The 46,527-nt window shown below is 65.4% G+C and carries 43 protein-coding genes, 1 pseudogene and 1 riboswitch; of the genes and pseudogenes, 22 read left to right on the plus strand and 22 right to left on the minus strand.

Annotation, left to right across the window (positions count from 1 at the left end; translation table 11 throughout):
• The first annotated feature begins 483 nt into the window (after nucleotides 1-483).
• From ACUVYZ_RS16120 to ACUVYZ_RS16130, 3 genes are read left to right on the plus strand one after another with little or no spacing between them, the layout of a single operon-like run.
• On the plus strand, nucleotides 484-1,857 hold the full coding sequence (locus ACUVYZ_RS16120; protein WP_439935505.1) for a selenium-binding protein SBP56-related protein: 1,374 nt from the start codon (nucleotides 484-486) through the stop codon (nucleotides 1,855-1,857).
• The gene (locus ACUVYZ_RS16125) at nucleotides 1,857-2,591 is read left to right on the plus strand and encodes an SCO family protein (RefSeq protein ID WP_439935504.1); all 735 of its coding nucleotides are present in this window, start codon (nucleotides 1,857-1,859) and stop codon (nucleotides 2,589-2,591) included. Before ACUVYZ_RS16120 ends, ACUVYZ_RS16125 begins: the two co-directional genes overlap by 1 nt.
• A complete protein-coding gene (locus tag ACUVYZ_RS16130) occupies nucleotides 2,588-3,727 on the plus strand; it encodes a cytochrome-c peroxidase (protein ID WP_439935503.1) in 1,140 nt (379 codons plus the stop codon). The genes ACUVYZ_RS16125 and ACUVYZ_RS16130 overlap by 4 nt, the downstream gene beginning before the upstream one ends.
• Nucleotides 3,728-4,160: 433 nt before the next feature.
• Here the strand turns inward: ACUVYZ_RS16130 and ubiD are convergent, their stop codons facing one another.
• Together ubiD and ACUVYZ_RS16140 are read right to left on the minus strand one after the other, a co-directional pair.
• On the minus strand, nucleotides 4,161-5,627 hold the full coding sequence (ubiD, locus tag ACUVYZ_RS16135; RefSeq protein ID WP_439935502.1) for a 4-hydroxy-3-polyprenylbenzoate decarboxylase: 1,467 nt from the start codon (nucleotides 5,625-5,627) through the stop codon (nucleotides 4,161-4,163).
• 56 nt (nucleotides 5,628-5,683) lie between these two features.
• Complete coding sequence (locus tag ACUVYZ_RS16140) at nucleotides 5,684-6,064, minus strand: hypothetical protein (RefSeq protein ID WP_439935501.1); 381 nt, start codon at nucleotides 6,062-6,064, stop codon at nucleotides 5,684-5,686.
• Between ACUVYZ_RS16140 and ACUVYZ_RS16145 the strand changes: the two genes are divergently transcribed.
• On the plus strand, nucleotides 6,063-7,163 hold the full coding sequence (locus ACUVYZ_RS16145) for a PEP-CTERM sorting domain-containing protein (protein WP_439935500.1): 1,101 nt from the start codon (nucleotides 6,063-6,065) through the stop codon (nucleotides 7,161-7,163). The two genes, ACUVYZ_RS16140 and ACUVYZ_RS16145, sit on opposite strands and share 2 nt — an antisense overlap.
• Nucleotides 7,164-7,276: 113 nt before the next feature.
• The gene (locus ACUVYZ_RS16150; protein WP_439935499.1) at nucleotides 7,277-8,617 is read left to right on the plus strand and encodes a tetratricopeptide repeat protein; all 1,341 of its coding nucleotides are present in this window, start codon (nucleotides 7,277-7,279) and stop codon (nucleotides 8,615-8,617) included.
• 624 nt (nucleotides 8,618-9,241) lie between these two features.
• On the opposite strand, the gene ubiA is transcribed toward ACUVYZ_RS16150, so the two are convergent.
• The 11 genes from ubiA to ACUVYZ_RS16205 all read right to left on the minus strand — a co-directional run bounded on the left by ubiA (nucleotide 9,242) and on the right by ACUVYZ_RS16205 (nucleotide 19,546).
• Complete coding sequence (ubiA, locus tag ACUVYZ_RS16155) at nucleotides 9,242-10,099, minus strand: 4-hydroxybenzoate octaprenyltransferase (protein ID WP_439935498.1); 858 nt, start codon at nucleotides 10,097-10,099, stop codon at nucleotides 9,242-9,244.
• The gene (locus ACUVYZ_RS16160) at nucleotides 10,096-10,641 is read right to left on the minus strand and encodes a chorismate--pyruvate lyase family protein (RefSeq protein ID WP_439935497.1); all 546 of its coding nucleotides are present in this window, start codon (nucleotides 10,639-10,641) and stop codon (nucleotides 10,096-10,098) included. Before ACUVYZ_RS16160 ends, ubiA begins: the two co-directional genes overlap by 4 nt.
• A 667-nt stretch (nucleotides 10,642-11,308) precedes the next feature.
• A complete protein-coding gene (xerC, locus tag ACUVYZ_RS16165; protein ID WP_439935496.1) occupies nucleotides 11,309-12,214 on the minus strand; it encodes a tyrosine recombinase XerC in 906 nt (301 codons plus the stop codon).
• Nucleotides 12,215-12,236: 22 nt separating this feature from the next.
• The gene (locus tag ACUVYZ_RS16170; RefSeq protein ID WP_439935495.1) at nucleotides 12,237-12,893 is read right to left on the minus strand and encodes a DUF484 family protein; all 657 of its coding nucleotides are present in this window, start codon (nucleotides 12,891-12,893) and stop codon (nucleotides 12,237-12,239) included.
• Nucleotides 12,894-12,927: 34 nt separating this feature from the next.
• Nucleotides 12,928-13,761 (minus strand): diaminopimelate epimerase, encoded by an 834-nt coding sequence (gene dapF, locus ACUVYZ_RS16175; RefSeq protein ID WP_439935494.1) that lies wholly within the window; start codon nucleotides 13,759-13,761, stop codon nucleotides 12,928-12,930.
• A gap of 5 nt (nucleotides 13,762-13,766) precedes the next feature.
• Entirely contained in the window at nucleotides 13,767-14,429 is a 663-nt protein-coding gene (locus tag ACUVYZ_RS16180) for a class I SAM-dependent methyltransferase (RefSeq protein ID WP_439935493.1), read from the minus strand.
• Between the two features lie 158 nt (nucleotides 14,430-14,587).
• Nucleotides 14,588-15,457: a lysophospholipid acyltransferase family protein gene (locus tag ACUVYZ_RS16185; protein WP_439935492.1), complete on the minus strand. Its 870-nt coding sequence runs from the start codon at nucleotides 15,455-15,457 to the stop codon at nucleotides 14,588-14,590.
• Between the two features lie 81 nt (nucleotides 15,458-15,538).
• Nucleotides 15,539-16,321, minus strand: a complete 783-nt coding sequence (lpxA, locus tag ACUVYZ_RS16190; protein WP_439935491.1) for an acyl-ACP--UDP-N-acetylglucosamine O-acyltransferase — start codon at nucleotides 16,319-16,321, stop codon at nucleotides 15,539-15,541.
• 248 nt (nucleotides 16,322-16,569) lie between these two features.
• Nucleotides 16,570-17,667, minus strand: coding sequence for a DegT/DnrJ/EryC1/StrS family aminotransferase (locus ACUVYZ_RS16195; protein ID WP_439935490.1), 1,098 nt, complete (start codon nucleotides 17,665-17,667; stop codon nucleotides 16,570-16,572).
• A gap of 3 nt (nucleotides 17,668-17,670) precedes the next feature.
• A complete protein-coding gene (locus ACUVYZ_RS16200; protein ID WP_439935489.1) occupies nucleotides 17,671-18,666 on the minus strand; it encodes a Gfo/Idh/MocA family oxidoreductase in 996 nt (331 codons plus the stop codon).
• Nucleotides 18,659-19,546, minus strand: coding sequence for a lysophospholipid acyltransferase family protein (locus tag ACUVYZ_RS16205; protein ID WP_439935488.1), 888 nt, complete (start codon nucleotides 19,544-19,546; stop codon nucleotides 18,659-18,661). The genes ACUVYZ_RS16200 and ACUVYZ_RS16205 overlap by 8 nt, the downstream gene beginning before the upstream one ends.
• Nucleotides 19,547-19,631: 85 nt before the next feature.
• Here ACUVYZ_RS16205 and metK point away from each other — a divergent pair, with 85 nt between their 5' ends.
• From metK to ACUVYZ_RS16285, 16 genes are all read left to right on the plus strand, one after another.
• Nucleotides 19,632-20,813 carry a methionine adenosyltransferase gene (metK, locus tag ACUVYZ_RS16210; RefSeq protein WP_439935487.1) on the plus strand — a complete coding sequence of 394 codons (1,182 nt, stop codon included), beginning with the start codon at nucleotides 19,632-19,634 and terminating at the stop codon, nucleotides 20,811-20,813.
• Between the two features lie 39 nt (nucleotides 20,814-20,852).
• A riboswitch (S-adenosyl-L-homocysteine riboswitch) is annotated at nucleotides 20,853-20,973 on the plus strand.
• A gap of 42 nt (nucleotides 20,974-21,015) precedes the next feature.
• Entirely contained in the window at nucleotides 21,016-22,431 is a 1,416-nt protein-coding gene (gene ahcY / locus ACUVYZ_RS16215) for an adenosylhomocysteinase (RefSeq protein ID WP_439935486.1), read from the plus strand.
• Nucleotides 22,432-22,433: 2 nt separating this feature from the next.
• Nucleotides 22,434-23,405 (plus strand): hypothetical protein, encoded by a 972-nt coding sequence (locus ACUVYZ_RS16220; RefSeq protein WP_439935485.1) that lies wholly within the window; start codon nucleotides 22,434-22,436, stop codon nucleotides 23,403-23,405.
• Between the two features lie 649 nt (nucleotides 23,406-24,054).
• Complete coding sequence (gene soxC, locus ACUVYZ_RS16225) at nucleotides 24,055-25,386, plus strand: sulfite dehydrogenase (protein ID WP_439935484.1); 1,332 nt, start codon at nucleotides 24,055-24,057, stop codon at nucleotides 25,384-25,386.
• Nucleotides 25,373-25,981 (plus strand): c-type cytochrome, encoded by a 609-nt coding sequence (locus tag ACUVYZ_RS16230; protein ID WP_439935483.1) that lies wholly within the window; start codon nucleotides 25,373-25,375, stop codon nucleotides 25,979-25,981. The genes soxC and ACUVYZ_RS16230 overlap by 14 nt, the downstream gene beginning before the upstream one ends.
• A 21-nt stretch (nucleotides 25,982-26,002) precedes the next feature.
• On the plus strand, nucleotides 26,003-26,401 hold the full coding sequence (locus ACUVYZ_RS16235) for a 4a-hydroxytetrahydrobiopterin dehydratase (RefSeq protein WP_439935482.1): 399 nt from the start codon (nucleotides 26,003-26,005) through the stop codon (nucleotides 26,399-26,401).
• 287 nt (nucleotides 26,402-26,688) lie between these two features.
• Nucleotides 26,689-27,840 (plus strand): MFS transporter, encoded by a 1,152-nt coding sequence (locus ACUVYZ_RS16240; protein WP_439935507.1) that lies wholly within the window; start codon nucleotides 26,689-26,691, stop codon nucleotides 27,838-27,840.
• Nucleotides 27,841-27,910: 70 nt separating this feature from the next.
• Complete coding sequence (locus ACUVYZ_RS16245; protein ID WP_439935481.1) at nucleotides 27,911-28,945, plus strand: sensor histidine kinase; 1,035 nt, start codon at nucleotides 27,911-27,913, stop codon at nucleotides 28,943-28,945.
• A complete protein-coding gene (locus tag ACUVYZ_RS16250) occupies nucleotides 28,942-30,378 on the plus strand; it encodes a sigma-54-dependent transcriptional regulator (protein ID WP_439935480.1) in 1,437 nt (478 codons plus the stop codon). Before ACUVYZ_RS16245 ends, ACUVYZ_RS16250 begins: the two co-directional genes overlap by 4 nt.
• Before the next feature lie 186 nt (nucleotides 30,379-30,564).
• Entirely contained in the window at nucleotides 30,565-31,446 is an 882-nt protein-coding gene (gene panB, locus ACUVYZ_RS16255; RefSeq protein ID WP_439935479.1) for a 3-methyl-2-oxobutanoate hydroxymethyltransferase, read from the plus strand.
• The gene (locus ACUVYZ_RS16260) at nucleotides 31,431-31,907 is read left to right on the plus strand and encodes a Crp/Fnr family transcriptional regulator (protein WP_439935478.1); all 477 of its coding nucleotides are present in this window, start codon (nucleotides 31,431-31,433) and stop codon (nucleotides 31,905-31,907) included. Before panB ends, ACUVYZ_RS16260 begins: the two co-directional genes overlap by 16 nt.
• A gap of 378 nt (nucleotides 31,908-32,285) precedes the next feature.
• Entirely contained in the window at nucleotides 32,286-33,041 is a 756-nt protein-coding gene (locus ACUVYZ_RS16265; protein ID WP_439935477.1) for an adenylyl-sulfate reductase, read from the plus strand.
• A gap of 4 nt (nucleotides 33,042-33,045) precedes the next feature.
• A complete protein-coding gene (aprB, locus tag ACUVYZ_RS16270; protein WP_439935476.1) occupies nucleotides 33,046-33,495 on the plus strand; it encodes an adenylyl-sulfate reductase subunit beta in 450 nt (149 codons plus the stop codon).
• A 4-nt stretch (nucleotides 33,496-33,499) separates the two neighbouring features.
• Nucleotides 33,500-35,341 (plus strand): adenylyl-sulfate reductase subunit alpha, encoded by a 1,842-nt coding sequence (gene aprA / locus ACUVYZ_RS16275; RefSeq protein ID WP_439935475.1) that lies wholly within the window; start codon nucleotides 33,500-33,502, stop codon nucleotides 35,339-35,341.
• On the plus strand, nucleotides 35,338-36,093 hold the full coding sequence (locus tag ACUVYZ_RS16280) for a sulfite exporter TauE/SafE family protein (protein WP_439935474.1): 756 nt from the start codon (nucleotides 35,338-35,340) through the stop codon (nucleotides 36,091-36,093). The genes aprA and ACUVYZ_RS16280 overlap by 4 nt, the downstream gene beginning before the upstream one ends.
• A 99-nt stretch (nucleotides 36,094-36,192) precedes the next feature.
• Nucleotides 36,193-37,296: an aminomethyltransferase family protein gene (locus ACUVYZ_RS16285; protein ID WP_439935473.1), complete on the plus strand. Its 1,104-nt coding sequence runs from the start codon at nucleotides 36,193-36,195 to the stop codon at nucleotides 37,294-37,296.
• A gap of 137 nt (nucleotides 37,297-37,433) precedes the next feature.
• Here the strand turns inward: ACUVYZ_RS16285 and ACUVYZ_RS16290 are convergent, their stop codons facing one another.
• The 8 genes and pseudogenes from ACUVYZ_RS16290 to ACUVYZ_RS16325 all read right to left on the minus strand — a co-directional run bounded on the left by ACUVYZ_RS16290 (nucleotide 37,434) and on the right by ACUVYZ_RS16325 (nucleotide 45,186).
• A complete protein-coding gene (locus ACUVYZ_RS16290; protein WP_439935472.1) occupies nucleotides 37,434-39,020 on the minus strand; it encodes a methylenetetrahydrofolate reductase C-terminal domain-containing protein in 1,587 nt (528 codons plus the stop codon).
• On the minus strand, nucleotides 39,013-39,825 hold the full coding sequence (locus tag ACUVYZ_RS16295; RefSeq protein WP_439935471.1) for an ABC transporter ATP-binding protein: 813 nt from the start codon (nucleotides 39,823-39,825) through the stop codon (nucleotides 39,013-39,015). The genes ACUVYZ_RS16290 and ACUVYZ_RS16295 overlap by 8 nt, the downstream gene beginning before the upstream one ends.
• Nucleotides 39,826-39,885: 60 nt before the next feature.
• A complete protein-coding gene (locus ACUVYZ_RS16300; protein ID WP_439935506.1) occupies nucleotides 39,886-40,710 on the minus strand; it encodes an ABC transporter ATP-binding protein in 825 nt (274 codons plus the stop codon).
• Between the two features lie 84 nt (nucleotides 40,711-40,794).
• Nucleotides 40,795-41,154: pseudogene (locus tag ACUVYZ_RS16305) on the minus strand (cyclic nucleotide-binding domain-containing protein); the annotation flags it as partial.
• A 61-nt stretch (nucleotides 41,155-41,215) separates the two neighbouring features.
• Complete coding sequence (locus ACUVYZ_RS16310) at nucleotides 41,216-42,019, minus strand: ABC transporter permease (protein WP_439935470.1); 804 nt, start codon at nucleotides 42,017-42,019, stop codon at nucleotides 41,216-41,218.
• Nucleotides 42,016-42,954 (minus strand): ABC transporter permease, encoded by a 939-nt coding sequence (locus ACUVYZ_RS16315; protein ID WP_439935469.1) that lies wholly within the window; start codon nucleotides 42,952-42,954, stop codon nucleotides 42,016-42,018. Before ACUVYZ_RS16315 ends, ACUVYZ_RS16310 begins: the two co-directional genes overlap by 4 nt.
• 100 nt (nucleotides 42,955-43,054) lie before the next feature.
• Nucleotides 43,055-44,242: an ABC transporter substrate-binding protein gene (locus ACUVYZ_RS16320; protein ID WP_439935468.1), complete on the minus strand. Its 1,188-nt coding sequence runs from the start codon at nucleotides 44,240-44,242 to the stop codon at nucleotides 43,055-43,057.
• Between the two features lie 53 nt (nucleotides 44,243-44,295).
• Nucleotides 44,296-45,186, minus strand: a complete 891-nt coding sequence (locus ACUVYZ_RS16325; protein ID WP_439935467.1) for a 3-methyl-2-oxobutanoate hydroxymethyltransferase — start codon at nucleotides 45,184-45,186, stop codon at nucleotides 44,296-44,298.
• A gap of 175 nt (nucleotides 45,187-45,361) precedes the next feature.
• Here ACUVYZ_RS16325 and ACUVYZ_RS16330 point away from each other — a divergent pair, with 175 nt between their 5' ends.
• A complete protein-coding gene (locus ACUVYZ_RS16330; RefSeq protein ID WP_439935466.1) occupies nucleotides 45,362-46,060 on the plus strand; it encodes a Crp/Fnr family transcriptional regulator in 699 nt (232 codons plus the stop codon).
• A 294-nt stretch (nucleotides 46,061-46,354) separates the two neighbouring features.
• Here the strand turns inward: ACUVYZ_RS16330 and ACUVYZ_RS16335 are convergent.
• The coding region (locus ACUVYZ_RS16335; RefSeq protein WP_446033020.1) for a formate--tetrahydrofolate ligase at nucleotides 46,355-46,527 on the minus strand (173 nt) is incomplete at its 5' end.

Raw genomic sequence — 46,527 nt, forward strand, 5'->3', positions numbered from 1 at the left:
ATCGCCCAGCTGATCGAGCTTGCCGAAGCGATCTTCGAGATCAAAGAAACCGGATTGGAGCATCGTCGTTTCTCGCGTTTTGTTGTTGGGGCGTTAGAATGAGTGAATTATTAGAGGTTCCCTTAAGTTTGCGCTCCGATAGAGCCGAAACAGATTCATTGGAGGATTGCAGGAAGGATGGCCAGCGGGACCCGGGCAAGCGGCGGGATCGGGCGCAGCAGCCCCAACAACGCCGAAGTAAAGTCGTGAAACTTCCTAATCAGGGGGATGAGGGAAATTCCGTGGCGTGTAAGTAGACTTCCGCATTGCTGGGCGTGATCCTTTTTCTTATGGTTGCGGCAAAAAGGGGGGCGCCCGAAGGGGACGACCGGTCGCGTGCAAGCCCGCCTCTCCGGTATGCTTGCTTATCGATTGATTTTCGTATCTGCTTACAATCGAACACTTGAGCTAAGCTCACCGACACGAAGGAGGATTGTTATGCCCATGAAGTCAACGTGGTGCGTCGGTTGGAAGCCGAAATCGTTGATCCTCGCCTCGGCTCTCGCCCTTGTGCTGGCGGGACTTTTGCCTGCCGCTCCCGTCTCCGCCGATGAGACCAGTTGCTCTCCCTTCACGCCGTTGATCAAAGGGCAGGAGGAGTTCGTCTACGTCTGGACCCTCGGCGTCGAGGGGGTGGGCGACGGCTCCGACAAGCTGGTGACGGTGGACGTGAACCCCAAGTCCAAGAAGTTCGGCAAAGTGATCCATACGGTCTCCGTGGGCAGCCGCGGCGAGGCACACCACATGGGACTTTCCGACGATCGCCGCTACCTGTGGGCGGGGCAGCTCGACTCGAGCAAGATCTACGTGTTCGACATCGCCACCGACCCGGCCCAGCCTAAGCTGGTGAGAACGATCACCGATATAGCGGATAAGACCGGCTACGTGGGTCCCCACACCTTCTACGCCATCCCCGGGCGCATGCTGATCCAGGCCCTGTCCAACAACAAGGACCATGGCGGGATCACCGGCATCGCCGTGTACAACAACCAGGGCGAGTTCGTGGCCAAGTACGACATGCCCCTGGGCGAGATCGGCGGGGTCAAGGGCGACGGCTACGGCTATGACATCGGCATCAATCCCCAGAAGAACACGATGCTCACCACCTCCTTCACCGGGTGGAACAACTACATGATGGACCTGGGCAAGCTGATCCAGGACCAGGAGGCGATGAAGCGCTTCGGCAATACCTCGGTGATCTGGGACTTCAAGGCGATGAAGCCCGTGAAGATCTTCAATACGCCGGGGGCACCGCTGGAAGTGCGCTGGTCCTGGAAGCCCGGCGACAACTGGGCGGTGACCACTGCGGCGCTCACCTCGGCCATGTGGGTCTTCAAGCAGGATGCCAAGGGTGAGTGGCAGGCCCATAAAGTGGCGGACATCGGCGATCCGACGAAGGTGCCCTTGCCGGTAGATATCAGCCTGAGGAGCGACGCCAAGGGCTTGTGGGTCAACACCTTCATGGATGGGACGGCGCGCTATTTCGACATGTCGAATCCCCTGCAACCAAAGCAGGTGTACGCGAAAAAGATTGGATCTCAGGTCAACATGGTGTCCCAGAGCTACGACGGCAAGCGGCTTTATTTCACCAGCTCGCTCCTCGCCAACTGGGACAAGAAGGGGCCCGAGGACGAGCAGTTCCTCAAGATGTACCACTGGGACGGCAAGGAGCTCAAACTCGCCTTCCATATCGACTTCTACAAGGAAAAGCTCGGGCGTGCCCATCACATGAAGTTCCAGGTGCGGGACCTGAAGAAGCTCAAGCCCCTGGAGGCGGCGCTGCCCCCCGACCACGCCAAGCTCGCGGTGAAGGAGTGATGGCTACCCGGCTCATCGCCAACAATAACCTCCCTCAGAGCCTTCGCCTCCTGCTTGCAGGAGGCGTTTTTTTCCTACTGGGCCTCCCGCTCGCCCAGGCTCACGGGGAGAAGGACGGGGCGCCGGCGGCGGCCCCCGTCATGGACTTCGTGCCCCCTGCGCCGGGGACTTACGTCCTCCATCCCATCATGCGCGCCGCCGACGGCGTGGTATTGGACTCGACGGGCCAGCAGCGCCGGCTTTCGGAATTCACCGGCGGCAAGGTGACCCTCCTCACCTTCATGTACACGTCTTGCGCCGATCCTGGCGGCTGCCCTTACGCCCTCTACGTGTTCCACCAGGTGAAGCGGTCGGTGGAGGAGGACCCCCGCCTGTACGGCCGGGTGGGGCTGGTGACCTTAAGCTTCGATCCTCTGCGGGACACGCCCGAGGTCCTGGCGGGACAACAGGCGCTCCAGGCCGGGCGCCCAGGCGCGGTGGCCTGGCACTTCCTCACCACGGCCTCCCTCAAGGAGCTGCTGCCCATCCTGGACGGCTACGGCCAGGACGTGGCCATCGAGCTCGATGAAAAGACTGGCAAGCCCACGGGTTTCTACAACCATGTGCTCAAAGTCTTTCTCATCGATAAAGCCCGTGAGGTGCGGGAGATCTACACGACCGCCTACCTGCTGCCCGCGGTGGTGGTGAACGACATCAAGACCCTCCTCATGGAGGAGGGCCACGCGCTGCGATGAAGGCGGCGGCCGCCCTGCTCGCCTGCGCCGTCTCCCTTTCGGCTTGCCAGGGAGGGCATGACGGCCGAACGAGCCCGGCGGATTCCTTCCGCCCGGCGCCGCCCCTGGGGCTGCCCGAGGTGCCGGTGCCGCCCGACAATTCCTTAACCCCGGCGAAAATCGAGCTGGGGCGTAAGCTCTTCCTGGACCGGCGGCTCTCTCACAATGGCACCCTCTCTTGTGCCATGTGCCACGTGCCGGAGCAGGGGTTTACCTCCAACGAGCTGGCGACCCCCATCGGCCTGGAAGGGCGCAGCCTGCGGCGCAACGCCCCCACCCTGTACAACGTGGCCTATGCGGCGAGCCTGTTCCACGACGGCCGGGAGACGAGCCTGGAAAACCAGGCATGGGGGCCGCTCCTCGCCCGCAGCGAGATGGGCAATCCTTCCGTCGGCTACGTGATCGAGAAAATCAAGGCCCTGCCCGACTACGACGGGCTATTTGAGCAGGCCTTCGGGCGCGGACCCGACATGCTGACCGTCGGCCAGGCGCTCGCCGCCTACCAGCGCACCCTTCTTTCCGCCAACTCCCCCTTCGACCGTTGGTACTACGGCGGAGAGAAAAACGCGCTGACGCCGGAAGAGCAGCGGGGTTTCGAGATTTTCCGCGGCAAAGGAGGCTGCGCCGCCTGCCACGCCTTCGGCGAAAAGCATGCCCTCTTCACCGATAACGGCTTCCATAACACCGGCATCGGCTGGGCCCGCAGCATGGGTGTGAAGGGAAAACATTCCGTGCAGCTTGCCCCGGGGCTCACAGTGGAAGTGGAAGAGAAGATGCTCCAGGACTTCGAGCCGCCGCTGCCCGACACGGGTCGGTTCGAGGTCACCTTCGATCCTCGAGACCGCTGGGCCTACCGTACCCCCACCCTGCGCAACGTCGCCCTCACCGCGCCCTACATGCACGACGGGTCGCTGGCCACGCTGGAGGAAGTGGTGGAGTTCTATGATCAGGGTGGAATCGACCATCCCCTGAAGGACCCCCTGCTCAGGCCCCTCGGCCTAACGGCCGAAGAGCAGCAGGCCCTGGTGGCTTTCCTCAAGACCCTCACCGGGGACAACGCGGACCGGCTCGCCCGGGACGCCCGGGCGGCGCCTTAGTCTCCAGTCCATCGTTCGTCCGCATTCACTGCCGATGCTTGCCCCCTTGCTCCGAGGAAGCAAGGGGGTGGATGGGCTGCAGCGCATAGGCTGGCAGAGACGTAGCAGCAACCCATCCCCACCCCAACCCGTCCACGGCCCGGCAGGCAGGCCGGGCCGGCTCCGCGGGCGCAGAGCAGTGCTCTGCGAAACCCCCGCTCCGCCCCCTTGAAGGGGAGGGAGCCCATCCCCACCCTAACCCGTCCACGGCCCAGCATGCTCGGCCGTGCCGGACAGCAGGTAGCGATCAAAGTCAGGAAAGCGGCGTAGGGCTTGATCGACCGGCAGCGCGCAAGCTGCGCTTCAGCGCACCCGATCCGCGCCAAAAATCTTGTTTCGGCTGTCCGGTGCGTTTCGCCTTCGGCTCAACGCACCCTACGAGACGGAAAGCCCCTCACCCCAGGCCCAGGGAATCCCACAGGGCGTCCACCCGCTTCTTCACTCCCGGGTCCATGACGATGGGTCTGCCCCAGGTGCGGGTGGTTTCTCCGGGCCACTTGTTCGTCGCGTCGATCCCCATCTTGCCGCCCAGGCCCGACACGGGGCTGGCGAAGTCCAGGTAGTCGATGGGGGTGTTCTCCACGATGACCGTGTCGCGGGCCGGATCGACCCGGGTGGTGAGGGCCCAGATCACCTCCTTCCAGTTGCGCACGTCCACGTCGTCGTCGGTCACCACGATGAACTTGGTGTACATGAACTGGCGCAGGAAGCTCCAGACGCCGAACATGATTCGTTTGGCGTGGCCCGGGTACTGCTTCTTCATCGACACCACCGCCAGGCGATAGGAGCAGCCCTCGGGCGGGAGATAGAAGTCCACGATCTCGGGAAACTGGCGCGTGAGGATGGGCACGAACACCTCGTTCAACGCCACCCCCAGGATCGCGGGCTCGTCCGGCGGCTTGCCCGTATAGGTGGAGTGGTAGATCGGATCGCGGCGCATCGTGATGCGCTCGATGGTGAACACGGGAAATCGCTCCTGCTCGTTGTAGTAGCCCGTGTGGTCGCCGAAGGGTCCCTCCAGGGCCGTTTCTCCCGGATGGATCGCCCCTTCCAGCACGATCTCGGCGGAGGCGGGCACCGAGAGATCGCTGTCGATACATTTGATAATCTCCGTGCGGCTGCCCCGCAGCAAGCCGGCAAACTGGTACTCGGACAGGGTGTCCGGCACCGGGGTCACCGCCCCCAGGATCGTGGCGGGGTCGGCCCCCAGGGCCACCGCCACGGGAAACGGCTTTCCCGGGTGGGCCTCGCCGTGGTCGCGAAAGTCCAGCGCCCCGCCCCGGTGGGCGAGCCAGCGCATGATCACCCGGTTAGGGCCGATCACCTGCTGGCGGTAAATGCCTAAATTCTGGCGCTTCTTGTAAGGCCCCCTGGTCACCGTGAGCCCCCAGGTGATGAGGGGGCCGGCGTCCCCCGGCCAGCAGGTCTGAACCGGCAACCGGGAAAGGTCCACGTCGGCGCCCTCCCACACTATCTCCTGGCAGGGGGCCGAAGACACCTCTTTGGGTGCCATCGACAGCACCTGCTTCAGAAGCGGCAGCTTGTCCAGGGCGTCCCGGAAGCCCTGGGGCGGCTCCGGCTCCTTCAAGTAGGCGAGGAGCTTTCCCACCTCCCGCAAGGCCTCCACCGATTCCTGCCCCATCCCCAGGGCGACCCGCCGCGGGGTGCCGAAGAGGTTCCCGAGCACCGGGATCGCGTGCCCCTTGGGCTTCTCGAACAGAAGGGCCGGCCCCCCCGCCTTCAGCACCCGGTCGCAGATCTCAGTGATCTCGAACCGCGGATCCACCTCCACGGCGACGCGCTTGAGCTCGCCTAAGGCTTCGAGACGGGAGAGAAAGTCGCGCAGGTCGCGGTATTTCATGGGAAAGAGGGAGTCGGGCTCGACCCATTATAGGGGAATGGCCGTTTCGTCCACCTTCAAAAGCCGAGTGTTAAGCGGATCGACATTGGAGGTCTTTCATCGGCCCGGCGGCCTCCAGGGAGGGCGGCAAGGATGGCGAAGCCCTCGGCGCCCGCCGCCGGGAAAAAATGGAAAAAGATCAAAGAATACAGTGGCGTATGACATGAAAATGGAAAACGCGAGGGCGCCTTGGAGAGGGGGCAATGCCTTGGGGCAACACCCTTTGCTGGCCTTTCCGCCCGACTGTCGGCGCTTTTATCAAACTGGCTCTGTGGTCCCTGAGGGCTTTTGGATATCCGGCTGATTTCAAGGGGAAAGGTGACGATGGCACCGCCTTTGCTTTGGACGATTTTGGACAATTTCAACAATGTCAGACTCTGCGAAAGGGGGTCCGCCATGAGAACAAAGCTACGCAAGACCGTGCTGACGCTGGCATTCGTGGCAGGGGGGTTGGGGCTGGCGGGCACCGCGCAGGCGGGTGCCTTCATTACCAATGGGACCATTACGTTAGGGGTAAACGACGAAGGGCACCTCAACGTCTTCCCAACGGATGCGGGGGTGGTCGGTACCTATCCGGGCGTGTCCTTGAGCGGGACCACGCCGGTGGGCCTCCGGTATAACCCCACGGGGGCGGAATCCACCGCCCCGGGCTGCGTCTGCGAAGGATGGGGGGCGGGGATCGTGAGCCTCGGCGTGAGCGGCTACGCCAACCGGGCGGTCGATGGGATCGTGAATCTCTCCCTGGTGAGCTTCTCCGCCACCGCCAGTACCGCGACCTCGGTGGTTGACATCCTGGGGGCCTCCGGCGCACCCGTTCTGCGGGTCACCCACTTTTATCACCCCAGCCCGTCCGTCAATCTTTATCAGGTTGATGTCACCATCCAGAACCTGAGCGGCATGGACCTGGCGGCGGGAGACCTGGTGTACCGCCGGGTGATGGACTGGGACGTGGAGCCGACGGCGTTCAGCGAGTTCGTGACCATCCAGGGCGTGCCGGCCCTGTTAGGAGTCGCCAACGGCAACAACGTGCGCCGCACAGGGAACAACGGCTTCGACACCGCTAACCCCCTGACGACCTTTGGTGCCACAATCTTCGGTGGCGCCTGCACGGCGGCGGAGTTACTCAACAGTAATTTCACCGACTGCGGTCCAGCCGATCACGGCGCCGTGTTCGACTTCGAGTTCGAGGCCCTAGCGAACGGGGCGTCGCGCTCCTTCGTCACCTACTACGGTGCGGCGGGCACCGAAGCGGATGCCGATGCGGCGCGAGCCCTCGTGGGCGCGGGGCTCTACTCCTACGGGCAGTGCGATTCCAGCTCCGACTCCTCGTGCAGCCATATCACCGGCGCGCCGAACACCTTCATCTTCGCCTTCGGCGCGACGGGGGGCGTGCTGGAACCCCCGCCGCCCACCGGCGTCCCCGAGCCAGGGTCCCTCGCCCTGGTGGGGTTGGGGCTCATGGGGCTGGCGGCCCTTCGCTCCCGCAAGCGGCGCTGAACCGACCCACGCTCGACATCCACCCCTTTCCGGCCCGGCTGGAAAGGGGTTTTTGTTTTTTCCGGGCCCGGGGCGATAATCGCTCACGCAGCATGATCGATGGAAGCCCGTCCATGGAGGTGATGCCGGTGCCTACTCGCCTTGCAAGCCGCTTTTGCCTGACCGTTCTCGCCCTGCTGGCGCTGGCGGCGCCCGGCGCCGCGCCCGCCGTGCCTTTCGAGCTGCTGGTGCCTCGCACCTCGCCCCCGGGAGCCCCCAAGACCGAGGGCGCGCCCGGCCAGGCCAAGCTCCAGGCCGGCTACGAGGCGCTCAACGGGAAAGACCTGACCACGGCGTCGAAAGCCTTTACGGAAGCCCACAAGCTCGACCCGAAAGCGCCCGAGCCCCTGCTGGGGCTGGCGGAAGTCGCCCGCCTGAAGAAGGATCTGAAGGGCGTCGAAAACTGGCTGCGCCAGGCCCTGGCCGCCGCCCCGGAGGATGCGGCGGTGCAGCGGGCGTGGGGGCGCTATGAGTTCGTCATGGGACGCTATCCCGCCGCCGAGGCCGCGTTCCAGAAGGCGATCCGCCTCGATCCCCGGTCGGCCGGGGCTTACCTGGACCTGGGCGACTTGTACATGACGGCGCTCGACAAGCCCAAGGAGGCTGCCGAGGCCTACGGAGAGGCGGTGCGGCTCGATCCCCGCCACGGGGGCGCCCGCCACGGGCTCGGCATGGCGCTCGCCGCCCAGCGAAGATTCGACGAGGCGGAGGCCGCGTTCCGCAGGGCCGCGGAGCTTTCCCCGGGAAATCCCCTGCCGCTCCAGGCCCTGGGCCGGCTCCACCTCTCCCGCGGGAAGATGGACCCGGCCCTGGCGGCCTACAATGAACTGCTGCAAGCGAATCCGGATTTCGTGCCAGCGCTCCTGGACCGGGGCGACCTCTATTGGGCGAAGGGCGAGAAAGACAAGGCCATCGCCGACTACCAGCGGGCCGTGCAGGCGGCGCCGAAAAACGCCGACGCCCAGTTCAAGCTGGGAACCGCTTACCACGGGAGCGGCCAGAAGGCGGAGGCCGAGAGGGCCTACCGGGCGACCTTGGAGGCGAACCCCCGCCACGCGCCGGCCTACAACAATCTGGCGTGGCTGCTGGCCCAAAGCGGGCAGCGCCTGGACGAGGCGCTGCGGCTCGCCAAAAAAGCGGTGGCGCTGGCGCCCGACATGGGCACCTTCCACGACACGCTGGGAACGATCCACCTCATGCGCCGAGAGCTGGACCCGGCCATCGCCGCATTCCGGAAAGCGGCCGCCACGCAGCCGCCCCAGGCCGAGTTCTACTACCGCCTGGGGGTCGCCTATAGTCGCAAGGGCAATCGCCAGGAAGCGATCGCGGCGCTCAAGAAAGCCCTGGAGATCCAGAAAGACTTCACCTACGCCGCCGATGCCCGCAAAGAGTTGGAGAAGCTGGGCGGCGGTTGAGAAGCGGAAGGCCTGGATCGCGCGGCGCTGCTGGGTGCAGCCCGCCCGCGCCGCGCACCTCGCGCCAGCACGGTAGGGTGCGCCTCGGCGCACCGCTTGGTAGGTCCCCTCTCATGGCGGTGCGTTTCGGCTGCGCTCAACGCACCCTACGCCCTCGCCGTAGGGTGCGCTTTAGCGCACCACTCCGGAGGTTCTTCCCCGCTGGGCGGTGCGTTTCGCTCTCACCCAACGCACCCTACGGATGGGGGTTGTCGGGGGCGCTTCGACGCCTAAACCCGTAGGGTGCGCCTTGGCGCACCGCTTCGGCGCTTCGAGACCTGTACCGGTGCGTTTCGGCTGCGCTCAACGCACCCTACGGGATTTCACGGTATCGAATTTCGCTCGATCTCCGCTCGCAGCGATTCCTTGTCCGTTTGAGTAGCGAGGGGCCCGAGCCGTACCTTTTCGGCCAAAGCCTCAGCCAGCGCTTCCGCTTTTGGTCCACGCCCCAGACACGCCGGCGGCCTTGAGCCGCTCCACGAAGTTCAGCGTGTCGAAAGGCGTAGTCGTCAAGCCACCTCCTGCCATCGGTTCGGCTTCTAGGCACGATCTTCGTACGGGCGAATTTCCAATACGCTGGGGCGCTCACAGCGTGCTCGCCACGATCCCGGCGAAGATCGCAGCGCCCACCCAGTTGTTGTGGAGGAACGCCTGGAAGCAGCGCTGCCGGTCCCGGTCCCGGATCAGGACGTACTGGTAGGCGGCGAGCCCCGCCGCTGCCGCGAGCCCCAGGTAGTACGCAAACCCGAGCTTGAGGGCGATACCCACGCCGGCGAGGATCGCGAGAAACGCCCCGTGGGCCGCCATCACCCCCGCCACGTCGTGGCGCCCCAGGGTGATGGCGGAGGTCTTGATGCCCAGCTTGAGATCGTCGGGGCGGTCCACCATGGCGTACTCGGTGTCGTAGGCGATGGACCAGAAGACGTTCCCGACGAGCAGCGCCCAGGCGACCGGGGGCACGCTTTCCGTGTGGGCCGCGTAGGCCATGGGGATGCCGAAGCCGAAGGCGACGCCGAGATACGCCTGGGGGAACGGGAAGAAGCGCTTGGTGAAGGGATAGGTGACCGCCAGGAGCGCCGCCGGCACGGCGAGGAGCACCGTGAGGCGGTTCAACTGGAGCACCAGCAGGAAGGCGCCCAGGGCCAGGACCGCCGCCACGGCGAGGGCCTCCCCCGGCGCGACGCGCCCGGTGGCCAGGGGCCGGTGGCGCGTGCGCTCCACATGGGGATCGATGTCCCGGTCGGCGAAATCGTTGATGGCGCACCCCGCGGAGCGCATGAGTACCGCGCCGGCGACGAAGATGGCCACCACGGTCCAGTCGGGGCGGCCGCCGCTGGAAAGCCACAGGGCCCAGAGGGTGGGCCACAGAAGCAGCAGGATACCGATGGGGCGGTCGAGCCGCACCAGCCGGGCGTAGGCGTCGAGGCGATCAGCGAGGATCACGGCCTGAGTTGGAGAACACCGGGAAGGAACACTTCGGTCACCAGGAGCGGGCGCTCCTCCAGGCGGAAGAGGGAGCGCCTCGCCCACAGCTCCGGCGGCCGCACGGCGAGGCGCGCCGCGGCGCGGCGAAACAGCCCGTCGCAGGGGCGCAGCCGGCTGAACTCCAGGGGTGTGCGGCGGACCCGGGGATCGGTGAACAAGGCCTCTCCCAAGGGCTGGTCGCCCAGGCGCGACAGCCAGCGCCACGGCCCGTTCAGATCCCGGCGCGCCGCCACCGAGTGGGCGAACACCACGGGGACCTCAGCGCAATATAGGAATACCTCCCGCACCAATGCCCGCTCCCGGGGCTTAAGGCGGAGTCGCTCCCGCTCGTCGGGCAAAGGCAGGGCGAATCCCTGGGCCAGGGGTTGCACCCTGAACGCCGCACAGGCGCGGCGCAGCCGGGCGGTGAGGGATCCCCGATCCAGGAGCCATCCCCGGTAGGCGCCCGGGCAGCCGCCGAGCCGGCCTCGCCAGACGATGAAACGGGAAGCGGCGCTCATTCATCTTCGCAAAAAAGGTGAAACGGAATTATGCCAAAGACGGCGCGGCGCGCTGAACGTTCAGCCACGGGTGAGCACGGATATCCACGAATGGGAAAACAACCTCACCCGCATCGCTAAAAATCCGCGCCCATGGGTGGTCCGCCGTAGGGTGTGTAGAGCGCAGCGAAACGCACCGAACGGCATTATACGGTGCGCCGCGGCGCGTCCTGCGCCGCACCCCATCCCCCTCCCGGCCTCCCCCTTGAAGGGGGAGGTGGACTCGGATGGCGGCCTCCCCCTTGAAGGGGGAGGATGACAGGGGCATGCCGGGCCGTGGACGGATTGGGGTGGGGATGGGCTCCCTCCCCTTCAAGGGGGCGGAGCGGGGGTTTCGCAGAGCACAGCTCTGCGCCCGCGGAGCCGGCCCGGCCTGCCTGCCGGGCCGTGGACGGGCTGGGGTGGGGATGGGCTCCCTCCCCTTCAAGGGGAGGGTTAGGGAGGGGATGGGTGCCCTCCCACGCGCCCGTGGGCAGCTTGAAAGGTAGCCCATGGATCTTGTTTGCATGGGTGTTAAGGCGAGGCATGGGAGGACAGGTTACAACCCCATGTGAATTTCAATAAATCTTTTGCTTTATTCGCGAACATCCGTGTCCATTCGTAGCCAAACTAGGTCGGTTCGATTTTCTCATTTCTTCTTCCGCGCCCGCGGATGCGCCGCGTCGTACACCTTGGCCAGATGCTGGAAGTCGAGGTGGGTATACACCTGGGTCGTGGAAATGCTCGCGTGGCCCAGCATTTCCTGCACCGCCCGCAGGTCGCCGCTCGACTGGAGCAGATGGGAGGCGAACGAGTGGCGCAACACGTGGGGATGAACGTTGGCCGCGATTTCCTGGCGCCTGGCCCAGCCCTTGAGCCTGGCCTGGATCGCCCGCGGGCTCAGGCGGGCGCCGGTGCGGGCGAGGAAGAGCGCCGCCTGCCGGGCTCCGGCGAAGCGGCCGCGCACTGCGAGCCACGCCTGCAGCGCCTCCAGGGCGCAGCGCCCCACCGGCACCACCCGGGTCTTCGCTCCCTTGCCGGTCACGCGGACCGTACCGTCGGCGAGATTCACGTCGTCCACGGTGAGGCCCGCCAGCTCCGCGAGCCGCAGCCCCGAGGAGTAGAACAGCTCGAACGCCGCTTTGTCCCGCAGGGCCAGGGGGTCCTGGGCCTGGAACGCCAGGAGCCTCGCCGCCTGGTCCGGGGAAAGCGCCTCGGGCAGCGTTCGCTTCACCCGGGGCGAGCGCACGCCCAGGCAGGGGTTGGCGCCGAAGCCGTGATCCCGGGCCAGGTAGTTGAAAAAGGTGCGCCACGCCGACAGGGCCCGGGCCAGGCTGCGGCCCGAAAGGCCCCGGGCATGGAGGGTGGCGACGAAGCGGCGGATGTGGTGGGCATCCAGCCCGGAGAGGGGCGTGGTTTTGGCCAGCTCGAGCAGCAGGTCCACGTCCCGCCCATAGCTCTTCACGGTATGGGGGCTCAAGCGCCGCTCCATAGCCAGGTGGGCCAGGAACCCCTGGCGCAGGGCCTCCGGGCCGGGTCGTGGGCGCTCGCTCACCACAATCCCTGGCCTGGATGCCTCAAGAGGAAGCGTTGAACCGGGCCACCGCGGCCCCCGCCAGCTCTCCCAACCGGGCCAGGTAGACCGTTCCCATTTCCGGGTAGAAGCGCCGTGCATCCTCGCTCGCCAGCACCAGGAGCCCCAGGGTGCGCCCGTAACGGATGGGCACCAGGGCAAAGGAGCGCAGTCGAGCCGCCGCTTCGCCGAACCAGGCGAGGGGCTCCGGCGGAAGATGGCCGCCGCAATGGCCTTGGGTCAACCCCTCGGCGAGAGCGTGCACGTCGGCGCTCACCGGGGCGAGCTCCGGCAGGTCCAGGGAATCCGCTTCCACACCCCAGACCCGCATCGCTACATGGGGCACGCCGAAATCCTCCCGCAGGTTGAAGGCGAGGACGTAGAGCGCCGAAGCCAGGTCCCGCGCCGCCATCAAGCCCAGGCTCAGGCGATGCATCTTCTCCCCGATGGCATCGTTTTCCTCACCGAAGCCGATCAGCTCCCGCAACTTTTCTTCCAGCAGCTTGTTCTTCTCCCGCAGGGCGAGCATCTGGCGTTCCGACAGGGGGATGGCGCGGCCGCCGTGGGGATGAGGCACGTAGATTTCCGCCATCTGCTCGGCATAGCGCTCGAAGAACTCCGGATGGTCCTGGAGATAGCGCGCCACGTCGTCGGGATTCATGGGCATCATGGATTTCGTTCTCCCCATTATCGATCTATTCGATCTCGATCACGCCTTCGAACACGGTCTGCGCCGGCCCGGTCATCCACACCGGCCGGCCCTCCCCTTCCCAGCGGACGGTGAGCCGTCCTCCCCGGGTGCTCACCTCGACCTCGGGATCGAGCCGCCCCCGCTGGATGCCGGCCACCACTGCCGCGCACGCCCCGGTGCCGCAGGCCAGGGTCTCCCCCGCCCCCCGCTCGTAGACCCGAAGGCGGATGTGCCGCCGGTCCAGCACCTGCATGTAGCCGGCGTTCACCCGCTCGGGAAAACGGGGATGGCACTCGATCAGCGGGCCTTCCCGCTCCACCGGCGCCGCGTCCACGTCCTCCACGATCTGCACCGCGTGGGGATTGCCCATGGAGAGGACGCTCACTTCCCGCACCGCGCCGTCCACTTCCAGGGAATAGGTGAGGGCGCGGCTCTCGGCCAGGAAGGGGACGTCCCGGGGCTCGAAGCGGGGGACGCCCATGTCCACCGTCACCTGGCCGTCGGCTTCCAGCCGGGGCACGATCACCCCCGAGCGGGTCTCCACCCGGATCTCCCGCTTGGCGGTCAGGCCCTTCTCGTGCACGAAGCGCACGAAGCAGCGGGCGCCGTTGCCGCACTGTTCCACTTCGCTTCCGTCGGCGTTGAAGATCCGGTAGCGGAAGTCCACGTCCGGCCGGGACGGCGGTTCCACCAGGAGGACCTGGTCGCAGCCCACGCCGTAGTGCCGGTCGGCCAGGCGCCGCAACTGATCCCGGGTGAGAACGATGGATTGGCGCATTCCGTCCAGCACGACGAAGTCGTTGCCCAACCCCTGCATTTTGGTGAAGGGAAGCCGCATGAGCCTCAGCCGGGCGCAGCGCCCCAGGCGAGGAGGTGGCGGTCGCTCACCACTTCCACGCGAAAGCCACCGAGCCCCGCCCCGGTAAGCTGCTTCTCCACTTCTTCCGGGCGATAGGCGGCCCGCAGGGAATTGCGAAAGTCCCGGCGCAGGACTTCGGGGGCGCCGGCGGTGTAGGTCGCCACCAGGCGCTCCAGCTCGGCTTCGCTTCCGGGCCGCAGCAGGTCCATCACCAGCACCGCCGCCCCTGGCCGGGCCGCCTGGCGCACCGCCGCCCAAAGGGCCTGGGGATCGGCCAGGTGGTGCAGGAGGCTGTTGCTGATGACGGCATCGAACCCCCCGGGAAGCGCCCGCGCGGGCAGCCGCAGGCGGGCGAAGCGGATGCGCCCCCCGAGGCCCGCCCGCTCCACCGCCTCCCGCGCCAGGACGAGCATGGCCTGCGCCCCGTCCACGCCCAGGATGTCCGTCCCTGGATAGGCCCGGGCGAAGCGCAGGGTCACGTCCGCCGGGCCGCAGCCCAGGTCCACCACCTTTCCGCCGGCGAAGGCGGGAAAGCGGTGGCGGAAATGTTCCACGAAGGCCTGATGGGGCTCAGAGAAATCCGCTTCGGCGTAGGCCCGAGCCTGGGCGGGATCGTCCATCAGCTCCGGCTCGGGAACGCGCTCCATTATCATCCAGGGGGCTGCGGGCATCGCAGCGGAGTTCGTGATCATCGAACCGCTATTCTACTCCTCGGCACTCGCTCCCTCTTGAGCGCCGCTCGACCGGTTGACAAGCGTTTCATTGCCAGGTCCGATCCCCTCACGGCAAGGTGGCGCAAAGGGCCTCAATACACCGGCGGCTCACCTGGCGGCCGGGTCTTGAAGCGCTTGTGGAGCCAGAAGTATTGCTCCGGCATCTCCAGCACCCGCTCCTCGATGAAGGCGTTCATGCGCCGGGTGTCCGCCTCCACGCTTTCTCCGGGGAAGTCCTCCCACGGGGGATAGACCTGGATGCGGTAGCCGCGCCCGCGGGGAAGTTGCCGGGTGACCACGGGCAGTACCTTGGCGCCGGTCAGGCGGGCGAGCCGGGAGAGCCCCGTGATGGTGGCGGCGGGAACGCCGAAGAAGGGCACGAAGATGGCGTCCCGCGCCCCGTAGTCCTGGTCCGGCAGATAGTACAAGGGCAGCCCCTGGCGGATCGCGGCGACCAGCCCCCGGATGCCGTCTCGGCGCGACACCAGGGTGACCGGCTCGAACCGGGTGCGGGCGCGCCGCAGCAGCCGGTCGATGTACGGATTGCTCTGGGTGCGGTACATGGCGCAGGCGGGCCAGTCGGCCGCCAGTCGCACGGCCCCCAGGTCCAGCCCCACGAAATGGGGCACCAGCAGGATGACCGGCTGCCCCTGGATCGCGTACCAGTGCTCCACCCCCTCCAGGGTCACCAGTTGCTTGAGCCGGGCCTTCGATCCCCACCAGGCGATGCCTTCCGCCAGCGCCGCCCTCCCCAACGCCTGGAAGTGGCGCCGGGCGAGCCGCTCCCGTTCCGCCTCCGGCATGGACGGAAAGCACAGCCGCAGGTTGGTGAGGGTCACCCGCCGGCGGGCGCCGGCCAGGCGATAGGCGAGGCGGCCCAGGCCGCCGCCCAGGGCCGCCAGCAGCGGCAGGGGCAGAAAGTGGAGCAGCCACAGGGCGGCAACGCCCAGCCGGGCCCCCATGGCGGCTAACCCGCTCCCCACCCTGCCCCATCGGCGGAGGAAAATGGGCGCAAGAGGAGCGGGCCCGGCAGCCGCCTCGGATTAGCGTCCGCCACGGGTGATGCCCCGCTTCGACTCCCGGATGAACCGGACCAGCTCCGCCACCATGGGCGAGGAGGATTCCCCGAGGGCCGCCAGGGCCTGCTCCAGCAGGAGGCCGGAGAGGAAGAGCGTCCGGTAGGCGCGCTTGAGTTCCCGGATGTCCTCCTCGGCGACCCCGGCCCGCTTGAGCCCCACCAGGTTCAACCCCCGGGCCCGGGCGGGTGAGCCCTCGGTGATGACGAAGGGCAGGGCGTCCTGGGAGATGCGGGCGAGCCCTCCCAGCATGGCGAGCCGCCCCACCCGGCAGAACTGGTGGATCGCCACGTGGCCGGAAACGAAGGCCCGATCGCCCACGGTGACGAACCCCGCCACCAGGGCCCCGTTGGCCACGATCACCTGGTTCCCGAGCTGGCAGTCGTGGCCCACGTGGCTTCCCGCCATGAGGAAGCAGCCGTCGCCGATGCGGGTGACGGCCCCCTCGGTGCTGCCCCGGTGCACCGTGACCCCTTCCCGCAGGACGTTGCCTTCGCCGATGACCACGGCGCTGGGCCAGCCCTTGAACTTGAAGTCCTGGGGTTCGCCGCCGATGACCGCGTGCTCGCCGATGCGGTTGCGGGGTCCCAGGCGGGTGTAGCGCTTCACCACCGCGTGGGCGCCGATGGAGCAGCCCTCGCCGATCTCCGTGTCCTCCTCGATCACGGCGTAAGGGCCCACTTCCACGCCGGGCGCGAGGCGCGCCCCCGGCGCGACCAGAGCGGTGGGGTGGATCGCTAGGCCGGACATTTCACGAGGGCCTCGGGAGGATGGTGCGGGGCCGGGCGAGGGAGGTTCCCCGCAGCCGACGAAGCCCGTGGCAGAGCCCACGGGCGAGGAGCGCAAGCGAAAGATGGCCCCCCGCCCCCGCCAGGACCCGAGGAGCTCTGCGGGGCAAATTGAGCATGGGCATCCCCCCAACCAAGGCGCTGATCTCTTTGCACCTTGGCCTGATTTTAGGGGCGTCTTCGTGAAATGTCCGGGCTAGGCTCACCTCCTCACCCCGCGGCCGCCAACACCGTCTCGCACACCCGGTCCACCTGCTGCGCAGCGAGGTAGGGATGCATAGGAAGGGAAAGCACCTCCTGGGCCGCCGCCTCGGTGTGGGGCAGGCGCAGGTCCCCGCAGACCGCCTGGTAGACCTCCTGGTGATGGAGCGGAATCGGGTAATAGATGGCGCTGGCGATGCCTGCCTGGGTCAGAGCCTCCCGGACGGCGTCGCGCCGAGGGCTCCGCACCGTGTACTGGTGATAGACGTGGCGGCCGTAGCCCGCCTCGGCCGGCGGGGCGACGGGGCTGCCTTTGAGCCGCGCCGTGTAGCGCGCCGCCGCCTCCCGGCGCCGGGCGTTGAGCCGCTCGATGCGCTTGAGCTTCACCCGCAGAATGGCCGCCTGCAGCTCGTCCAGGCGGCTGTTGTAGCCGAGCACGCAGTGGTGGTAGCGCACCCGGCTGCCGTGGTCCCGCAGCACCCGCACCTGCTCGGCGAGGGCGTCGTCGTCGGTCACCACCATGCCCCCGTCCCCGTAGGCCCCCAGGTTCTTGCTGGGATAGAAGGAGAAGCAGCCCGCGTCCCCCAGGGCGCCCGTCTTACGGCCCCGGTAGTCGGCGCCGAAGGACTGGGCGCAGTCCTCGATCACCTTGAGTCCCCGGCGGCGCGCCAGGGCCAGAATCGGCTCCATGTCCGCCGCCTGGCCGTAGAGATGCACCGGCAGGATGGCCCGGGTGCGTTCGGTCACCGCCGCCTCCAGCGCTTCGGGGTCCAGGTTGAACGTCCGGGGATCGATGTCCACGAACACGGGGCGAGCGCCGATGTAGGAAATCGCCTCCGCGGTGGCAATGAAGGTGAAGGCGCTGGTGATCACCTCGTCGCCGCATTGCACGCCGGCCGAGCGCAGGGCGAGATGGAGGGCATCGGTGCCGGAAGCCACCGCGACGGCGTGCTTAACTCCCAGATAGGCCGCCACCTCCCGCTCCAAGGCCTGGACCTGGGGGCCCAGGATGAAATGGCTGGAGGCGAGCACCGCGCCCACCGCCCGCTCGATCTCGCCGCCGAGCTCCCGATATTCCGCCTTCAGGTCCACCATGGGGATATTCATCTGTCATCCCTTCGCGAGCCATTCGGTCGCGGCGCTTCGCCGGTCGCGCCGATTCATGGCCTGGGTGATGGCCAGCGCCACCTCCAGCGCCCGCCGGCCCTCCGCCCCGCCCACCGCGGGCCGGCGGCCCTCCCGCACGCAGGCGACGAAATCCCGGATCTCGGCGGCGAGGGGATCGGGCTTCTCGAACCGCCGCTCTTCCACCCGGATGGGAAGTCCCCCTTCTGCCGCCCCGCCCCCCGGCTCCCGGCGGGCCACGGTCAAGCGGTGCTCCAGGGTGTCCACCGTGACGTAGGCGTCGGGCTGAAAAACCCGCAGCTTGCGCATGGCCTTCTGGGACACCCGGCTGGCGGTGACGTTGGCCACGCAGCCGTTCTCGAATTCGATGCGGGCGTTGCCGATGTCGATCTCGTCGGTGAGCACCGGGGCGCCGGAGGCGCGCACCTCCGCCACCGGGCTCGCCACCAGATCGAGGATCAAGTCGATGTCGTGAATCATGAGGTCCAGGGTCACCGCCACGTCGGTCCCCCGGGGCTTGAACGGGGCGAGGCGATGGGATTCGATGAACACGGGCTCGCGAACGATCTCCCGCGCCGAGAGGAACGCCGGGTTGAACCGCTCCAGGTGCCCTACCTGGAAGGTGAGGCCGCGGCGTTCGGCGAGCTCCTGCAACGCCTGGGCCTGGGCCAGCGTTTGCGTCACCGGCTTCTCCACCAGCACGTGCACCCCCGCCTCCAGGCAGGCCCGGGCCACGTCGAAGTGGCGCTCCGTGGGCACCACGATGGAGGCGAGATGGATCTCCCCGGCGAGGAGCGCCCGGAAATCGTCGACGGGCCGGGTGCCCAGCTCGGCGGCCACCTGCCTCGCCCGTTCCGGATCGGCGTCCGCCACGGCCGCCAGGGCCACGCCGTCCAGGGCCGCGTACTTCTGGGCGTGCAGGCGCCCCAGGTAGCCCACGCCGATCACGGCCGCCCGCAAAGCGCTTGCTCCTTTATTCACCCTCCCCGTCCTTTTCTCCTTGGGCGGGTGGCGGCGCCACCCCAGCGGGGACCTTGTAGCGGTTGTAGCTCCACAGGTATTGCTCGGGGCATTGCCTCACCAGGGCCTCCACCGCGGCGTTCAACGCTTCCGCCGCCTGGACCGGATCCGCCGGCAGCCGTGGCAAGGGGGTCAAGCTCAGGCGGTAGCCCGCCCCCCTGGGCAGTCGCCGGGCGAACACCATCAGCACCGGGGCCCCCGTGCCCTCCGCCAACCGCCCCACCAGGGTCATGGTATAGGCGGGACGGCCGAAAAACCGCGCCCACACGCCGTCGCCCCGGCCGGGGGCCTGGTCGGGCAGCACGCCGATCGCTTCGCCCCGCTTAAGCGCCTTGAGGAGCTGGCGCACGCCTCGCAGGTCGGTGGTGGCGAGCTTCGCCCGGCCGCGGCTGCGCCCGGCGATCATCAGGGGTTCGAGCCAGCGCACTCGAGGTGGCCGGTACAGGATGGTCATGGGCAGCCGCCGGGAGAGGTAGAGCCCCGCGATCTCGAAGCAGCCCAGGTGGGGCGTGAGCAGGATCAGCCCGCGCTTCGCCGCCAGAGCCGCTTCCACGTGCTCCCAGCCCCGGCACTCCCGCACCAAGGCGTCCGCCCGCCGGGGATCGCCGAACCACACCTTGGGAAGCTCCGCCACCGCCTTGCCGGTTTCCGCCACCGTGCGGCGCAAAAGCCGGCGGTAGCCCCGGGGCTCGGGGCACACGCCGCTCGCCTTCAGGTTCTCCCGCAAACGCCTGGCATAGCGAGGCGAGGACAGGTACACGCCCCGCCCAAGCACGCCGCCGATGGCATGGAGCCAGCTCAAGGGGAGGTAGGCCGCCCAGCCCAACAGGGGTTTCAGCATGGGCTCGCCGTTCAACTCGGAGGGGGTATCTGCTATCCTATTGACCTTTTTCGGGCCCTGGCTAGAACCCTTGCCGCAGAGAACGATGAACGAATTTCTTTTTACTTCCGAATCCGTGTCGGAAGGCCATCCCGACAAGATGGCCGACCAGATCTCCGACGCTGTGCTGGACGCTATCTTAGCGCAGGACCCGAACGCCCGGGTAGCGTGCGAGACCATGACGGCCACCGGCCTGGTGGTCATGTCCGGTGAGATCACCACCCGGGCGGTGGTGGACTACAACCAGATCGCCCGCGGCGTGGTCAAGCGCATCGGCTATGACAGCTCGGAGATCGGTTTCGACTACCAAACCTGCGCGGTGCTCACCGCCTTCAACCGGCAGTCGCCCGACATCGCCCGGGGGGTGGACCGGGACAAGGACCAGGAGCTGGACCAGGGCGCCGGGGACCAGGGCCTCATGTTCGGCTTCGCCTGCGACGAGACGCCCCAGTTGATGCCGGTGCCCATTTTCTACGCCCACCGGCTCATGCAGCGCCAGGCGGAGCTGCGCAAGGACGGGCGCCTGCCGTGGCTGCGGCCCGACGCCAAGTCCCAGGTCTCCGTGCGCTACGTGAACGGGCGCCCAGTGCACATCGAGACGGTGGTGATCTCCACCCAGCATGCCCCCGACATCTCCCACGCCGCCATCACCGAGGCGGTGGTGGAGGAGATCGTCAAGCCCGTGCTGCCCAAGGAACTGATCAACGCCGACACCCGCTACCTGGTGAATCCAACCGGCCGCTTCGTGGTGGGTGGCCCCATGGGCGACTGCGGCCTCACGGGTCGCAAGATCATCGTGGATACCTACGGCGGTTATGCCCGCCACGGGGGAGGCGCCTTCTCCGGCAAGGACCCGTCCAAGGTGGACCGCTCGGGCGCCTACGCCATGCGCTACGTGGCCAAGAACCTCGTGGCGGCGGGGCTCGCCAGCAAGTGCGAGGTCCAGATAGCCTACGCCATCGGGGTGGCGAAACCCGTGTCCCTCATGGTGAACACCTTCGGCACCGGCCGCATCTCCGACGAGCGGATCGTGCAGTTGATCGAGCGGCATTTCGATCTGCGGCCCCGGGCCATCATCCAGACCCTGGACCTGCTGCGGCCGATCTACACCCGCACCGCGACTTACGGCCATTTCGGCCGGGACGAGCCGGAATTCACCTGGGAGGCGACCGACAAGGCGGAAGCCCTGCGGGCCGACGCGGGGATCAAAGCGCCCGCCGTGGCCTGAGCGGGTTCCGTCCGGCGCCGACGTTGCGCTATACTTGCATCCACTGAGGAGCGCTGCGACCCGACCACCCAAAGGACGCCGCGGCATCGTGTATTGGTGAGGGGTGTTGTCCTTTTGGTGGTCGGGCCAGGCTCAGGGAAATCAACGGCGCTCGCATCTCGATGAGGTGCGAGCGCTTTTCTTTTTCTGCGGAGAGAAACCCATGAGCGCGGTTCCCCATTCCGACTTCACCGACTTCCAAGTGGCCGACCTCAAGCTTGCCGACTGGGGGCGTAAGGAGATCGCCATCGCCGAGAGCGAGATGCCCGCCCTCATGGCGATCCGGGAGGAATACGCGGGGCAGCAGCCCCTGCGCGGCGCCCGCATCGCCGGGTCACTGCACATGACCGTCCAGACGGCGGTGCTGATCGAGACCCTCAAGGCCCTGGGGGCGGAAGTGCGCTGGGCCTCCTGCAACATCTTCTCCACCCAGGATCACGCCGCCGCGGCCATCGCCGCCGGCGGCACGCCGGTGTTCGCCTACAAGGGGGAGAGCCTGGACGAGTATTGGGAATTCACCCATCGCATCTTCGAGTGGGGGGACGGGGGCACTCCCAACATGATCCTGGACGACGGGGGCGACGCGACCCTGCTGGTGCACCTGGGGGTGGCGGCGGAAAAGGACCCGTCGGTACTCGCCGATCCCAAGAGCGAGGAAGAGCGGGCCCTCTATAGCGCCATCAAGAAGCGCTTGGCGGCCAAGCCCGGCTGGTACGCCACCCTCGCCCGCAACATCAAGGGGGTGACCGAAGAGACCACCACGGGCGTGCACCGGCTATACCAGATGCAGAAGGAGGGGCGGCTGCTGTTTCCGGCCATCAACGTCAACGACTCGGTGACCAAGAGCAAGTTCGACAACGTCTACGGCTGCCGCGAATCGCTGGTGGACGGCTTGAAGCGGGCCACCGACGTGATGATCGCGGGCAAGGTGGCGGTGGTGTGCGGCTTCGGCGAGGTGGGCAAGGGCAGCGCCCAGGCGCTGCGGGGCCTGCAAGCCCAGGTGTGGGTGACCGAGATCGATCCCATCTGCGCGCTTCAGGCGGCGATGGAAGGCTACCGCGTGGTGACGATGGACTACGCGGCGGACAAGGCCGACATCTTCGTCACCGCCACCGGCAACGTGAACGTGATCACCCACGAACACATGCGGCGCATGAAGCACAACGCGATCGTCGCCAACATCGGCCACTTCGACAACGAGATCGACGTGGCCAGCCTGCGCCAGTATCCGTGGGAGAACATCAAGCCCCAGGTGGACCACGTGATTTTCCCCGACGGCAAGCGCATCATCCTGCTGGCCGAGGGGCGGCTGGTGAACCTGGGCTGCGCCACCGGCCATCCCTCCTACGTGATGAGCTCCTCCTTCGCCAACCAGGTGCTGGCCCAGATCGAGCTCTACACCAACACCCACCGCTACCCGGTGGGCGTCTATATGCTGCCCAAGCGGCTCGACGAGAAGGTGGCCCGGCTGCAGCTCAAGAAGCTGGACGCCCAGCTCACCGAGCTGACCGATGAGCAGGCCCGCTACATCGGCGTGCCAAAGGAGGGCCCCTACAAACCCGACCATTACCGCTACTGAGCATGGACCTTTGCCTGAAGCTCCTCGACCCCCGCGAGCGCGTCTTTCTCTACGGAACGACGCCTCCCCGGGAAGACTCACCCGAGGAGGTGGTGCGCACCGCCGCGTCCCGGCTGCACGAACGGATCAAGGGCCTGCCCCTGGACGGCTTGGTGGTCTACGACATCCAGGACGAGAGCGGACGCACGCCGGTGCCGCGGCCGTTTCCGTTCCAGCGCACCATCGATTCGCGCATCTATTCCAACCGGCTCTCCTCGCTCACGGGGCTGCCCGTGGTCACCTACAAGTGCATCGGCCAGATGAGCGAGCCCGAATGGCGGGCCTGGCTGGACGAGACCGCCCGCGTCCATCGCGTATCCTACTTGTCCGTCGTGGGCCGCGCCACCTCCCGAAGTGCCGCCGGCGACGCCATCTCGCTGCTGCGGGCCATCGAGCTGGCCACGGCGCATCCCGCGGACCTCACCCTCGGCTGCGTCGCCATCGCCGAGCGCCACGCCGAGCGGCACGGGGGACTGGCCAGCGAAAGCCAGCGCATGCTGGCCAAGGCGCGAAGCGGCTGCCGCTTCTTCATCTCCCAGGCGGTCTATCACGCCGAGCCCACAGTGCGCATGCTTGCCGACTACGCCCGGGAATGCCGGGAATCCGGGACCGAGCCCCGGCGCGTGATCCTGACTTTCACGCCCTGCGGCCGGGAAAAGACCATGAACTTCATCAAATGGCTCGGGATCGCGGTGCCGGAGGAAACTGAACGGGCCATCCTCACGGCCTCCCAGCCCCTCGCCAAATCCATCGAGATCTGCCGGGACAACCTGCGGGAGATCCTCTCCCACGAGTCCTACGCCCACCTGCCCATCGGGATCAACGTGGAGAGCGTATCCATCAACAAGGACGAGATCGACGCCTCCATCGACCTGTTCCACGCCCTGGCCGAGGTGCTGGAGAAGCACCGCCCGAGGCGCACTTCGACCGCGTGAGCCGTTGACTCATCCGGAAGTACTTTGATCAAGATCAAATCGTCGACGCGGAAAAAGGAATAACTTGCTCTCTGACAGAACGCAGGAGGGATGTTTCCATGGGGAGCCGCGTTTCGAAGCTTCTCGGCTGGGCCACCCCCTTGTTCCCGGCTTTCGACTGGGCGACTTTGGCGGTGCGGCTGGGCCACGAAAGGGGCGCCTGCCTCATGCGCCGGCAAGGGCGTTGCCCCGGCCGGGATAGGTGCCACGACTGCCCCTGGGCGGAAGGCGTTTCCCGCCCCAACGGATCCCGCTGACGGCCACTCCCGCCGTCAGGCACGCCCGCGCGGCCGCCCGATAGGGCGTTCGCCGTGGGGCGTCCGTTTCCATCGGCAACACACCCTACTTCTCCCACGTTTCCTTAAGGAACTCCGCCCTCCCCTACCCGGCCTTTTCCCGCCGTGCGAGAAAAGCTTTTCCTTGGGCAACAAGCACATGCCATCGATTCGGGGAACATGGCATGCGAAATGCTGGGTTGCTGGACGGGGTTTCGGGCCGAAACGGGGAGCGCCTGCCCGCCGTTTCGGCCGTGCCGCCAAAAAAAGCTGCAAAGACAACAGGTTGTCCTGCGGGGCAGGACAGCGAGTGGCCACCTAGAGGAGGACAGTCCATGCCGAAACGCTCTGGCGTCGTTTCCGACCCTCGCGCTCCGGGCGCGGTCTCTGAACGAGATATCGTCCCCCGGTCCCCCAGCCGGCGGGACTTCATTCGGGGAAGCCTGGCCTTCGCCGGGGGCGCTCTGGCGACCGGCGGCGCGATGGTCGCCGGCACGGGCATCGCCCGGGCCGCCGCCCTTCCCGTCCCCCCGAGCAACCAGTCCATGGGGCGGCCCATCCCCCAGCAGATGTACGGGATGCCCTCGAAATACGAGGCTCACGTATTCCGCGAGCGCAGCTCCGTGTTCAAGAACCGGCAGAACTTCTCCGACTGGAGCATGACGCCGCTGCAGCATCAGACCGGGATCATCACCCCCAACGGCCTCAACTTCGAGCGCCACCACGCGGGAACGCCCGACATCGATCCGGCCACCCACCGCCTGGTGATCCACGGCATGGTGAAGCAGCCCCTGGTCTTCACCATGGAGGACATCACCCGCTACCCCTCGGTGTCCAAGTTCTATTTCCTGGAGTGCTCGGGCAACACGCTCACCGACTGGACCAAGGCCGCCTCCCCCACGGTCCAGCAGAGCCATGGGCTGCTCTCCTGTACCCAGTGGACCGGCATCCCCGTGTCCTGGCTCCTGGACGAAGCGGGGCTCCTGCCCGGGGCCAAGTGGGTAGCGTTCGAGGGCGCCGACGGCTCGGCCCACACCCGCAGCATTCCCATAGAAAAAGTGCTGGACGACTGCCTCCTGGTCTACGGCCAAGGGGGCGAGATGCTGCGCCCCGAGCAGGGCTATCCCCTGCGCCTCTTCATCCCGGGCTGGGAGGGCAACGTGTCGGTCAAGTGGCTGCGCCGCATCAAGGTGGGCGATCAGCCGTGGCATTTCCGCAGCGAAACGGCCCGCTACACCGACCCGATGCCCGGCGGCAAGTGGCGCCAGTTCAGCTTCGTGATGGAATGCAAATCCGTCATCACTAATCCTTCGGGCGGGATGAAGCTAAAAGGGCCCGGCCTGTACGAGATCCTGGGCTTCGCCTGGTCCGGGCGCGGAAAGATCACGGCGGTAGACGTCACCGTCGATGGCGGCCGGAACTGGCAGGAAGCCCAACTGGAGGAGCCCGTCTTCGACAAGTGCCTCACCCGCTTCCGCTTCCGCTGGAAGTGGGACGGCTCGCCCGCCGTTATCGCCAGCCGGGCGGTGGACTCCACCGGCTACGTGCAACCGACGGTGGAGCAGATCGGCAAAGTCCGGGCGTTGACCGGCTTCGTGCAGCACCACAACGGGATCTTTCCGTGGGCCATTAACAGCGCAGGGGAGGTGAAAAATGCGGTCGCGTAACCTGGTTCTGGCGATGGCGGCCGCGTTGGCGGCGGCGAGCTGCGCCACCGTGGAACATATGAAGGCATCCATGAGCGCGGCCAAGCCGGCGGTGGCATATGGCAAGCCCATCAGCCTGGCGGAGATCGCGTCATGGGATATCGACATCCGCACCCCGGACGGCAAGGGGCTGCCCCCCGGCAGCGGCACGGTGGCCCAGGGCAAGCAGGTCTACGAGGCGAAGTGCGCGGCGTGTCATGGCGCGGATGCCAAGGGCGGGCCTCAGTACGGCACGATGGTAGGGGGCATCAACTCCTTCACCACCAACCAGCGGGTGCTCACGCCCGGGAGCATGTACCCCTACGCGCCGATCCTTTTCGACTACATTCGCCGGGCAATGCCCATGGATCGGCCGCAGTCGCTCACCAGTGACGAGGTCTACGCGGTTTCGGCCTACATTCTTTACTTAAACGGCCTGATCCCGGAAAACTTCGTCATGAACGCCCAGACCATGCCCACGATCCAGATGCCTAACCGTAACGGCTTTATTCTGGATGATCGGCCGGACGTGAAAAACGAGCGCTGCATGCGGGACTGCAAGCCGATCCGCAGCTAGAGACCGGGGGACGGGCGACCAATGCAGACTCAGGCGACGCAAAAGGTTTATACGGAGGACGAGGCCCGGGTCCGGCTAGCCACGGAATTGCCGTTCTGGTACGTGGAGGACGGTCACATCTGCCGCCGCTATCGGGCGAGCGGCTGGAAGGCAGGCCTGATGGTGGTAAACGCCATCGGCCACTTGGCTGAGGCGGCTTGGCACCATCCGGAAGTGTGCCTCGCCTACGGGACGGTGACGGTGCGGCTGTCGACCCACAAGGCGGGGGGCCTCACCGAAAAGGATTTCGCCCTGGCGAGAAAGATCGAAGAGGTGGTGCACTGGGAGCCCGCCCGAGAGTGCGGTGCGCTGCGCGGCACGCCCAATCACGAGCCCCGATTCAAGTACATCGACTACGACCGGCTGGATCCGGCGGCGTGAAGAGGACTTTCCCGCACCCTCGAAAATATTGATGAGGTAACGGCTTCCTCCTCCCTGTCGTGAGGCTTCGGCCGGGAACGCGTTCCCGGCCTCTTTTTGCTCGCGGTGCCCCGGCGGAGGGAGCGTGTGTATAATGTAAGCGATTGCATCCAAAAAAAGCCCGTCTCGGTCGCGCGCCCGGCGCGACGCCGAGGAAGCGGACCCGACGGCCCGAGGAGGATGAAAGGGTGGCGCAGCGACCGGGGTACGACCCGCGGGGGATTTTGCTCTGCGGGAGCCTGATCCTCATGCTGGCGCTGGGCATACGCCAGTCCTTCGGCCTGTACCTGCCACCCATGACCCTGGATCTCGGTTGGGGGCGGGAGACCTTCGCCTTTGCCATCGCCTTGCAGAACCTGGTGTGGGGCCTGGCCCAGCCCTTCGCCGGCGCCATTGCCGACCGCTACGGCGCAGGCCGGGTGCTCGCGGTCGGCGGCGCCTGTTACGCGGGGGGCCTTGCTCTCATGGCCTTGGCCACCAGCGGCGCGGAATTCGCGTTGACCGCGGGCCTCCTGGTGGGCCTGGGTCTTTCGGGCACGAGCTTCGGCGTGGTGATGGGGGTGGTGGGCCGCGCCTTCGACGACCGGTCCCGCTCCGCCGCCCTGGGGATCGTGGGGGCGGGGGGTTCCTTCGGCCAGTTCGTGATGCTCCCCTACGGCCAGTTTCTGATCGAAAGCCTGGGCTGGCAGTGGGCGCTCGCGGTCATGGCCCTCTCCTCGGCCCTGATCGTGCCCCTGGCCGCCGCCCTGGCCGGGCGCCCGGCGGGATTCGGCGCCGGCGGCGCATTGAACTTCTCCCAGGCGCTGGCGGAAGCCCGCGGCCACCGGGGATTCTGGTACCTCACCCTGTCTTTCCTGGTGTGCGGCTTTCAGACCCTCTTCATCATGCTGCACCTTCCGGCTTATCTCCTGGACCGGGGCATGACGGCGGCGACGGGCATGACGGCCCTGGCCCTCGTGGGGGCGCTCAACATCCTGGGGTCCTACGCCTTCGGCGTGCTGGGCAACCGCCGCAGCAAGAAAAACCTTCTCGCCACGATCTACCTGGTCCGGGCGGCGACCATCGGCGTTTTCCTGCTGGTGCCCGTCACGGCCCTGTCGGTCTACGTTTTCGCCGCCGTGATGGGTTTCACCTGGCTCGGCACCGTGCCCCTCACCAACGGGCTGGTGGCCCAGATCTTCGGCGTCAATTTCCTGTCCACTTTATTCGGCATCGCTTTCCTAGGTCATCAGGTAGGCAGCTTCCTGGGCGCCTGGTACGGGGGCTACATTTTCGATCTCACCGGCTCGTACCAGGCGGTGTGGCTGTTCGCGATCGGGCTGAGCCTGGTGGCGGCGGGCCTGTGCTGGCCCATCGACGAGCGGCGCATTGAGCGGGCGCGGGCCCCGGCGGAGGCATAGGCAGATGTCCCGGCCGAAGACTTCGGACGAGCACCGAAGCGGCAAGGCCCCCGCTTCCCAGGAGCGCCGGATGCCAAAGACCGAGCCCATTTTCCACCACGCCCTGTTCCCGGTGCTGCACGCCCTGCCCTGGCCGGCCGTGCTCCTGGACGAGGAAGGTCGGATCGTGTGCGCCAACGCCGAAATGCAGCGGCGGGGCCTGCGCCTCGATCCCCAGGCGCCCCCCCTGCTGCAGGAGGCGCTTCCCGACTACGCCGCGGCCCTGCGCGGCGGCATGGAAGAAGCCCAGGAGGCGCTGGTCACCCGCCAGGCGCAAGGCAAGGAGACGGTGGAGCGGGTGTGGCTGCGCCCCATCGCCAGCGGCGCGGTGCTGATCGTCACCGACGAGACGCGCCTTGCCGAGCTGGAGACCGAGCACGCCCAGACCGTGCGGCTCGCCTCCCTCGGCTTCATGCTGGCCGGGGTGTGTCACGAGATCAGCAACCCCCTGGCGGCGATCCACTCCATGCTCCAGATCCTCGAGTCCAGCGGCCGGCGCGATCCCGAAGTGCTGGAACAGGGCCTCGCCAGCATCTCGGCCAACGTGCGCCGCATCCTGGAGATCTCGCGCCAGCTTTCCGGCTTTTCCCGGGCCGCCACCGAGCCCCGGCGCCCCGTGGCGGTGGATTCCGTCCTGGAGGAGGCGCTCGCCCTGGTGCGCCACGAGCGCACGTACCGGGAGGTGGCCGTCGAGCACCACAAGGACCCGGCGGCGCTAGTGCGTGCAAACGCGCGAGAGCTGCTGCAGGTGTTCTTCAACGTCTTGGCCAACGCCGTGCAGGCCATGGAAGGGCGCGGGCGCATCCTCATCACCACCCGGCGGTTGGGGAATGAGCAGGTGGAGATCATGATCCAGGACGACGGGCCCGGCATCCGTCCCGAGCACCTCCCGAAGCTCTTCGACCCCTTCTTCAGCACCAAGGCGCGGGGGGAAGGCACCGGGCTCGGGCTTACCATCAGCAACGAGATCGTCCACGAGCACGGCGGCCGCATGCGGGCCGAGAGCACCTATGGCAAGGGCGCCCGGTTCTACATCGAGCTGCCCCTGTGGAGGCGACCGGAATGAACCATTCCAACCTGAAAATCCGCGCCCGCGACGAGCGCATCCTGGTGATCGACGACGACCTGGGCGTCGGCGAGTGCATCCAGTGCATGCTGCGCATCGCCGGCTACGAGAGCGTGTTCGTCACCACCGCCGCGGCGGGCCTGGAACGGGCTCAGAACGAGGCCTTCGACTTGGTGGTGAGCGACCTGCGCCTGCCGGACCGGAGCGGCATCGACGTGATCCGGGCGTTGCGCGAAGCGAGCCAGGACACGCCGGTGATCCTGATGACCAGCTACTCTTCCATCGAGAGCGCCATCGAGGCGCTGCGCACTGGCGCCACCGACTACATCATCAAGCCGTTCAACAACGACGACTTCCTGTACTCGGTGGAACGGGCCCTGGATGAGCAGCGGATGCGCAAAGAGAACGCGATGCTCAAGCGGAGCTTGAAACGCGTCTACTCGAGCCGCCGCATCATCGGGGAAAGCGAGGGCATCTTGCGGGTGCTGGACATGATCCGGCGGGTGGCCGCCTCCGACGCCAACGTGCTGATCGAGGGCGAGAGCGGCACGGGTAAGGAGCTGGTCGCCCAGGCGATCCACTACGCGAGCCCCCGTGCCGAGGGTCCTTTCGTTCCCATCAACTGCGGCGCGATTCCCGCCGACCTCCTGGAGTCGGAACTGTTCGGTCACGCCAAGGGGGCCTACACCGGGGCGGTGGCGGCAGCCGACGGGCTGATCCGGGAGGCGAGCGGCGGAACCCTGTTCCTGGACGAAATCTCGGAACTGGCGCTCAACCTGCAGGTGAAGCTCCTGCGGGTGTTGCAGGAGCGGCAGGTGCGGCCGCTGGGGTCGAAGCACACCTACGCCACCGACGCCCGCTTCCTCGCCGCGAGCAACCGGGACCTGAAGCAGGCCATGGAGCAAGGCCTGTTTCGCGCCGACCTGTATTACCGGCTCAACGTGATCACCATCCACGTGCCTCCCCTGCGGGAGCGGGGCCGGGACGTGGAAATCCTAGCCCAGCACTTCATCGAGGAGCACAGCCGGCGGCTGGGTAAGCGCATCACCGGCATGAGCCCGGCCATGCGGGATTTCCTCTACAGCTATCCCTGGCCGGGCAACGTGCGCGAGCTGGAAAACCTGATCGAGCGCAGTGTCATATTGACCGAGGGCAGCGTCCTCTCCCTCCAGGACCCCCCCGCCAAGGGGGCGGCGACGGCCCCCGGCGCGGGGACGGCCGGCGAGTTCCTCGACCGCCCCTTGCCCGTGGAGGAGTACATGAAGGAGGTGGTGCGGCGCTACCAGGACACCCACAGCGAGATGGAGCTGGCCGCCATGCTGGGGGTGGGCCGCAAGGCCCTGTGGGTGCGGCGCCGGCGCTGGGGACTGTACCGAAACGGCGATCCTCGAAGGGAGGGCACGGGAAGAGGAGGCCTAAAACGGTCCGCCTGAACCGGTGGAAGCGTGTTTCCATCCGCACGCGATGTTTCGATCGGAAACCCGGCCCCCGCGGAAGCGGGGAGCCCCGAAGCCCGGGCGAAGGGTTAAGTCCCTGTCCCCAATCGATACTTCGGTTTGGCACATGGCTTGCTAGAAGCCGATACATTCCCAACCGTCCACTCATCGGAGGAGCGAGCCGTGGCAGGAGCAGCGACCGAGCAAAAGCGCAAGAAAGTCACCATCCCCATGCTCATGGAGAAAAAGAAGCGCGGGGAGCCGATCGTGCAATTGGCCGTCTACGATTATGCGAACGCCATCATCGCGGATCGGGTGGGGGTGGACATCCTGTGCGTGTCGGACACGGGCGGCATGGTGCTGTTCGGCCACGAGGACACCACCTCGGTCTCCTTCGAGGAGGTGATGTTCATGGCCCAGGCGGTCAAGCGCGGCTCCCAGTACGGGCTACGCATGGTGGACATGCCCTACATGAGCTTCCACCTCTCCACCCAGCAGGCGGTGGACAACGCCGCCAAGTACGTCTCCCAGGGGGGCGCCGAAGTGATGAAATGCGAGGGCAACCAGCACCACGCCAAGTACGTGGAGGCGATCGTCAAGGCCGGCATCCCGGTGCAGGGCCACATCGGCATCACTCCCATGCGCATCCCCCAGCTCGGGGGCTTCGCCGCCCAGGGCAAGACCGCCGACCGGGCCAAGGAGCTGATCGACGACGCCATGGCCTTCTACGACGCCGGCTGCTTCTCCATCCTGTGCGAGGTGACCACCTCCGAGGTGTGCCAGTATCTGGCCGAGACCCTGCCGATTCCCATCATCAGTCTGGGGGCGGGCAACCGGGCGGACGGGGTGCACATCATCGGCTCGGACCTCTTCCACCTGTACGAGAAGCACACCCCGCGCCACTCTAAGGTCTACGTGGACCTGATCCCCATCATCGAGCAAGTCTACAAGGACTACATCAAGGACGTGCGCAACCGGGACTACCCGGGCCCCGAGCACACGGTGTTCATGAAGGAGGAGGAGCTCAAACGCTTCCAAGAGATGGTGGGATGGAAAAAGAAGTAGCCCCCGGCACCCCGGACGTCCTGTCCCAGGGCGTGGCCGCCTTCCTCGCCTCCAGCGCCTTTTTCGCCGATCTCACCACGGATCAGTTGGCGGCGCTCGCCCCCCTGTTCCGGGTGGAGGAATACCCCCAGGGCGCCGAAATCTACAACCTGGGCGACCAGGCGGTGGACTTCTACGTGCTGGTGGAGGGGCTGGTGCGCTTCACCATCGGCCGCGGCGGACGCCAAGCCACCGCGGGGGAGCTCATCCGCAGCGGCGAGATCTTCGGCTGGGCGGCGGTAGTAGAACGAGCCCAGCGGCGCATCGCCACCGCTTACTGCCTCACCGCTTGCAGGGTGCTGGCGATCAACGGCAACGAATTCCTGAAAGCCATGGACCGGGACCACAGCATGGGCTACCACGTGATGAAGCAGCTCAACTTCCTCATCACCGGAGAGCTCACTTCGTTCGCCTCCGGATGATATAGGCATAAACCGCATAGCCCGGCAGGCAAAAAGAAAAATTTATAACTATGAAAGATTTTTCTATTGCTTCCGGATATCTTCTGCGTTAAGAAGTTTGGACCTCGGAGGGGTTCGGTCAGATGAGCCGGCCGACGAGAGATCAAGCTCGCAGACGAAAGGGGGTGTGGACGGAAGGAGCCTGAGAGCCGTCCGCCGAGGGCTCGACCAGCGATAGTTGAAAGCGCCGGATAAGGAGAAGGCGGCAGGGTTTCCGCCGAGAAGATAGGGCATCGAGCGCAGGGAAAGCAGGGCCGTTCCCGGTGCAGGTGTTTTGCCTACGCCGGAATCTGCAGCAAACCTTAACGAGCAATCAGCCGACATGTTTGGGAGGTTTTCATGTTCACCAGCAATCCATTCGCCGCGGTGACGGAGCTTGTGCCTCCCTTCGCCATGCAGGTGTACGTCACCCTGATGGCAATCGCCGTTGCCGCTGGAACGCTGTTTGACATCTACCACAAGGGCAGCGGCAAGTACTTCGCGCTGCGGAGGGAAAGATCGAAGACCGCAGCCCCGAGACAGCTCAGCGGAGCCGAGAGGTTTTCGATAGCGATCAGGACCTTCGCGGAGGGGGCGGTCTCCGGCGAGTTCTGCAAATGGCTGAGGCGCCTGTCTCATCTTTTGATGATGTACGGCTTCCTGCTGTACGTGATCACGACCCTGGTGATGGTCTTCGGCTATGCCGGCGCCGCCCACACGCCGGCCGTCCTGCCGATCCTGTGGAACCTGGGCGCCCTGATGATCCTCGCCGGCGGTCTGTGGTTTTTCTTCTTCCTCAGAGTGAACGTGGCCTACGAGGGCCATCCGCCCTTCCGCCTGGTGCGCGCTGATCTTTTCGTGGGTTCCCTTGTGGCGAGCGCCGCGCTCGCCCTGGTTTGGCATTTTGTGCAGACGACGCTCCAGAGCCCGGCGGCCACCCTGCTGTTCTTCGGTCTCTACATCTTCTTCACAACCCTGCTCTTCGTTTCCGTTCCCTGGTCCAAGTTCGCCCACATGTTCTACAAGCCCGCGGTGGCGTACCAGCGCAGAATCGAGGAGGCGAGCGGCGCCTCCGACCTGCCGACGCCCGCCGGCGGCCTCCACTGCAGGAACTGAAGCCATGCCGACCTACGTGGACATGACGCGCTGCGACGGCTGCGGCGAGTGCGTGGACATCTGTCCGTCGGACATCATGCACATCGATCCGGTCTACCGCCGGTCCTACAACATCGAGCCCAACTTCTGCTGGGAGTGCTATTCGTGCGTGAAGGCCTGCCCGCAGCACGCGATCGACGTGCGGGGCTATTCCGACTTCGCACCCCTCGGCCACAAGGTCCGGGTGCTCCGCGACCGGCAGAGCAACCGCGTCTACTGGAAGATCCGCTACCGCGACGGGCGGGTGAAGGAGTTCACCTTCCCCATCCGGACCACCCCCTGGGGCTCCATCAAGCCGCCGTCGGAATACGAGCGGCCCGACGCCAGGGCGCTCGCCTCGCCGATGCTGGCCCACGAGCCCGAGGCGCTCAAGGTAGAAGCGCTGCCCGTGCTGCCGCGGCCGGAAAAGGGGTGACGCCATGGCCAGAAGAACCCGGTTCGTTGACTCGGACATCCTCATCATTGGCGGCGGCTTCGGCGGCTGCGGGGCCGCTTACGAATCCCGCTACTGGGGCCGGGACCTGAAGATCGTCCTGGTGGAAAAGGCGAACATCGAAAGGAGCGGCGCCGTCGCCCACGGGCTCTCGGCGATCAATTGCTACATGGGCATGCGCTGGAACGAGAACCAGCCTGAAGACTTCGTGCGTTACGCCCGCGGGGACCTCATGGGCTTGGTGCGCGAGGACCTGGTCTATGACATCGCCCGCCACGTGGATTCCACGGTGCACAAGTTCGAAGAGTGGGGCCTGCCGATCATGAAGAACCCCCAGACCGGCCGGTACCTGAGGGAAGGCAAGTGGCAGATCATGATCCACGGCGAGAGCTATAAGCCCATCATCGCCGAGGCCGCCAGAAAAGCCGCGAGCGAGGTATACAACCGCATCATGGTCACCCACTTGTTGACGGACAGGAGCGACCCCAATCGCATCGCCGGCGCCGTCGGCTTCAGCGTGCGCAGCGGCGACTTCTACGTCTTCCGGGCGAAGGCGGTGATCGTCGCCGCCGGCGGCGCCTCCCACATTTACCGGCCCAGAGCGATCGGCGAAGGCACCGGCCGGACCTGGTACGCGCCGTGGAGCAGCGCGTCGGCCTACGGTCTCCTGATACCGACGGGCGCGAAGATGATTCAAATGGAAAACCGCATCGTGCTTGCCCGCTTCAAGGACGGCTATGGCCCGGTCGGTGCCTGGTTCCTGCTGCTCAAGTCCCAGGCCACCAACGCCTACGGCGAAAGCTACGAGGCGAAGTACCTGGACCAGCTCAACGAGATGGTGGGGGAAAAATACACCAAGAGCCATCCGTTTCCCACCTGCCTGCGCAACCACGCCATGATCGAGGAGATGAAGGCCGGCCGGGGCCCGATCTACATGCAGACCCAGCACGTCCTCGACACCAAGGAAAAAGAGGAGATCGGCTGGGAGGATTTCCTCGACATGACCATCGGCCAGGCGGTGGTCTGGGCGTCCCAGAACATCGATCCCAAGGAGAGGCCCTCCGAGCTGATCACCTCCGAGCCCTATGTCATGGGCTCCCACGCCACCTGCTCCGGCGCCTGGGCGAGCGGGCCGGAGGACGTGGCGCCTGCGGATTACCAGTGGGGATACAACCGCATGACCACGGTGCAGGGGCTCTTCGGGGCGGGGGACACGATCGGCGGTTCCGCCCACAAGTTTTCTTCCGGCTCTTTCACCGAGGGAAGGCTGGCCGGCAAGGCGGCAGTCCGCTACGTCCTGGACCGGAAAGGCGACGAGCCCCGGCTGGACGAAACCCGGGTGAACAAGCTCGAGCAGACCGTCTTCAAGCCGCTGGAAAACTACCGGGTGGGAAGGAACGAGATCGTCGCCGGCACCGTCGCTCCGGGCTATTTGCTGCCCCTTCACGGCCTGCAGCGGCTGGAGAAGCTCATGGACGAGTACGTGGGCGGCTACAGCACCTTTTACGTGACCAACGAACCGCTGCTCAATCGGGGCCTGGAGCTGCTCACCATGCTCAAGGAGGACCTCGAACATCTCGGCGCCGAGGACCTGCACCAGCTCCAGCGGGCCTGGGAGCTCCACCACCGGGTCCTGACGGCGGAAGCGGTGGCCCGGCACACGCTGTTCCGGCAGGAAACCCGCTGGCCGGGCTACTACTATCGCGCCGATTACCCGAAGCTGAACGACGCCGAGTGGCACGTTTTCACCGCCTCCCAATACGATGCCGACACGGGCGAATGGCACATGAGCAAGCTGCCCGTGCACCACATCGTTGAGCAGAAGTGACCCTGCTCCTTTTGCTGGTCGTCGCCTTCCTGGTGGGCGCCCTGATCGGCGCGGTAGGCATCGGGGGAATCCTGCTGATCCCCGCCCTCACCGCCTTGGCCGGGCTGGTCATCCACGAGGCGATGGCGACCGCTCTCTTCACCTTCCTCTTCACCGGGCTCCTCGGCACCTGGCTGTTCCAGCGCCGAGGCAGCATCGACTGGCGCCTGGCCGTGCCGGTGTGCGCCGGCGCCGCCGTGTTCGCCTTCTTCGGCGCCTGGGCCAACTCCCGGCTCCAGGCCCCCGCCCTCGGCGCCATCCTCGCCGGGATCATCATCTTCGCCGGCGTCTATACCCTCGCTTCCTGGCACGGGGCGCCCAACCCAGCGCTGGACGACCATCCGTCGGGACAGAAAGCGCTCCTCCTCGCGATCGGCGCGGTCTCCGGCTTCGGCTCCGGCCTCACCGGCGTGGGCGGCCCGGCCCTCTCCGTGCCCCTCATGGTCCTGTTCGGCTTCCCGGCGCTGCCCACCATCGGCGTATCCCAGGTGATCCAGATCCTGGCGGCCGCCTCGGGAACCCTGGGCAACCTGCAATACGGCACGATCAATTTCCAGGTAGCCGTCCCGGTCACGGTGATGGAGATCGTGGGCGTGGCGGTCGGGGTGAAGATCGTCCACGCCGTCAACGTCCAGCTCGTGCGCCGCTTCGTCGCCGTGCTGTGCGTCGTGGTGGGGGCGGGACTCCTGGCGCGGGCCTTGAGCGTCGTGTAAGCCGCGGACGGGCACGAATTCTCGCGATTAAAACTGGTCGTTTTCTCATTCGTGGGCGTTCGCGTTCATTGGTGGCCGAAGAAGCCTTTGTGATCGATCATGCAGGCGAGTCTTCTGGAGCCTCCCCTCACCGCCACCTTTCGCGCCCGCGGCATCCCCCTGGACCCCTTCGGTCCCAGGCTCTTCGTTCCCCGCCATTTCGGCGATCCCCTCGCCGAGCAACGCGCCACCCGCACGAGCGCGGGCCTCTACGATTTCTCCTTCATGGGCTGCTTCGAAGCGCGCGGACCGGAGGCCCTGTCGTTTCTCCAGCGCCTACAAACCCGGGATCTGGAGGGGCTTGCCCCCGGGCGGCTCGCCTACACCCTGCTCCTGCGAGAGGACGGAAGCGTTTTCATCGACGCCACCGTCTGGCGCATCGGGGAGGCGCATTATTGGATCGTGACCGGGCGGCGCTCGGACATCGACCATGTGGGACGGGTGGCCGCGGATTTTGACGTCCAGATCCAGGACCGCTCCGGCCGGGACGCCGTCATCGCCCTCCAGGGACCCGCTAGCGCCGCCCTGCTCCGGCGCTGCGGCGCCGGCGCCTTGCCGGGTTATTTCGCTTTCCTCGAAACTCGCTTGTTCGGGGAGCCGTGCCGGGTGGCCCGCATCGGCTACACCGGGGAGCTGGGCTACGAAATTTTTGTCGATAGAGCAGCCACGAAGGCGCTGTGGGAAGGGCTGGTCGATGCGGGCCGGAGCGCCGGCCTCGCGGAATGCGGGTTCGCTGCGGCGGACGCTCTGCGGGTGGAGGGCGGGTTCATCCTCTTTTCCCGTGAGCTGGCGGATCCCGCGACTCCCCAGGAGCTGGGCCTCGGCCGGTTGCTCTCGGCCCGTAAGCGCTACTTGGGCGCGGCCGCCCTCGCCCGTCGCCCGGAGGGGAAAAGACTGACAGGGCTTTTGCCCGAGCCGCGTTTCCAGGAGGAGGTGCTGGCTCTCGACCCGCCCCTAGGGCCGCCCGCGCCCGGCCTCGCCGTGCTCACCAGCGCGGTCCGCTCAGCCCTGTTTCGGCGGACGCTCGCCATGGGGTTCGTGCACCCGGAGGACCGCTACCCGGGCACCCGGGTGCGCCTGGGACCCGGACTGACCGGGCGCGTGGCGCGGCTGCCTTTCTACGATCCGTTGAAGCGGGTGCCGCGAGCACCGGTTGACGGCTGAATGGACCATAATCGAGCACTGGCGCTTCGCTCTGAACGGGTCAGGGATGACCTGCGGGCTCCGTCGCGCCGCTGTGCAGGAACTGGCATCAGCCCTAAGACCATGAGTCCGAAGCTTAATAGCCTCCTCGATCCGCCTTATCCGGTTCCCTTGCATTTGTTGCCACCAGCCCCTTGACGAAACCCGACTTTCGGATGGGGGACCAGCGTGATCTGCGGCCCCTCGCCGCGAAAGTGAGGCGGCCATGACGACGTATGCCGGTTCGCCGCTGGAACGGCGGGGATGATCCATGTCTCGAGCTCATGAAGAACCCCGACGTCCCTCGCGATGCGGTATTTAATACTGTGGATGCATTCCCGATCCCGAAACTCGCAAAGGTTCTCGCTGGTACCCCCGCACGGCCCGTTCGCGAGCCCTTTGGGACACGTTTCTGGACAAACATACTGGGTCGCGGCCAGGCGGCACATCCCGCACGTCTCGCACCCGAAGAGCGGCCCCTTGATCGCCCGCTCCACCCGCTCTAGTAGCGCGTCCCCCAACCCGTGTCGCCTGATCGGCCGCAGCAAGGGCGCCATGGCGCGGGCTGCGAGGCCCCTATCGAACATGAAACTGTGAACCCGATCCATAAGGGAGTACTTGACTCGCTCCCTTGTTCGGGTGCGCCTCACTCGCGGCCTGGCGAGGTACCAGGGCTCGTGAGCGGGGGCGGGGTCTGCCTGTCCGCCCTCCGGCAGCGCAAGGGCCTCGTTCCACGCTTTGCTCCATGTAACGCGGTCGGTGCATAGGTCCGAGAGCTCGCGCAGCTCCGCTTGCAGCGCTCTGAGCTTCTCGATCGAGTGGATACCTGTGATCTGCACACCTGCATACCCGTAAAAGCGCACGCCCAGAATTTGCAGGGCCAGGCGGCGCAATACGCGCGAAGCGCCCTTGTCCGACATCAGACGCTCTTCCGCCTCCAGCAGCGAAAGCATCGAATCTGTCACGGTGACGCCCGGAAGCTGGTGTTGGCGCATGTAGCGCGCTCGCGCCGCAGAAAGCGGCATCACGTTCGCCACGAGAGGAATACGGTAACCGCGCGCCTCCACCCAGAAAAGCGCCTCCTCGTATTTGAGCATGTCAAACCCGATCTGGGTGATGATGAAGTTCGCGCCAGCGCCGACTTTTTTTCCAAGCTTCAAATACTGGGCCATGGCGTCCTCTTCGCGATACTTGAATGGATTCAGGGCTGCAGCAATCAGCAGGTTCGGATATGCACGGCGCGCTTCGTAGATCGCCGGCACTGATTCCAAGTAACGGGGCCGCCGGTCCATCGGCTCTTCCTTCAGGCGGTCGCCGGTGAGAATCAATATGTTCTCGAGGCCGTTGTCCTCCATGCGCTGGAGGAAGTCTTGAAATTGATCGAGCTCCCGCCCCTTGCCAGAAAAGTGCACCAGCGGCTGCTTTCCGCTATGGTCGAGCAAATGAGAAGCGGCCGCGATAGGGTCAGGATCGCGGTCGGACACGACCCGGTCGGTTACCGAGAAGCCCGCGAGACCCGATTCGTCCTTCATGATCTCCGCGATGCCGCCGAGCTTGTGAAGCTCGTCTCGGAGCACTTTGTCCACGGAGGGGATGAACTCGATCGTCCAGAAAAAGCGACCGTCGCGCAAAGATTCGCTCAGCGCATTCGCACCCGGCTGTATTGCGTGCCCGACGTGGATTGCCAAAGGCGCAACGCTACTCATTCATCCCTTTCGCCATCGCGACGAGGCGCTCCATTTCTTTGGCCGCGGCAGTGCCCTTGACAAAACCCTTGAGAGCCTCTTCGTACAGGAGTCCGAGAGCCTGGTCCTTCAGGTCTGCATAGATGTCCGACGTGAGCATGTGAAACTCGCGTGGCCGCGGCAGCGGAACATCGATGACCGCCTTCACTGCAGTCGGCTTGTAGCTCAGGATCACCAGGCGGTCCGCAAGGAAGATCGCCTCTTCCACCTCGGAGGTTACGAACAAGGTAGTCATATGGTTTTCTTCGAAGAGCCCCAGGAAGTACTCTTGCATCAGCCCACGCGTCATGTGATCGAGGCCGCGGAACGGCTCGTCCAGCAGCATGAGCCTCGGTTTGTTGATCAGGGCCCGCGCCACCTCCGCACGGCGCTGCATTCCGCCCGAGAGCTCTTCGGGAAACCGATCTTCGAAGCCCTTGAGCCCCACCTTTGCGAGCAATCGGATCGCCTCTTCTCTCGCGCTGTCGGCTGGGATGCCCTTCTGAATGGGGCCATAGGCTACATTGTCGAGCAGCGACATCCAGGGAAACAACGCCGTCTCCTGGAACACGACGATTCGGTCTGGCCCGGGGCGCTCCACGCGGTCCCCATCGATGGTGATCTCGCCGAGACTTGGTTTCTCATATCCTGCGATCAGCTTGACCAGCGTGCTTTTACCGCAGCCGGATGGTCCGATCAGCACCGTCAGTTTCCCTGGGTCGATATCGAAAGAACACTTGCGCAAGACGACCTCAGGTCGGTCCCCTCGCGCGTAAACCTTTCCCACGTTCGCAATCCGCGTGTGCCCTACCGTGGAGATCGCCGTTAAGCTCCTCATTGCATTCTCCTATGCGAGCTCCCGCTCTCCCGCGGCGAAAGCCTTCACCGCCTCTTCGTGCACCGCCTCGATGGCCTCGTCCTTGAGCCGCATAAACTCCGGTGCAGCGAGAATCTTCGTGCTGCGGGGCCGGGGCAGGTCGACCAGGATGGTCTGCTTGATCCGCCCTGGCCGCGTCGTCATCACCAATACCCGGTCGGCGAGATAAATCGCCTCCTCCAAGTCGTGAGTGATGAACAGGACCGTCTTGTGCGAGAGGTCGTAGAGCTCGAGCAGGGCGTTGTGCGTCACCGTCTTGGTGAGGGCATCCAGACCGCGGAACGGTTCGTCCAGCAGAATGACCCGGGGGTCGTTCAGGAGCGCACGAATGATCTCCACGCGCCGGCACATCCCCGACGAAATCGAACCTGGATAGAGTTCTTCGATATCGGTAAGCCCTACCCGAGCGAGCAGCTCTCGCGCCCTCACGACCGCCGCCTCCTCGCTCATGCGCTTTTGCACTACCGGGCCCCGAATGAGGTTTTCCCGAATCGTGGCCCAGGGGAACAGCGCGCCGTTCTGGAACACGACGATGCGGTCCGGCCCTGGTTTCGGCCTGGCGCCTGGCCGGTTGACGCATTCGCCGTCCAGGTAGATCACGCCGTCGGTCAGCGTGTCAAAGCCCGCGATGGCGTTGAGCAGCGTCGACTTTCCACAGCCAGACGGCCCGACGATGGCACAGAACTCCCCAGGACGGATCTCGATCGAGCAGTCATCGACCGCCACCACGGCGCGGCCGAGAGGATCATAGATCTTGCCAGCGTTGCGAATGGAAACCCATCCCGAGCGGTTCATCACCGCCCGCTCGTGTCCCGCAAACGCCCGCGCCAGCTCCTGCAGCAGCTCGTGGCCTTCCCTTCCGCCGTATTCCCGGCATTTGTCCTGGAACCACCGTCCGTTCAGAGCGAGCACCTTGCTCGCCCGCTCGCACCGCGCCGAAATCACGCGCCTGGGCATCCCCTGAACCAGGGCAGCAAAGCCGAACAACTGTCCCGGAGCGCTCACTTCGCGCGCCACGGAGAATTGTTCCTCGGCGGCCTGGACCTCGGGATGTCCCACCTTTCCATCCACCAAGATGTAAAAATCTGTTGCTGGATCGTTTTTAGCGAAGATGAATTGACCTTTCTCAAAGGACTGCTCAACGGCGACTTCCGCAGCCTCCTTGAGAACCTCTAGAGGCGCCTTTCTCAGGAATGAGCTCAGGCGCAGCAGCTTGAGTTTTTCCTCGGTGGTAAGCATGACGACCCCTCGATGCGCGTTCCTTGAATCGCAGGTTCCGGACCAGTGCAGCGTCCGTCCCTCAAGCGCGGCGCCAAGGCATGGCAATCTTCCCTATCCAGCTCATGATCCCGCTGGAGATCATGCCAGCGACGCCGATGCTCAACATGCCGATGACGATCCCCACGAGTGACTGGCCCATGTAAGCTTTCCATGTCAAGTAGCCTAGGCCGTTGTTGCCGGAAGCCATCTCCGCGGCGATCACCACTTCCCAAGTAATCCCGATGGCGATGGTGAGCCCCGTAAATACGGAGGGTAGGGCGCCAGGCACCAGAATCTTCCAGAACAGCGCCCTCGGGCTCGAACCTAACGACCTGGCCGCCTGGATGTAGCGCACGTCGATGTTGTCGATGCCGGAGAGCACGTTGATGAAAATGGGGAAAAAAGCCCCCATGAAGGTGAGGAACACCATGGTCATCTCCGCTGACGGCCAGAACAAGATCGACAGCGGCAGCCACGCCAGCGGCGGAATCGGCCTGAAGATCTCAAGAATGGGAAATGACATGTACCGGAATTTTCGCTGCAGCCCCATCGCGAGCCCCAATGCGAGCGCCAATCCAGCGGCGATGAAGAAACCCAGAAATACCCGGCATCCGCTGCTCACCCAGCTCATCCAGTAGCCTTCCTGTGCCATCTGCTCAGGGATCCCTTTGACCACCTCGACCGGCGTCGGCATGACCGCCATCAACCCCACCATGCGCGCGAGCTGCCAAATCAGGAAGAACGACAGGATGCCCAGGACGCCCTGCCAGATCACGGGATTCTTGATACGGGTGACCAGTCGTGTCTGCCAAGAGGGACGCAATGCCTTCGTCGCCGTATTCACGCCACACCTCGCTCCTTGCTCTGCCACGCCATTAGCCACTCTCCGACTTTGCGGATGATGGCGCTCGAGACATAACCCAGCACACCCAGGGTGATCATTCCGATAAAGATGTTCGGTAACGCGACCTGGACGTATCCGTCGAAGATCATGTATCCGAGGCCGGAGCGTCCGGCGATCAGTTCTCCCCCGACCAGGGAGAACCAGGCCACGCCCATCGCGATCTGAAGCCCGGTAAAAATGAACGGCAAAGCGCCCGGGACCACGACCCGGATTAGTACCTGCCAGCGGTTGTAGCCGAGACAAGCGGCGGCGCGAAAATACGATTCATGAATCGAGCGCACCCCCAGGTAGGTATTCAGCACCGTCGCGAAAAATGCCGACAGCATGGTGACGAAGATGACCGGCATCTCCGTCCCATAGAGCATCAGCACAGCCAACGGAACCCAAGCGAGGGGCGGAATCGGGCGCAACATCTCGACCACCGGGAAGATCAGGTTGCGCATGAGCCGGCTCCAGCCGAGCAGGATGCCGAGGGGCGTTCCCACCAGGATGGCAATCGCAAACGCCGTATACACCCGAAGCGTGCTGACCGCGATGTGCTCGTAATAAACCGGCGTAAACAGCGAGACGCCGTATTTCGGCTCCAAGCTCACCCATTCCCTGAACAGGAACAAAGGGTCCGGAATGAATTCGAAGCGGGGCAGCGAGAAGAACTTGGTCAGGACATACCAAATCGAAAAGAAGCCCGCAAACCCGAGAATCCCGTACAGGAATTTATGGCCCTTGAGAAACCTGGTCGCACGGCTTGCGACATCCCCTGCCGCCACAGGCCAATCGCTCGACTGCGTCAATCTTCTGTCATAGTCGTCAAGCAGGCCAGCTTCCGCTATCCGAAGCCCCGCGCCAGGAACAGGTGTCGTCAGCGCTTTAATCACTGGGATTCGTGCCATAGTCCGTCCGTTTTAAATTGCAACTCCTCTCGGAGCACGTCATGCGCCTGGCAGAATGCTGCGGCCTTTCTCATAGGCTGATCGTCTACTTGATCAGCTCATCGCCTTTGAAGGGATTCTTGGTTCCTGCCTTGATTTCGAACAATCCCTTGCTTGGATCGAGCCCCAACTCCTTGAACGCCTGAACCACCAAATCGTCCTGCAGCGCTTCCGGGTGCAGATCCGGCTCATGGACGACCTGGATCTCGCGCAGAAAGGCATAGCCTCGTTTCAGAAGCTCGCGCACTTCCGGGGTGAATGTCATGACCCCTTTCAGGGCTATGTCGTCCGCCCCTGTCTCTGCGGGCGGCCTTCCGTAGATGGCATACCAGAGGTTTTCCTTGGTGTACTCGGGCAGCTCCTTCTTGACGTAGTTGATGGTCTCGATCGGGCGATCGCGCAGAAAATAGAGCGCTTCGATGTTGGCCTTCAGCCAAGCGATGGCAACATCGCGGTTTTTCTCGATGAAGTCCTTACGCATGACCACCGTGTTGGCGTCGCCCTCTCCGTACGCCGCAGGGGAAACCGCGAACCGGGCGTGGCCGTCGAACACCGCCTTCGACAGGTGAGGCTCGTACAATGCGGCGGCGTCGATCTTCTTGGCCTGCAGGCTGGTGACGATCACTTCTGCTTGCATCTGCTGCCAGGTGACCTTGATGCCTTCTTTCTTGAGCATGTACTGACCGAGCCTATCGGCGCAGCTCCCCTTCGGCACTCCCACCACTTTGCCGTCGAGCCACTTGATGGCCTCCTTGTAGCCACCGAACTTGGGTGCATCAGAGCGCACTAGCAGCATGCCGCACATACGACCGTTGGAGATCTCGTTCACGGCCACGATGTTGATGGGCGCCAGGGCACGCTTGGTCGTGGCGACGATCGACGGGTTGTCGCCGATGTAGCCGATCTGCTGCTTATTTGCAATCAGGTCGGTGATCACCGGGGGGCCCTGAAGATTGCGCTTCCAGTTCACTTTGCTGCCCTTGGGAAGCCATTTTTCCCATAGCCTGGCCTCCTTCATGATCACCGTGTCCCAAGCTCCGGTCCATGCCAGCCAGTAGTTGCTGCTGATCTCTACCGGCGGTCCGTCTAGCTGCTTGGCCTTGGCCGCGATACTCCTGTAGTCTGCGTCGTTATACCCGGCGGCAACCGCAGGGGCCGAAGCGATCGCCGCCGCAGCCGTGAACGCCAACGCCAGGCGCCTGAAGGAACGCGATGTGCGGCGGTGTGCATGCATGACAGATCCTCCTCCTTATCGAAACGTATCGCTCTCCGCTTCGGGTAGGCCGCTTACCAGACCGCCTGCGCGGATCCAGATTTCGCAGCTCCTTCCATCTTGAGAAACTTCTCGTGCTCCTCGGGCGTCATGTGGAAGCTGTCCTCCTCCAGCGGGTAGGCGCCGGCAACAGTCTCGTCCCGGTAGCGGCGCAGGCCTTCTTCGATCATGGGACCCACATTGACGAAGCCGCCGCGATTTTTCGGTATGGGAAACGCGCTGTAGCCCACCACGTCGCCGCTGATGTGATAAACGCCGTCATTCACCCGGCCACCCCCCAACGTAATCACGGGCACCGGCAAGGTGCGGGTAAGGTACGCCGCGACCTCGGTGGGCACCTGCTCCACGATGAAGCCGAACACGCCGGCATCGACAAAGGCCCGCGCGGTCTCGGCGATCTCCCGCGCTTCTTGAGCCGTCTTGCCTTTGATGCCGAAGCCGCTTTGCTCGGTACGGCGAGAGGCCATCATGCCGATGTGCCCCATGACCGGGATCCCGGCCCGCACGATTTCCGCGATGTATTCGGCGGTATAGCGGTTGCCTTCGCATTTCACCGCGTCCGCGCCGCCCTCGGCGATCAGGCGCCCGGCGTTGGTGATTGCTTGTTCCTTGGACGCATGATAGGTGAGGTAGGGCATGTGAGCGACGATAAAGCCATAGCGTGCAACTCGGCTGACTGCCTGGGTCATGAAGAGCTGCTCTTCGAATTTGACCGTCGTTGGGTCCTTATGTGCGAACAGCGACATCGGGCCCGCGTTGCCGATGATGAGCAGATCGAAGCCGACCCGGTCGGCGATGGCCGCCATCGGTGCGTCGTAAACTCCGATCGCCGTGATCGGCTCTCGACGTGCCTTTTTCTGGCGCAGATAGTTCAAGGTGACTTTTTTTCGAATGTTCTCCGACATGGTTTACTCCTGGTCAAGACGCCTTACGGTTCGAGTCATTTTTATCCCGCAGCAGGTTGCCTTTCTGTCACTAGCGTGACATTTGATGGATTTAATATGTCTCCAACGCGACATATTTATGCTAAGATAGGCGTGAGGATTGCCGATTTACCTGGAGCCCGCCCGGGAACGACGAATGGCTAACGTTGCGCCGTGGTACTGGAAGAAAGTCAACCTGTTCGACGAAGCCGATTCGCAGGCCCGCCAGGCGTTTTTCCAATGCGCCGAGCGGCACGAATATCGCAAGGGCCAGCATGTGTTCCGAGCTGACGATCCAGCAACCCGCGTATTTCTCCTGGAAAGCGGGGTGGTCAAGATTTACCAGCTCTCGCCTCAAGGCGCCGTGACCATTTTCTGGTTCTGCGTTCCGGGAGATCTTTTCGGGGCGGGGGGAATCACGGGATCTTTCGAGCAATCGGTGTATGGCCAGGCCGTAGAACGATCGACGGTTTTCACGATTCCACGCAAAGCGTTCGAGCAGGTACTAAAGGCGCATCCGCAGCTCGCAATAAACGTCATTCGACTGATGGGCGCGCGACTACGCCTCGCCTGCGACGCGATGACAGACAAGGTGTCCTTAAAGACAAATGTGCGCCTGGCGCGACTGCTGCTGCGCCTGGCGCAGAATTGGGGTTATCCGTGCGAGAAGGGAATCGAGCTCAGGGTCAAAATCACCCACCAGGAGCTCGCAAACATGATTGGCGCTTCTCGCCAGAGAGTGAATGAAAGCCTGCAGGTGTTTCAACGGAGGGGCTGGGTCAGTGTCGACGGCAGAAGGATAACGATCGCAAGCCCTGAGGAAATCCAGCGCTTGTTGGATGACGGTACGTTGTGACCGGATGCGTGGCGCGGCGGCCCTTCCATGATCCGATGAAGCGCCTGCCGCCAAGCCTCGCCGACTGATTATCAGACGGCAGCCCGGGCTCCACCCTGATGGAACCCCCGAACAAGTCATGCTCAGGCGCGCTCGGCGGCGGCGATGATGTTACCGAGCAGCATGGTCGCCGTCATCGGCCCCACGCCCCCGGCACCGGAGTGATCCAAGACGCCCTTTCCTTCATCGCCTCCAAGTACCGCTCGCGATCACCACTCCGTCGATGATATTCGCAGCTATGTCAATCCAGATTTGCTAGAACAATCCCACCACCTTGCCGTTTTCGTCCAGGTCGATTTTTTCGGCCGAGGGCACCTTGGGCAGCCCCGGCATGGTCATGATGTCGCCGCAGATCATGACCACGAACTCCGCCCCCGCCGCCAGGCGCACTTCCCGGATGTTGATCACGTGCCCGGAGGGCGCCCCGC

The sequence above is a fragment of the Pelomicrobium sp. P1 genome (genome assembly GCF_052805615.1).

Bases quoted from the DNA above. Each gene is read 5' to 3' on its own strand.
- ACUVYZ_RS16120 (WP_439935505.1), top strand. From the start codon at position 484: ATGAAGTCAACGTGGTGCGTCGGTTGGAAGCCGAAATCGTTGATCCTC.
- ACUVYZ_RS16125 (WP_439935504.1), top strand. From the start codon at position 1,857: ATGGCTACCCGGCTCATCGCCAACAATAACCTCCCTCAGAGCCTTCGC.
- ACUVYZ_RS16130 (WP_439935503.1), top strand. From the start codon at position 2,588: ATGAAGGCGGCGGCCGCCCTGCTCGCCTGCGCCGTCTCCCTTTCGGCT.
- ubiD (WP_439935502.1), bottom strand. From the start codon at position 5,627: ATGAAATACCGCGACCTGCGCGACTTTCTCTCCCGTCTCGAAGCCTTA.
- ACUVYZ_RS16145 (WP_439935500.1), top strand. From the start codon at position 6,063: ATGAGAACAAAGCTACGCAAGACCGTGCTGACGCTGGCATTCGTGGCA.
- ACUVYZ_RS16140 (WP_439935501.1), bottom strand. From the start codon at position 6,064: ATGGCGGACCCCCTTTCGCAGAGTCTGACATTGTTGAAATTGTCCAAA.
- ACUVYZ_RS16150 (WP_439935499.1), top strand. From the start codon at position 7,277: ATGGAGGTGATGCCGGTGCCTACTCGCCTTGCAAGCCGCTTTTGCCTG.
- ACUVYZ_RS16160 (WP_439935497.1), bottom strand. From the start codon at position 10,641: ATGAGCGCCGCTTCCCGTTTCATCGTCTGGCGAGGCCGGCTCGGCGGC.
- ACUVYZ_RS16170 (WP_439935495.1), bottom strand. From the start codon at position 12,893: ATGAATCCCGACGACGTGGCGCGCTATCTCCAGGACCATCCGGAGTTC.
- dapF (WP_439935494.1), bottom strand. From the start codon at position 13,761: ATGCGGCTTCCCTTCACCAAAATGCAGGGGTTGGGCAACGACTTCGTC.
- ACUVYZ_RS16180 (WP_439935493.1), bottom strand. From the start codon at position 14,429: ATGGAGCGCGTTCCCGAGCCGGAGCTGATGGACGATCCCGCCCAGGCT.
- ACUVYZ_RS16185 (WP_439935492.1), bottom strand. From the start codon at position 15,457: ATGGGGGCCCGGCTGGGCGTTGCCGCCCTGTGGCTGCTCCACTTTCTG.
- lpxA (WP_439935491.1), bottom strand. From the start codon at position 16,321: ATGTCCGGCCTAGCGATCCACCCCACCGCTCTGGTCGCGCCGGGGGCG.
- ACUVYZ_RS16195 (WP_439935490.1), bottom strand. From the start codon at position 17,667: ATGAATATCCCCATGGTGGACCTGAAGGCGGAATATCGGGAGCTCGGC.
- ACUVYZ_RS16205 (WP_439935488.1), bottom strand. From the start codon at position 19,546: ATGCTGAAACCCCTGTTGGGCTGGGCGGCCTACCTCCCCTTGAGCTGG.
- metK (WP_439935487.1), top strand. From the start codon at position 19,632: ATGAACGAATTTCTTTTTACTTCCGAATCCGTGTCGGAAGGCCATCCC.
- ahcY (WP_439935486.1), top strand. From the start codon at position 21,016: ATGAGCGCGGTTCCCCATTCCGACTTCACCGACTTCCAAGTGGCCGAC.
- ACUVYZ_RS16220 (WP_439935485.1), top strand. From the start codon at position 22,434: ATGGACCTTTGCCTGAAGCTCCTCGACCCCCGCGAGCGCGTCTTTCTC.
- soxC (WP_439935484.1), top strand. From the start codon at position 24,055: ATGCCGAAACGCTCTGGCGTCGTTTCCGACCCTCGCGCTCCGGGCGCG.
- ACUVYZ_RS16230 (WP_439935483.1), top strand. From the start codon at position 25,373: ATGCGGTCGCGTAACCTGGTTCTGGCGATGGCGGCCGCGTTGGCGGCG.
- ACUVYZ_RS16235 (WP_439935482.1), top strand. From the start codon at position 26,003: ATGCAGACTCAGGCGACGCAAAAGGTTTATACGGAGGACGAGGCCCGG.
- ACUVYZ_RS16240 (WP_439935507.1), top strand. From the start codon at position 26,689: ATGCTGGCGCTGGGCATACGCCAGTCCTTCGGCCTGTACCTGCCACCC.
- ACUVYZ_RS16245 (WP_439935481.1), top strand. From the start codon at position 27,911: ATGCCAAAGACCGAGCCCATTTTCCACCACGCCCTGTTCCCGGTGCTG.
- ACUVYZ_RS16250 (WP_439935480.1), top strand. From the start codon at position 28,942: ATGAACCATTCCAACCTGAAAATCCGCGCCCGCGACGAGCGCATCCTG.
- ACUVYZ_RS16260 (WP_439935478.1), top strand. From the start codon at position 31,431: ATGGAAAAAGAAGTAGCCCCCGGCACCCCGGACGTCCTGTCCCAGGGC.
- ACUVYZ_RS16265 (WP_439935477.1), top strand. From the start codon at position 32,286: ATGTTCACCAGCAATCCATTCGCCGCGGTGACGGAGCTTGTGCCTCCC.
- aprB (WP_439935476.1), top strand. From the start codon at position 33,046: ATGCCGACCTACGTGGACATGACGCGCTGCGACGGCTGCGGCGAGTGC.
- aprA (WP_439935475.1), top strand. From the start codon at position 33,500: ATGGCCAGAAGAACCCGGTTCGTTGACTCGGACATCCTCATCATTGGC.
- ACUVYZ_RS16285 (WP_439935473.1), top strand. From the start codon at position 36,193: ATGCAGGCGAGTCTTCTGGAGCCTCCCCTCACCGCCACCTTTCGCGCC.
- ACUVYZ_RS16290 (WP_439935472.1), bottom strand. From the start codon at position 39,020: ATGAGTAGCGTTGCGCCTTTGGCAATCCACGTCGGGCACGCAATACAG.
- ACUVYZ_RS16300 (WP_439935506.1), bottom strand. From the start codon at position 40,710: ATGAACCGCTCGGGATGGGTTTCCATTCGCAACGCTGGCAAGATCTAT.
- ACUVYZ_RS16320 (WP_439935468.1), bottom strand. From the start codon at position 44,242: ATGCATGCACACCGCCGCACATCGCGTTCCTTCAGGCGCCTGGCGTTG.
- ACUVYZ_RS16325 (WP_439935467.1), bottom strand. From the start codon at position 45,186: ATGTCGGAGAACATTCGAAAAAAAGTCACCTTGAACTATCTGCGCCAG.
- ACUVYZ_RS16330 (WP_439935466.1), top strand. From the start codon at position 45,362: ATGGCTAACGTTGCGCCGTGGTACTGGAAGAAAGTCAACCTGTTCGAC.